A 57671-nucleotide genomic window follows, 5' to 3' on the forward strand; every position below is an offset into this window, starting at 1 on the left:
CGTCCGCCCGCTCCAGGACCGTCCGGTGCGCGTCGACCGCGAGACGTTGACCCTCGGGTACGCCGGGGTCTACTCCAGCTTCCTGCGCCACGCCGAGGCCGCCGCCGCCGAGTACGGCCTCGACACCCGCAGCATCCTCGTCGAGGTGGGTCGGCGGCAGTTGGTCGGCGGCCAGGAGGACATGATCGTCGACATCGCGCTGGACCTGCGGCGGCAGCGGTCGTAGCGGCTGGCGCAGCCCCGCTCCGGCCGGTCAGCCCGGCGCGGAGCCGTTGTCGACCAGCCGGAACCGGGTGGTCACGGTCGCGTCGCCGGCCTCCTCCAGGATCAGCCCCCACGTCGGCGAGAACTGCAGGTACGCCGACTGGCTGCTGATCGCGTACGCCGAGCCGTCGCGGACGACCGTGAACCGCTGCCTCGGTTCGTCCCGCGCGCATCCGGCCGCCTCGATGCGCAGCGGCTCGCTGCCCGACGACCGGACCTCCCAGCAGGTGTCGGCCCCGTCGGGGCCGGGCTCGGCGGCGCGGATCTGGTAGGTGTCTCCCAGCGGCGCGAAGACGAACAGCTGGCGGCCCTCGTCGCCGTCGACCTCGGCCAGCCGGCCGCCGTCGAGCAGCGACACGCCGCCCGCCGAGGCGGCCACCCGCACGACGGTGACCTGACGCTGCCCGGACAGCACCGGGTCGCCGCCCGGGGGGCCGGCGGGCGGGCCGGACGATCCGGTGGGCGGGGCGGACGTGCCGCCGGTCGGCCCGGACGAGGCGCGATCCGGCCCGGACGACGTGCGATCCGGCGCGGGCGAGGTGCGGTCCGGCCCCGGCGACGTGGGGTCCGGCCAGGGCGACGCGACCGGGCCGGAGGTGGGGCCCGCCGGCCCGATCGGGACGGGGTGCGGCCGGCCACCGGACCCGGCGAGGGCGACACCCGCGCCGAGCGCGGCGACGGCGAGGGCGGCGAGGGACACCGACGCGGTCCGGCGCCGCCGGCGGCGGGCGTCGCCGCGCCGTCGGACATCGGCGGCGGCGGGGACCGTCCCCTGCCCGCCGTGGCCCGCCAGCGCCCGCAGGGCGTCGGCGAGCTGGTTGTCAGAACTCATGACCGCGCCCTTTCGTCCACGCCGTGGTGCTCCGGTTCGGTCAGGTGTGCGGCGAGGGCCCGACGGCCCCGGGCCAGCCGCGTCTTGACGGTGTTCTCGTTGGTGCCGACCTCCGCCGCGATCTCGGCCACGCTCAGCCCGACCAGGTGGTGCAGCACCACGGCCCGGCGTTGCTCGGCGGGGATGTGCCGCAGCGCGGCCACGATCGCGACGTGGTCGACCGAGGCCGCGTCGACGCGTTGCTCGGTGGCCTCCCGGCGGTGGGCACGCATTCGGTTGACGGTCTTGCGCCAGGCGCTGACCGCCACCCGGTACGCCACCCGGCGTACCCACGCCTCCGGGCTGTCGCACCCGCGCACCGCGGCCCAGCGGTCCCAGGCCCGGGCGTACGCCTCGGCCACCGCGTCCTCGGCCTCGGCCCGGTTGCCGACCATCGCGTACAACTGTCCCAGCACCCGGTGGGCGGACGCGGAGTAGAAAGCGTCGAACTCCGCGGCGTCACGCATCGGTCAAAGTCTCCACCAGAGCTGGTCGGTTCCGGAAATGGGGTCCTCCCGGGTGACGTCGGCGGCCCGGCGGGGGAACTGCCGGCCGGGCCGCCGACTCAGGTCACCGGCGCGGGGCGGGCCCCGTGTCGTTGAACCGGAAGCTGCTGACCGGCGGGGCGTCGCCCAGCTCCTCCAGGATCAGCCCGGACCGCGCCGAGTCGCGCAGGTACGCCCACCGGTTGCTGACCAGGTACTCGCGCGCCCCGCCGCCGGGGGCGGGCGCGATGGCGAACCGCTGCGCCGGGTCGTCCGCCCGGCAGGTGGCGCCGGCGACGTACAGCGGCTGGCCGTTGTTCGGGTTGCGCGCCTGCCAGCAGACCGGCTTCCCGGTGCCGCCGCCGTAGTATGCCTTGATCAGGTACTCCCCCGCGCCCAGCGGGGTCGGCACGAAGACCTGCCGGCCACGGTCGTCGTCCACCTCGGCCAGCCGCCCGCCGTCGAGCAGGGACAGCCCCGACTCGAACGACCCCACCCGGACGATGGTGACCCGGCGCTTGCCCGACAGGACCGGGTCCGTGCTCGCCCGCGCCGCAGGTGCCGGCGGTGCCGCGGCACCGGGCGGTGCCACCCCCGCCGCCACCGGCGCCGGCGCCACCCCGGCCGGCGCGGTGTCGCCCGCGGACGCGGACAGCGCTCCGTAGAGCGTCGCGGCGGCACCGGTCAACACCGCCAGGCCCGCCCCGGCGAGCCACCTACGCACCAACACCGTTACCTCCCCACTGCCCCGGCTCCCCGAGGCCCCGGCCGAGACCGGCCAGCCCTGCCGGCTGCCGGTCCTCGCTCGACTCGATCTGATGACGCGCGAGGCGGGCCGCAGGTTTCAGCAGATCCCATCGAGGTGCGTCCACGGCCGCGCGGGTGGCCGCCGCCCGCGCGCCGCACCGGTCGGTCGGCTCCGGCCGCCGGGGTCAGGAACCGGACGGCCCGCCCAGCCGCAGGGCCAGGAAGAGGTCCACCCGGTCGGCGAACCGGTCGAGGTCGCGGCCGGTGAGCCGCTCGATCTGACCGATCCGGTACCGCAGGGTGTTGACGTGCACGTGCAGCGACTCGGCGCACCGCCGCCAGGCGCCGTTGGCGGACAGGAACGCGTTCAGGGTGTGCACCAGCTCCGTGCCGTGCTGCCGGTCGTAGCCGGTCAGCGGGTCCAGCAGCCGGGCCCGGAAGGCCCGCTGGGTGTCGGCCGGCACCCCGGCGAGCAGCATCAGGTGGGAGGCCACCTCGTCGGAGCGGACCACGGCCACCGGCCCGGGTCGGGCCGCCGCCGCGCGCAGGGCGTGGGTGGCCTCCTGCACGAGACCCGGCAGCGCCGTGGCGGCCCGGCCGGCGGTGCTGATCCCGACCGAGAGACGCCCGGTGCCCAGCCCGGCCGCCAGGACGTCGAGGGCGTCGCGGAACGCGCCGGCCACGCTCGCGGCGGTCGGCCCGGACGCGGCGTCGCCCACCACCGCCAGCAGGGTCCCGTCGGGCGCGTCACCGGGCAGCGCCGCCGTCACGGCCGCCGGCAGGCCCGTGGTGCGGATCGTCTCGCGCAGCACCGCCAGGGCCAGCGCCGGGGGCGTCCGCAGGCCGGTCAGGGTCGCGGCCAGCGCGACGAAGCCCCGGTCCGGCGCCAGCCCGCAGGCCCGCAGCCGGGCCCGCAGGTCGGCCTCGTCGCCGTCGCCGGCCAGCGCCCGCCCCACCTGGTCGGCCAGGCGCTGCTCGACCCGCTCGGCCTCGTCGGCCTGGGTCCGTTCCAGGGCGACCACGTCGACCAGCTCGGCCAGCACGTCGTCCCCGCCAGGCTCCGGCCCGGCCGGCGGGAGCGCCCCGGCCGGGCGGTGCGCCCCGTCCGGCACGTGCGCGCCGGCCGGGGCGCAGGCGAGCAGCCAGGACGCCATCCGGTGCTCCGGGGACCCGGTGATCGCGGTGACCGACACGCGGGCCCCGTCGACCCGGGTGGTCGTCGGCAGCCGGGTGGCCGTCAGGAAGGCGGTGCACAGCTCCCGGGCGGCCGGGGCCGGCAGCGGGGCGGTGCCGGCGATCAGCCGGCCGGCGGGGGAGAGCAACCAGCAGCGTACGCCCAGGTCGGCGGCGATGGCCGGGAGCAGGTCGGGCAGCCGGGCCCCCGCGGCCATCGCGGCGACCACCCCCCGCTGCCGGCCGAGCATGGTGGCCAGCCCGGTCGCCCGCTGCTTCCACACCGACGGCGCGAACGCCTCGATGACCTCGCGGAAGGACACCTCCACCGGGACCTCGAACAGGGGCACGCCGTGCCGGCGGCACGCCTCGACCAGGTCGGCCGGCACCCGGCCGAGAGCCGCGTGACCGGCGCCGATCGCGGTGACCCGGGCCGTGGCGCAGGACCGGACGAAGGTCTCGGCGTCCGTGGCCCCCCGCCGCCACATCAGGCCGGTGAGCACCACCTCCCCGCCGCGGAGGTAGCGGCGGGGGTCGGGCAGGTCGGTGACGAAGACCTGGGTGACCGGGCGGTCCAGCCCGTCGCCGCCGGTGAGCAGGGTCAGCCTGAGGGCCGGTAGGGCCAGCGCGTCGCGCAGCAGCATCGTCATCCCCGTCGTCGAGGAACCCGATCGGCACACGGTAGGACGGTGAGGTTTCGGTTACGTGTCCGATCCTCGCGGTTCACGGCGGAACGTGGCGGCCGTCCGCACCGGACAGACGGTGCCAGACCCGGTCGCGGGTGAACGGCAGGTCGGTGAAGCGGACCCCGGTCGCGTCGCGCAGCGCGTTGGCCATGGCCGCGGCGACCGGGTTGAACGGGCTCTCGCTCATCGACTTCGCCCCGGCCGGCCCCACCGGGTCGGCGGTCCGCGCGAAGTGCACCTCCGTACGCGGCACGTCGGCGAAGGTCGGCAGGTGGTAGTCGCGGAAGCCGGTGGTGGTCACCCGACCCCCGGCGTCGAGGCGGACGTGCTCGGCGAGGGTGGCGCCGAGCGCCTGCGCCACGCCCCCCTCGACCTGGGCGCGGCACTGCATCGGGTTCAGCACCGTGCCGGCGTCCGCGGCGTGCACGCTGCGCAGCACTGTGATCTCGCCGGTCTCGGGGTCGACGGCGATGCGGAACCAGTGGACGTTGAACGCCACCGACCGCTCGGCACCGTCGGCGTGCCCGGTGGCGGTCGGCGGGGTGCCCCGGGCGGCGGCCAGCCGGTGCAGGTCGGCCAGGGGCAGCGGCGCGCCGCCGCCGTGGACGGCGTCGGGGCCCAGCCGCAGGCCGGCGGGGTCGGCGCCGGGGCGGGCCCCGGCCGCGAGGTCGAGCAGCAGCGCGCGCAGCGCGGTGGCCGCCCGGAGCACGGCGGTGCCGGCCACCGTCGTGGCGGTGGAGGCGAACGCGCCGGTGTCGTGCCCGACCAGCGCCGTGTCCGACTGCCGGACCCGGATCCGGTCCACCGTGGTCTCCAGCACGTCGGCGGCGATCTGCCGGTGGACCGTGGTGGAGCCGTTGCCGAACTCGGCCGTCCCCACGTCGAGCTGGTAGCCGCCGGCCGGGGTGAGGCTCAGCCGGGCCTGACCGTGGTGTCCCCCCGGCGGCCCGGTGGCGATCATGGCCAGCGCCGATCCCTCGCCGACCAGCCATCCGGCCGGCGCGTCGGGCCCGGTGCCCGGCCGTGCCGCCGCCGCGCGGACGACGTCGAGGCACTGGTCGAGGCCGTAGCTGCGGATCGCGAGGTCGGCCGCGTGGCCGGCCGGGGTGACCAGGTCGTCGCCGTCGCGGACGACGTTGCGGGCGCGGAACTCCTCCGGCGCGACGCCCAGCCGGCGGGCCAGCTCGTCGACGGCCGACTCGACGGCGAAGGAGACCTGGCCGAGGCCGTACCCCCGGAAGGCCCCGGCCGGGACGGTGTTGGTGTAGACCGCGAAGGCGTCGATGCGCGTGGCGGGACACCGGTAGACGGCCACCGACTCCGCGCAGCCGTGGAAGAGCACCCCCGGGCCGTGGTTGCCGTACGCGCCGGTGTCCGAGACCACCCGCAGCCGCAGCGCGGTCAGCGTCCCGTCGCGCCGGCCGCCGACGCGGACCCGGACGGTGAACGGGTGCCGGGTGGTGGCGGCCGTGAACTGCTCGGCCCGGGTGAACTCCAGCTTCACCGGCCGCCCGGTGCGCAGCGCGGCGAGCAGCGCCACGTCCTCGACCAGCATCTCCTGCTTGCCGCCGAAGCCGCCACCGACCCGGCCGGCGACCACCCGGATCCGCTCGGCCGGCAGGTCGAAGATGCGGGCGAGGGCCCGCCGGGTGAGGAACGGCGTCTGGGTGCTGCTGCGCACGACGATCCGCCCGTCCGGGTCGAACGACACGATGGCGCAGTGCGTCTCCAGGTGCGCGTGCTGCACCCGCTGGGTGCGGAACGTCTCCTCGTACACCACGTCGGCGGCGGCGAACCCGGCGGCGACGTCGCCACACTCGCCGTGCAGCTCGGCGGCCACGTTGCCGGCCGGTCGGGCGATCCGCGACCGCGCGCCCTTGTCGCCGTGGATCGCCGGCGCGCCCGCCCGCATCGCCCGCTCGGGGTCGGTGACGGCGGGCAGCGGCCGGTAGTCGACGCGGACCAGGGCGCAGCCCTGCTCGGCGGCGGCCTCGGTCTCGGCGACGACGGCGGCGACCCGCTGCCCGACGTGCCGGACCACGTCGTCGAGGACCCGGGTGTCGGCCGGGTCGTCGTCGGCGTTCTCGTGCTGGGCGGTGGAGAAGAGCGCCGCCGGGGCGTCCCGGTGGGTGAGCACGGCGAGCACGCCGGGCACGGCCAGGGCCGCGCTCGCGTCGACGTCGACGATCCGGGCGTGCGGCAGCGGGGAGCGGACCAGCCGGACGTGGGCCAGGCCGGGCACCGAGACGTCGGCGGTGAACCGGGCCGCGCCGGTGACGATGTCGGGCCCGGCCGGGGCCGGCAGGTTGCGGCCGACCGCCTCGCCCGGTGCCGCGTCCTCGGTGGTGCGGACGCCGTGCAGCGCGTCGGCGATCGACCGGTACCCGGTGCACCGGCACAGGTTGCCCTTCAGGGCGGCGGGCAGGTCGGCGCGCTGCGCCTCGTCGAGGGCGACGGCGGTCATGATGAACCCGGCGGTGCAGAAGCCACACTGGAAGCCCTGGGCGTCGAGGAACCGCCGCTGCGTCTCGGCCCCGCCGGGCACCGCGGCGACGCCCTCGATGGTGGTCACCTCGCGGCCGACGGCCCGCACGGCGGGATAGAGGCAACTGTGCACCGGCACGCCGTCGACGTGCACCGTGCACGCCCCGCAGTCGCCGGTGTCGCAGCCCTTCTTCACCCCGAACCAGCCCTGTTCCCGCAGGTAGCCGCGCAGGCACTGGCCGCCGGTCGGCGCGACGGCACACGGCTGGCCGTTGACCCGTACGCTCACGGCGCCGTCACCCGTGCCAGCTCGGCGCGGACCTGCTCGGCCAGCCGCAGGGTCATCCGCCGCCGCCACGCCGGCAGGCCGTGCACGTCGTCGTACCAGTCCGCGGCGGGGATCCGGGCGTCCAGCAGCTCGGCCAGCTCACCCGGCCGGGGCGGGCCGGGCAGGGCGACGCCGACCGGACGCCGGGTGGCGGCGGTCACCCAGAGGGTGACCGCCCCGGTGTCGGGGTCCCGGTGGCCGACGACGAGCGCCGCCGAACGGCCGAGCGGGTGCAGCGACGCCCGCCGCAGCGCGAACCGGCCGCCCAGCACCCGCGCGGGCAGGCGGATCGTGTGCAGGTATTCGTCCGGGCGCAGCACCGTGACGCCCACGTCGCGGACCAGCCCGGTCGCCGGCACGCGCCGTTGCCGCCCGGCCAGGTCCCGGATCAGGCAGCTCCCCGCGGCGGCGGTGACCAGCGAGATCATCGGCCCGGCCGGCAGCGCCGCGCAGAGGTTGCCGCCGACCGTCGCGACGTTCCACACCTTGAACGAGGCGAGGAACGCGTCGCAGCAGTCCCGGATCAGCGGGCCCAGCGACGGCCAGCACGGCGGCGGCGCATACCGGGACAGCTCGGCGACGGTGCAGGTCGCGGCGACGTCGAGGCCCGGCTCGCCGGGGTCGGGGCTGACCCGCAGCGGGGGCCAGGCCAGGGTGGTGAGGTCGCGCAGCCGGCGGACCTGCGGTTGCGGCTGCGCGAAGAGGTGGGTGCCGCCGCCGAGCCAGCGGTCGCCCTCCCGCCACGCGTCGGCGTCCGCGGCGATCACGTCCTGCACGGTGAACAGGTCCACAGGCATCGCGCTTCCGTTGGGGGCGGATGCCGCCGGTCGAGGCGCCCGGGGTGCGGGCGGGCCGGCGGCGGTGGCCGTTGAGGGGAATCCAAGCAACCCGGCCGCCGGCCCGACAATGCGCGCCGGCGACAACGCCGCCGGGGGCGGGACCGTCCCGGTTGGACGAAGCTCCAAACCGGGGCGGGCGTCGCCGGGACCGGGGCGGACGCCCTTGACAGCCTCCCGGCCCGCTCCGCATGGTGGGCCGGTCGACGCCCGTTCGGCCCGTGCCGGGACCGCCGGTGGCCCGGCGCGGGCATCGACAGGCGTGGGCGCTCCATCCGGCGCGAGGGAGACGTCGTGCAGCTGTCCCGTACCCCCGGTTCACCCCCCGCCGTCGCCGGGCTGGTGCTCGCCGCCGGCGCCGGCCGCCGCTACGGCAGGCCCAAGGCGCTCGTGCACCACCGCGGCTCGCTGCTGGTGGAACGCGCGGTGCGTACCCTCGTCGGGGCCGGCTGCTCGCCGGCGCTGGTGGTGCTCGGCGCGGCGGCCGACCGGGTCCGCGCCGACGCCGACCTCTCCGCCGCCCGGGTGGTGGGCAACCCCCGGTGGGCCACCGGGCTGGGCTCCTCGCTGCGGGTGGGGCTGCGGGCACTGGCCGGCACCGACGCGGTGGCCGTGGTGGTGCTGCTGGTCGACATGCCGGGGGTCTCCGCCGAGGCGGTGCGGCGGGTCGCGGCCGGCGCCACCCCGGCGTGCCTGGCCACGGCCGGCTACGGGCCGGGCCGCCGGGGTCATCCGGTGCTGCTGGGCCGGGAGCACTGGCCCGGCGTGTGCGCCTGCGCCGTCGGTGACAGCGGCGCGGGCGGCTACCTGCGGCAACGGCTCGACCGGGTGCGGATCGTGCCGTGCGCCGACGTGGCCGACGACGTCGACCTCGACGTCCCGCCCGCCGACCCCACCGCCACCGGGTCCGCCACCGCCACGCCGCCCCCCGCCACCGGGTCCGCCGACGACGGGTGGCCCGGCCGTGGATGAGGTGCTCGCCGAGCTGGTGCGCCGCTGCGCCGACGGCGACGCCGTCGGCCTGGCCACCGTCGTCGAGACCTGGCGCAGCGCGCCCCACCCGGCCGGCACCGCGATGCTGGTCGGCCCGGACGGCGCGGTCACCGGCAGCGTCTCCGGCGGCTGCGTCGAGGCCGCGCTGCACGACGCCTGCCGCCAGGCCGTGCGCACCGGGCGGCCCGCGCTGCTGCGCTTCGGGGTGGCCGGCGCCGACGCGTTCGCGGCGGGCCTGACCTGCGGGGGAACCATCGAGGTGTACGTCGAGCGGGTCGACCGCGCCGGCTTCGCGGAGCTGCCGGTGCTGGCCGGTGCCGTCCGCGCGGGCACGGCGGTGGCGGTGCTGACCTGCGTGCAGGGGCCGCCGGGGCGGCTCGGCCGGCGGATGGTCGCCGGGCCGGACGGCCACCACGGCAGCCTCGGCGACCCCCGGTTGGACGAGGCGGCGCTGGCCGCCGGCCGCCGGCTGCTGGCCGAGGGGCGCAGCGGGTCGGTGCGGCTGCCGCCCGCCGGTCCCGGCGCGGCGGGGCGGGTGCGGGTGCTGGTGCGTTCCTATCCCCCGCCGCCCCGGTTGATCGTGTGCGGCGCGATCGACGTGGCGGCCGAGCTGGCCCGCATCGGCGTCGTCCTCGGCTACCGGGTCACCGTCTGCGACGCCCGCCCGGTCTTCGCCACCGCGCGCCGCTTCCCGCAGGCCCGGGAGGTGGTGGTCGACTGGCCGCACCGCTACCTCGCGGCCGAGGCCGAGGCGGGGCGACTGGACGGGCGCACCGCCGTGTGCGTGCTCACCCACGACGCCAGGTTCGACGTCCCGGTGCTGCGGCTGGCCCTCGACCTCCCGCTGGGCTTCGTCGGGGCGCTGGGCTCCCGGCGGACCCACCACGACCGGCTCGGCCGGCTCCGCGCGGCCGGCGTCACCGAGGCGGCGCTGGCCCGGCTCAGTTCCCCCGTGGGCCTGGACGTGGGGGGCCGCGACGCCGCCGAGGTCGCGGTCAGCATCGCCGCGGAACTCGTCGCGGTGCGGCACGGCCGCGCGGGCGGCCGGCTGCGCGACGCCACCGGCCGCATCCACGGCTGACGCGCCCCGCTCGCCGCGGCAACGGCAACGGCAACGGCTGCGGCTGCGGCTGCGGCTGAGCGTGGTCGGGCCCGGCGGACGCTGGACGAACGTACAACGGCGGTGCCGGGAAGTCCGGCGGTTTTGGTCGTCGCGGCGCTGTCGACCCCACCGGTCGGCCTGTTTGACTGCTCCTGCGACGGGCGGGCCAGGGGAGGCGACCGGTGACACGGATCGAGGAGTTCAACGCGCTCGCCGCGCAGCGGGCCGAGGACGATCTGCTGGCCTGCTGCGCCGTGCCCCGCTGGGCCCGCGAGGTCGCGGCCGGGCGGCCGTACCCGGACCTGGCCGCGCTGCTGGCCGCGGCGCACGCCGCCAGCGCGGGGCTGACCTGGCCGGAGGTCGCGCAGGCGCTCGCCGCCCACCCGCGCATCGGCCAGCGCCCGGCGGGGCAGCGCCGGGAGGACGGCTGGTCGCGCGGGGAACAGTCCGGCCTGGACGCAGCGTCCGCCCGGAGCCGGGCCGACATCGCCGAGGCCAACGAGGCGTACGAGCGCCGCTTCGGGCACCTGTTCCTGGTCTGCGCCGCCGGCCGCAGCGACGCGGAGCTGCTCGCCGCCGCCCGGGACCGGCTGGCGCACGACGAGGCCACCGAACGGGAGGTGGTACGCGGGGAACTGGCGAAGATCGCCGCGCTGCGGATCAGGAAGCTGCTCGATGGGCCGGCCTGACGCGGGGGCGACCGCGCCGCTGTCCACGCACGTGCTGGACACGGTCGTCGGCGCGCCCGCGCCGGGCATCGGCGTCCGGCTCGACCGGCTCGACGGCGCGCGGTGGCGGCAGGTCGCCGCCGGTCGCACCGACGCCGACGGCCGGCTGCGCGACTGGGTGCCGGCGGCACAGTGGAGGGTCGGCCGGTACCGGCTCGTCTTCGGCCTCGACGGGCACCTCGGGCCGGATCCCTTCTTCCCGGAGGTGGTGCTCACCTTCGCCGTCGGCGACCCCGCGGCGCACCTGCACCTGCCGCTGCTGCTCAGCCCGTTCGGCTACACCACCTACCGAGGGAGTTGACAGATGGGAATCGTGCTGGGGCCCAACCGGTACGGCAAGGCCCAGGTGCGCGTGGTCCACGTGGTCCGCGACGGCGACCGGCACACGCTGCGGGACCTCGACGTGCGGACCGCCCTCGCCGGCGACCTGGCCGCCACCCATCTCACCGGCGACAACAGCCAGGTGCTGCCGACCGACTCGCAGAAGAACACGGTGTACGCGTTCGCCCGTAAACACGGCGTCGCCTCCCCCGAGGCGTTCGCGCTCCTGCTGGCCCGGCACTTCGTGCACAGCCAGCCGGCCGTCCGGCGTGCCGAGGTGGCGGTGCGGGAGTTCGGCTGGCAGCGGCTCGGGCAGCACTCCTTCCAGCGCGGCGGCGCGGAGACCCGCACCGCGACGGCCACCTACGACGGCGAGACCGCCCGGGTCGTGTCGGGCCTGACCGACCTGGTGCTGTTGAACACCACGAACTCCGAGTTCCACGGCTTCGTGCGCGACGAGTACACGACGCTGCCGGAGACCACCGACCGGATCCTGGCCACCGCCGTGGACGCCCGCTGGCGGCACCTCGACGCCGACGCCGACTGGGACGCCGCCCACCGGCAGGTGCGCGAGGCGCTGGTCGCCGCGTTCGTCGAGACGTACAGCAGGTCGTTGCAGCAGACCCTGTACGCGATGGGCCGCCGGGTGCTGGAGGCCAGGCCGGAGGTGGCGGAGATCCGGCTGTCGCTGCCCAACCGGCACCACATCCCGGTCGACCTGTCGCCGTTCGGGCTGGACAACCCCAACGCCGTCTTCGTCGCCACCGACCAGCCGTACGGGGTGATCGAGGGCACCGTCGGCCGCGACGGCGTCGCCCCGGCCGACGGCGACTGGTGACGCCGTGATCGTCATCGACAACTGCGCCGTCGCCACGGTCGACGCCGCCGGCAGCGAGCACCGCGCCGGGCACGTGGTGATCGGCGACGACGGGCGGATCGCCGCCGTCGGGGCCGGGCCGGCCGGGCCGGTGGACCCGTCGGCCCGCCGGATCGACGGCACCGGTTGCCTGGCCACCCCGGGCCTGGTCAACACCCACCACCACCTCTACCAGTGGGTGACCCGGGGGCTGGCCCAGCAGTCGGACCTGTTCGGCTGGCTCACCACCCTCTATCCCGTCTGGGCGCACCTGGACGCCGACATCGTCCACGCGGCGTCGGCCGCCGGGCTGGGCTGGCTCGCCCTGTCCGGCTGCACCACCAGCACCGACCACCACTACGTGTTCCCCCCGGGCCGCGACGACCCGCTGGCCGCCGAGATCGAGGCCGCCCGGCGGATCGGGCTGCGCTTCCAGCCGTGCCGGGGGTCGATGGACCTCGGCCGGTCGGCGGGCGGCCTGCCCCCGGACTCGCTGGTGGAGGAGACCGAGGCGGCGCTGCTGGCCACCGAGGCCGCCATCGACCGCCACCACGACCCGTCCCCCGGCTCGATGCTGCGCGTCTCCGTGGCCCCGTGCTCGCCGTTCTCGGTCACCGGCACCCTGATGCGGGAGTCCGCCGCGCTGGCCCGGCGGCGGGGGGTCCGGCTGCACACCCACCTCGCGGAGACCGTCGAGGAGGAGGAATACTGCCGCGCCACCCACGGCTGCACCCCGGTCGAGTACGCCGAACAGCTCGGCTGGCTCGGCGACGACGTGTGGCTGGCCCACGGCGTACACCTGGACGACCCGGCGGTGGCGAAGCTGGCCGCCACCGGCACGGCGGTGGCGCACTGCCCCAGCTCGAACGCCCGCCTCGGCGCGGGCACCGCCCGCGTGCCGGACCTGCTCGCCGCCGGGGTGCCGGTGGGCCTCGGCGTCGACGGCGCGGCCTCCCAGGAGGCCGGCCAGCTCGGCGCGGAGCTGCGCCAGGCGCTGTACGCGGCCCGGCTGCGCGGCGGCCCGGCTGCGCTGACCGCCCGGCAGGCCCTCGCCCTGGGCACCATGGGCGGGGCGCGGTGCCTCGGCCGCGCCGACGAGATCGGCTCGCTGGAGGTGGGCAAGCTCGCCGACGTCGCGCTCTGGCGCGTCGACGGGCTGGGCCACGCCGGCATCGACGACCCGGTGGCGGCGCTGGTGCTCGGCCCACCGGCGCCGCTGGCGCTGCTGCTGGTCGGCGGCCGGACCGTCGTCGAGGACGCGGAGCTGCGCACGGCCGACGCCGACGCCCTCGCCCTGGCGGCCACCGGGGCGCACCGCCGGCTGCTGGAGCGGGCCCGATGAGCTACGACCTGGTGGTGCGGTCCCGCCGGGCGGTGCTGCCGCAGGGGCAGCGGCCGGCGGCGGTCGCCGTGGCCGCCGGCCGGATCGCCGCGCTCGCCGGTTACGACGCGCCGCTCGACGCCGTCGTCGACGAGGACCTGGGCGACGTCGCCCTGCTGCCCGGCCTGGTGGACACGCACGTGCACGTCAACGAGCCCGGCCGCACCGAGTGGGAGGGTTTCGCCAGCGCCACCCGGGCCGCCGCGGCCGGCGGCGTCACCACCCTGGTCGACATGCCGCTCAACAGCGTCCCGCCGACGGTCACCGTGGCCGCGCTGGAGACCAAGCGCGCCGCCGCGCGGGGCCGCTGCCACGTCGACGTCGGGTTCTGGGGCGGCGTCGTGCCGGGCAACCTCGGCGACCTCGTGGCGCTGGACCGGGCCGGGGTGTTCGGCTTCAAGGCGTTCCTCGTCGACTCCGGCGTGCCGGAGTTCCCGCCGGTCGACGCCGTCCTGCTGGAGCGGGCGCTGGCGGCGGTCGACGCGCTCTTCGTCGTGCACGCCGAGGACCCGGGGTCGGTACGCGAGTCGCCCCCGTCGCCGCGCTACGCCGACTTCGTGGCGTCCCGGCCGCCGGCGGCCGAGCGCTCCGCCGTCGCCACGGTGGTGGCCGCCGCCCGCCGCACCGGCGCGCGCGTGCACGTGCTGCACCTGTCGTCGGCCGGGGCCCTGCCCGAGCTGGTCGCGGCGCGGGCCGACGGCGTGCGGCTGACCGTGGAGACCTGCCCGCACTATCTCGCGTTGACCGCCGAGCAGGTGCCCGACGGCGCGACGGAGTTCAAGTGCTGCCCGCCGATCCGGGACCGGGGCAACCAGGACCGGCTCTGGGCGGCGCTGGCCGACGGCACGGTGGACTGCGTGGTCAGCGACCACTCGCCCTGCCTGCCCGAGCTGAAGCGGGCCGACACCGGCGACTTCGCCGCCGCCTGGGGCGGCATCGCGTCGGTGCAGCTCAGCCTGCCGGTGGTGTGGACCCAGGCCCGTCGCCGGGGGCACGGCCTGACCGACGTCGTCCGCTGGATGGCCACCGGCCCGGCCGACCTGGTCGGGCTGCGCGGCAAGGGGCGGATCGCGGTGGGCGCCGACGCCGACCTGGTGGCCTTCGACGCGGACGCGGGCTTCCGCGTCGAGCCGGGCCGGCTGCACCACCGGCACCCCGTGACGCCGTACGCCGGCCAGCGGCTGACCGGGGTGGTGCGGGCCACCTGGCTGCGCGGCGAACCGGTCACCGGCGACGCCCCGCGCGGCCGGCTGCTGCGGGCGGGTGCGGCATGAGCGGCCGACCCGACCCGACCGACCCGGCCCCGCCCCGCCCCGCCGACGGCGCCCAGCCCGACCTGACCGACCTGACCGCCCTGCCCGATCTGGCGTCGCGCGCCTTCGGCGGCGGCGTGGTCGCCGCCAACGACGAGTTCTTCGCCGCCGCGGACAACCTGGTCGATCCGCTGCCGCCGACGTTCTCGCCCCGCACGTTCGCCGCGAAGGGCCAGGTCTACGACGGCTGGGAGACCCGCCGCCGCCGCGAGCCCGGCTCCGACCACGCCATCGTCCGGCTCGGCCTGCCGGGCGTGGTGCGGCTGCTGGTCGTCGACACCAGCTTCTTCACCGGCAACTATCCGCCGTTCGCCGCCGTCGACGGGTGCGCCGTCGGCGGCTACCCGGGGCCGGACGAGCTCGCCGGGGCGCGCTGGGTGCCGCTGCTCGACCGCTCGCCGCTGGCCGGGGACAGCCGCAACGTCTTCCCGGTCGACGTGCCCCACCACGTCACCCACGTGCGGCTCACCATCTTCCCCGACGGCGGCGTCGCCCGGCTGCGGGTGCACGGCGACGTGGTGCCCGACCCCCGGCTGCTGCCCGACGTGCTCGACCTGGCCGCGACGGAACACGGCGGCCGGGTGCAGGCGTGCAGCGACCGGTTCTACGGCGCCCCGCAGAACCTGCTCGCCCCCGGCCCGGCCCGGGTGATGGGCGAGGGCTGGGAGACCGCCCGCCGCCGCGACGACGGCAACGACTGGGTGCTGGTCCGGCTGGGCGTGCCGGGGGTCGCGCAGTTCGTGGACCTCGACACCAGCCACTTCAAGGGCAACGCCCCGGGCCGGGCCACGCTGCGCGCCGCCGACGAGCGCCACGGCGACCTCGACGACCCGGCGGCGTGGTTCCCCCTGCTGCCGGAGACCCGGCTGCGGCCGGACACCCGGCACCGCTTCCCGGTCGACGCGCCCCGGGCCGCCAGCCACGTCCGGCTGGACATCTTCCCCGACGGCGGGATGGCCCGGCTGCGGGTGACCGGCCGGATCGACGCCGCCGGCCGGGACGCCCTGGTCGCCCGCTGGCGGCGCACCCGGCCGCCGACGGCCGGCCCCGGCGGCGGCTGAGCCCGGCCGGTCGCGGCGGGCCGACCGGCGCCGGCCGGACGCGGCGGGCACACAGCTTCCTGACAGTTGGCGGCGATCCTGGGCACCGGCGCGACCGCGTCGCGTCGGAGGTCCGACAGGAAGGCGTCACGATGAGGAAGTACCCGATGGCCGCGCTCCTCCTGGCCGTCATGATCGGTGGCACGGGGTGCTCGAACACCGGATCCGACCAGACCGACACCGCCGAGCCGCCGGAGGTGGCCACGCTGCGCAGCGACGCGCCCTCCGTCGCCCCGTCGGCGTCTCCGGCCGACGAGCGTCCCCGCGAGCGCCTCGACGACACCGAGGAGGACGCGAAGGCGCGCGCGAGGCCGTACGAGAAGTGCATGGCCGACCACGGTGTCGACATCCACCGGGAACGGGCCGGCGGCACCACGTCGGGCCGGATCGGGAAGGCGAACAAGGCCTGCGAGAACCTGCTGCCGCTGCCGCCGTGGGAGCTCGACCCGGCCAACCCGGAGGCGAGGGACTTCGCGCGGGACGTCGTGGCGTGCCTCAAGGAGAAGGGCGTGCGCTACGTCGAGGTCAACCCCGACGGCCCGGGCTGGTCGTTCGGCGGCGAACAGAACGACGCGGAGTCGATCTCGAAGGGCATGCGGTTCTCGCCGGAGTGCGAGCGTGAGGTCGCCGCGAAGCGCAAGTGACCGCACGGACCGGAGGCGCCACCCGCGATCGGGTGGCGCCTCCGTCGTTCTCCGCCCGCGACGGTGCGGTCGGTCGCCGCCCTCCCCCGTGTGCTCCTTCTTCCCCGCGACGGTCAGGACGAGGCGAGCGCCTCGGTCGGCGTGAGCCGGGCGGCCCTGATCGACGGGTAGACGCCGGCGACGACGCCGACCACGACGGCGCCGCCGAGCCCCGCGAGCGTCGCCGGCAGCGGGACCACGACCGGCCAGCCCTGGTGGACCGCGTACGCGGCGGTGGCGGCCAGGCCGACCAGGGTCCCGGCGACACCGCCGAGGGCGGCCAGCGCGGCCGACTCGGTGAGGAACTGGGCGCGGATCTGGCCCCGGTGCGCGCCCAGCGCCCGACGCAGGCCGATCTCGGTGCGGCGTTCCCACACGGCGATCACCATCGTGTTCGCCACCCCGATGCCGCCGACGAGCAGCGCGACCGCGGCGAGGCCGAGGAGCAGGGCGGAGAAGGCGCCCTCGGTGGCCCGCTTCGCGGCGAGGGCGTCCGACGGGCGGGTCACCACGACCTGGCCGGGCTGCACCGGCGAGACGGTGGCGGGCAGGACGGCGCGGACGGTCTCGACCGCCGACTCCCGGCACTGGACGTAGATGACGGTGGGATGGCCGTCGAAGCGGAGCTGGCTGCGGGCCGCCTCCCAGCCGACCAGGACCGAGCGGTCGATGTCGGGGGAGAGCGGCGTGGCGGCGAGGATGCCGACGACGGTGAACCACCGGTCGCCGATGATCACCATCGGCGCCGGGCCGCCGGTGGCGGGCAGGTCCGCGAACCCGAGCCGGGTGGCGGCGACCGAGCCGAGCACCACGGTCGGGAACCGCTCGGTGACGGGGTCGAGCCAGCGCCCGGAACGTACCGTGGCGTTGATGGCCCGCGGCAGGTCGAGGCGGGCGGCGAGCACGGTCAGGCCGGAGCCGTCGCGGGCGTCGGTGCGGTCGTTGCGGCGGACCAGCGCGTGGGTGTTGGCGACCGCGCTCGCGACCGTGACCGGGCCGATGCGCTGCACCATCGCCACGGACTCCTCGGGCAGCTGCGGTGGCGAGTCCGTGCCGGGTTGCGCCATGACCTGGAGGCTGTTGGTGCCCAGGGCGGACAGTTCGCGCAGCAGCGCCGCCTGGCTGGCGGCGGGGACGCCGGTGACCAGGACCGTGGTGGCGATGCCGATCGCGATGCCCAGGGCCGAGAACGCGGCCCGCATCCTGCGGGTACGGATGCCGAGCAACCCGACGTCGAGCAGGTCGAGCGGGGAGAGGCGGACGGGGCGGATCATCGGACGGCCGCCGTGTCCCGCACGAGCCGGCCGTCGCGGATCTCGACGCGGCGGGGCAGGCTGGCGGCGATCTCGTTGTCGTGGGTGATGACGGCGATGGTGGTGCCCTCCTCGTTGAGTCTGCGCAGCAGGCGCAGGACGGCGTGCCCGGTGCCGGTGTCGAGGGCGCCGGTGGGCTCGTCGGCCAGCACCAGGGCGGGTCCGTTGACGATGGCCCGGGCGATGGCGACCCGCTGGCGTTCGCCACCGGAGAGCTGGGCCGGGCGGTGGCCCACCCGGTGGGCGAGGCCGACCCGGTCGAGGGCGTCGAGCGCGAGCGCCCGGCGACGCCTGCGCGGGACACCGGCGTACAGCAGGCCGGTGGCCACGTTCTCCGCGGCGGTGAGGCCCTCGGCGAGGTGGAACTGCTGGAAGACGAAGCCGAGCCAGCGGCCCCGCAGGGCGGAGAGCTGACGGTCGGAGAGCGCGGCGACGTCCTGCCCCGCGATCCGGATGGTGCCGGAGCTGGGCCGGTCGAGGGTGCCCATGAGGTGGAGCAGGGTCGACTTGCCGGAGCCGGACGGCCCGACGATGGCGAGCAGTTCGCCCTCGGCGATGTCGAGGCAGATCCCGCGCAGCGCGTCGACCCCGCCCGGGTAGCGCCTGCTGACGTCGCGCGCGGACAGGACGGTGCTCACGAGGTGGTCACCACCCGCGTGCCCGGGGCGAGCCCGTCTCCGCTGATCTCGACGAGGCCCTTGGCGAACATGCCGGTCTCGACCGCGACCAGGCCGCCGCCCTCGACCTGGACGGCGTAGCCGCCCTCGGCGAGCGCCAGCAGCGCGCCGACCGGCGCGACGAGAACGTCCTTGTGGGTCTCGGCGACGAAGTCGACCTGCACGTCGGCAAAACTGATCTTGGCGACGGCGGCGGACTTGTCCAGGGTGACCGTCACGGTGACCCTGGCCGGGCCGCCGCCCGTCGGGTCGTCGCCCGCCGCCGCCTGCACGGCCTGGCCGACGGCGGCGACCTTGCCGCCGACCGCGCTCTCGTCGGGCAGCCGCACGTCGACCACGTCGCCCGGCTCGACCGAGGCGGCGTCACCGACGTCCATCTGCACGGTGACCACCTTCGCGGTCTGGGTGACCGACATCAGCGGGGAGTTCGCGCTGTCCCCGGGCTGGGCGGCGACCGAGTCGACCCGGACCGCGCCGACGAGCACCGCCACGTCCCCGGGCTCGACCGCGCCGGTCGCCGGGACCCCCAGGTCGTTCTGCCAGCGCTTGACGGCCGCGCGCAGCCCGGTGGTCAGGACGGCCTCGCCCCGGCCCACCGTCACCGCCGGCCGGGACGCGGCCGGCGACGGAGCCGGCGACGGGACCAGCCGGGTGCCGGGCCTCGGCTGGTCGCCGATCTCGTAGCCGAGGGCGTCGAGGTTGTCGGCGACGATCCGCACGTCCCGACCGACCGTGCCGAGGTCACGCAGCGGGCGGTACAGCGGCATCCCGCCGTAGAACAACGGCACCGGCCGGTCGTCGACGCGGTAGAGCTGCTTTCCGCGCCGGACCGCCGCCCCCGGCGCGGGCAGCCACGTCACCGTGCCGCCCCTGCCGCCCTTGAGCACCCGGGCGGCGCCGTAGCCGAGGGTGCCCGGCAGCGACTGCGCCATCGACATGTCCTGCCGCGCCAGCGCGACGCTGCGCACCCCGGCGGGTTCGTCGACGGCCGGCGGTCGTCCGCTGTCCCGGCCGAACCAGACGACACCCGCCGTGACGGCCAGCACCGCTAGGACGACGGCGGGCACCACCAGCCTCGGCAGGCGTCGGCGGCGCGGCGTCGGTTCCGCGCCGACGACCGGGATGACCTGGGTTTCGGTGTCCGACGGTGGCACCGTCCGGGGCAGTGACATGGCGCGATCGTGGCCCGGGAATATCAGGATCCTGTCAGGCCCGGGCGTGACCTTTTCCGCACCGCCGCCGCGCCGCGCGGCGCACCGCCCCTGGGCTGCCCGGGCGCGGCGCGACCCACGTCGCGGCCGAGGTCGCAGCCGGTTCGGGGCCCGACGCCTGACCTATAGTCCCCACCATGTGCGCACAGGTGATGCTCGCGGAGGACGACCGGCGGCAGGCCGAGGCGCTGCGCCGCTACCTGGCCGCGGAGGGACACGAGGCGACGGTCGTGCACGACGGCGAGGCCGCGCTGCGGCAGGCCCGGCAGCAGCCGTTCGACCTGCTCGTGCTCGACGTGATGCTGCCGGGGCTGGACGGCATGCAGGTCTGCCGCATCCTCCGGCAGGAGTCGGACGTGCTGATGCTGATGCTGACCGCCCGGTCGAGCGAGGACGACCTCCTGCGCGGCCTGGACCTGGGCGCCGATGACTACATGACCAAGCCGTTCAGCCCCCGGGAACTGGTGGCCCGGATCCGGACGCTGCTGCGGCGCGTCCGGACGACGGGGCAGGACTCCCCCGTGCACCGGGTCGGGCGGCTCACCGTCGACGAGCCACGGCACACCGTGACCGCCGGTGGCGTCCCAGTCGACTGCACCGCCGGCGAGTTCGCGATCCTGGCCGCGATGACCCGCCAGCCGGGGCGGGTGTTCACCCGCGGCCAACTGCTGGAACACACCCGAGGAGTCGAGCGGGAGTCGACCGAGCGCACCATCGACGTACACGTGATGAACCTGCGCCGCAAGATCGAGCTGAATCCCCGCCGCCCCCAGCAACTGCTGACCGTCTACGGCGTCGGCTACAAGCTCAGCCCCGGGGCGCCGTGAGGCGGCAGCGGGTGCCGCCGCACCGCAGTCTGGTGGTGCGGCTGCTGGCCACCTCCCTGCTGGTGGCGGTCTGCGCGATCCTGGCGACCACCTGGCTGGCCGTGCAGTCGACGACCCGGGCGATCCGGCAGGAGCAGGGCCGCTCGCTCGCCGACGACAAGAGCATCTACGACACGATGCTGGGCTACGCCGCCACCCACCGGGACTGGTCGCAGGTGGCCCCCGTGCTCGCCGAGCGGGCCGGCAAGCTCGAACGGCGGATCACCCTGATGACCCCCGACCGGCAGGTCATCGCCGACACCGCGCCGCAGGGCCCGTCGCTGCACGCGGCGCGGCCGTCGGCGACCGTCGACCCGCTGCAGGTGGACCTGGGCCTGACCGGCGGGACCGAGCGGATCGACCCGCGCGCGCTCGGGCCGTACGTGCTGACCGCGCAGGAGAGTGCCTTCAGCCGGGCGCTGGCCACCCGGTGGCTCGGCTGCATCCGCGGTGAGTCCACCCTGGACGGCAAGGTCGTCGTCGGCCCGGGCGGGCGGGCGTCGGTGCAGGTGAACGGGCCGGACGTGCGCGACGTCGCCGGCTTCTGCCTGCCGACCGAGCTGGCCGAGCCGCTGCCGAGCGAGGCCAAGGGGATCGCGCAGCTGAGGACCGCGACGAAGACCTGCCTGCGCGAGGCGGGGATGCCCGACCGGGTCGCGATCAGGGCGGACCGCACCGCGACCCCGAGCGGCGACGCCCGTGTCGACCGGCAGACCGACGCCTGCCTGCAGAAGGCGCGGCTCGCCCAGCTCAGGTCGTACGTGGCCCCGCCGGCCCTGCTCTTCGTGACCGACGAGGCCCAGGGCACCGCCGAACCGGTGTTCAACCTGTCCCGGGACAACGCGATCCGCATCGCCCAGGTGACGGGAACGGTGCTGGCCGCCACCGTGCTGATCACCGTCCTGGTCGGGCGGCGGCTGGTCCGGCCGCTGCGGGCGCTGACCGACGCCACCCGGCGGCCGATGGACGAACAGGCCCGGGTCCCCGTGACCACCCGCGACGAGATCGGCCTGCTCGCCACCGCCCTCAACGACCTCGCCGCCCGGCGGGAACAGACCGAGGCGCTGCGCAAGAGCATGGTCAGCGACGTGGCGCACGAGCTGCGTACGCCGCTGACCAACATCCGTAGCTGGCTGGAGGCCGCCCAGGACGGCCTCGCCCAGCCCGACGCGCAACTGCTCAGCCTGCTGCTCGACGAGGCGCTGCTGTTGCAGCACATCATCGACGACCTGCGCGACCTGGCCGCCGCCGACGCCGGTGACCTGCGCATCCACCGCGAGCCGCACTTCGTGGCGGACCTGCTGGAGCAGGTCGTCGAGGCGCACCGGGGCGCCGCCGAGGCCGCCGGGGTGCGGCTGGGCACCGAACTGCTCGCCGACCCGGAGCTGCCGGTCGACGGCGCCCGGCTGCGGCAGCTCGTCGGCAACGTGGTCGCCAACGCGGTCCGGCACACCCCCGCCGGCGGCTCGGTCACCGTGCGGTGCGCGGTGCACGACGACCAGGTCGCCATCGCTGTGTCCGACACCGGGACCGGCATCGCGCCCGCCGACCAGGCCAGGGTCTTCGACCGGTTCTGGCGGGCCGACGACTCGCGGGCCCGCAGCACCGGGGGCAGCGGGCTCGGCCTGTCGATCGCCCGCAAGCTCGCCGAGGCCCACGGCGGCACGATCGGCCTCGAGAGCGTCCTCGACCGGGGCAGCACCTTCACCATCCGGCTGCCGATCGCCGAGCCGGCGGCCGCCGGTCACCGCCGTCCCGTCGCCGGGCGGTAGCGGACGGGGCGGCGCCTGTCGGGCCGCCGGACCGGCCGCAGGGTGGGCTTAGTGCTCACCGCCCGCCGCGGCGCAGCACCAGCGTCACGAAACCCAGCACGTGGCGGTATCCGCGCAACCACTGGTCGCGGTGCTCCCGGGCGGCGGTGAGCGCCTCGGCCGCGTCCGGGTGGCCGGGATTGTCCAGCGCCCACTCCGTGAGCGAGCCGATCCACGACCATTCGTAGTCGTCCCACTCGGCGGCGTCGCTGACGTGGGCGTACGTCGGCGTCCAGCCGGCCCGCTCGGCGGCGTCGACCAGGCCGGCGAGGTCGGTGAACTCCTCGGGCTTCGCACCGAGCGCCGCCAGCGCCTGCGGGGTCGGCGGGACCTGCCAGAACCCCTCGCCGACCAGGAGGACGCCGTCGGCGTTCACGTGCCGGCCGGCCAGCTCCAGCGTCCCGCCGAACCCGCCGAACGCGTGGGTCGAGCCGACGCACAGCACCAGGTCGTAGTCGCCGTCGGGCACGTACGTCCGTGCGTCGCGCCGGTGCAGGGTGAGCCGGTCCGCGAGGCCGCGCGCGTCGGCGGCGCCGGCGGCGCGTTCGAGGGCGTACGCGCTGACGTCCACGCCGTCCGCGTGCCCGTCCGGATAGTGGGCGAGGGCCTGCAGCGCCCAGGCCGCCTCGCCACAGCCGAGGTCGAGGACGCGGGCCGTCGGTTGCCGGCCCGCCCGGCGCAGGAGCCGGTTGACGTTGACGCCGAAGATCGGGGCCGCGATCGGGTGGCGCGAGTGCGCGATGCTGCTGAGCCGTTGACGATCCACCGCCCGAGTCAACACGACTCCGGTCGCCCACCGCACCGGGGTTGTCGGGCCGGGCGCGGCGACGCCACGAGCGACCGGTCACGGCGGGCTCAGCGGCCTGGCCTTCTGCGGGTGGAGCGTCTCGTGGCGGGCCAGCATGGCGACGAACTCGGCGATCTTCCGCTCGCGGGTCTCCGCTCGCTTGACGGCGTTGAGGCGGTAGACGAGAGCGAACCGGTTGGCCTTGGTGAGCACGTCGAACATGGCCTGGGCGGCGGGGTCGGCGGCGATGGCGGCGAGGAGGTCGGCCGGCACCTCGGCCTCGGACGACGGGGCGTAGGCGGCCGCCCACCGCCCGTCGGCCTTGGCGGCCTCCACCGCCGCGCGGCCCGGGGGCAGCATCCGCCCGTCCGCCTCCAGCCGGGCCACGTGGGCGACGTTACGCTGCGACCAGACGCTGCGGGGCCGGCGCGGGGTGAACCGGATCCAGGAGCTCTCCTGGTCCCGCTTGCGGGCCTGCCCGTCGATCCAGCCGAAGCACAGGGCCTCGTCGACCGCCTGCTGCCAGGTCAGCGTCGTGACGGTGCCGCCTTTGCGGGTCAGGGCGAGCCAGACGCCGGGCGACGTGGCGTGGTGGGCCGACAGCCACGTTCGCAACTCGTCCGCGTCCGCGACGATCAACTCGTCCAGTTCGGCAGTCGCCATGACGGCAGGTTAGCCCGCTGCGGCTGGAGCGGTGGCCGCACCCTGCCGGCCATCGACCGCCACCAGCGGCTTCCGCCCGGCTCTCCCACGCTCGACCCGCAGCACGCCGCACGTCTGATGCAGCTCACGGCGAAACTGCCCGACTGACTGCGCGCGGTGTCACGCCTGGTATGCCCGCCACTGTCCGGCCGGGGTGAGCGGCACGAGCGGGGGCCGCTCCACGACCGTGGTCAGCTCGATCCGCCGGCCCTCGGCCGCCGACCGCAGCAGGGCGGTCATCGTGTCGAGCACGTGCAGCGCCACGTCGCCGCCGGCCCGCGGCGGACGCCGACCCCCGGCGGTGACGGCGTCGATCAGGCCGACGCCCCGGGAACCGTCGACGTAGCCGGCCCCCGGTGGCACGACCTGCCATTCGGTGCCGCCGAGCGCGAACAGCCGGACCTCGCCGTCGAAGTAGTTCGGGTCGGGCACGGCGAGCGTGCCGGTCTCCCCGTGCACCTCGATCGGCGCGGCCGTCGTCGCGACGCCGTCGAAGCTCGTGGTGAGGGTGGACAGGGCGCCGTCGGCGTGTTCGAGCACGCCGGTGACGTGGGTGTCCACCAGCACCGGAACCCGCTGGCCGAGGCGCGGGCCCGAGCCGATGACGCGCTCGGGACGCAGCCGGCTGGCGGCTCCGTGCACCGCGCGGACCGGCCCGAGCAGGTGGACGAGCGCCGAGATGTAGTACGGCCCCATGTCCAGCAGCGGCCCCCCGCCCGGGGCGTAGTAGAAGTCGGGGTGGGGATGCCAGCGCTCGTGCCCCGGGGTGACCATGACGGCCGACGCGGACAGGGGACGGCCGATGAGCCCGCCGTCGATGGCGGCGCGCGCCGTCTGCGTGCCCGTGCCCAGGACGGTGTCCGGCGCGCACCCGACGCGGACGCCGGCCGCCGCGGCCCGCTCCACGGTCGCCCGGCCGTCCGGCAGCGTGGCGGCGAGCGGCTTCTCGACGTACACGTGCTTGCCCGCGTCGATCGCGCCGAGGGAGATCTCGGCGTGTGCCGCGGGGATCGTGAGGTTGAGCACCGTCTGCACGTCGGGGCGGTCGAGCAGACGCTCGACGGTCACCGCCTCGGCTCCGGGAAGCCCGGCGGCGGTCGCGGCGGACCGGGAGGCGTCGAGGTCGGCCACCGCCACGATGTCCACCGCCGGGTGGTTCGCGAGCGTGTCCAGGTAGGCGCGGGAGATGACCCCGAGCCCTACGACGCCGACGCGGTGCGGGTCGCCCACACCATCCCCCTCTCGATGACGGTACGGATGCTCGGGTGCTCCAGCACGTCGAGGCTGTGCCCCGGGGTCGTCACGACGACGCGCCCGGCGCCCCACTGCCGGGTCCAGATCGCCGGCGAGGTGACCGGCCGGTGCCACGGCTGCCACGGCTGCGCCGGGTGGGTGGTGGTGGCCAGCACCTCGATGAGGTCGTCGTGCAGCACCCAGTACTGCTCGGTGACCAGCTCGATGTCCGGAATCCCCGCGGTGATCGGATGCTGCCGCCCCAGGTCGGTGACGCGTACCGTGTGCGGGAGGAAGTTGTCCTCCGCCCCACCGCGGCGCTCGCACGGCTCCTTGCCCGGATGGGTCGCGAACTGGCCGCCCACCAGGTGCAGATAGTCGGACGACATCCGGAACGAGTCCACGATGCCGCCGTGCCAGCCGGTGAACCCCGTCCCGGCGACGACCGCCGCGCACAGGCCCGCCACCTGCTCCTGGGTGATCTGCGACATCGTCACGCACTGCACCACGAGGTCGGTGCCGGCCATCTCGTCGGCGTCGGCGTAGACGTCCGTCGACTCCTCGATCCGCACCGCGTAGCCGCTGCGCTCGAGGAACGGAAGGAACAACTCCGTCGCCCGGACCGGCTCGTGCCCCTCCCAGCCGCCCCGTACCACCAGTGCTCTGCGCTGCGTCACCCTCGCTCCCTTCCCCTGGCCCGCGCGCCGGTGCCCGGCGGGCTCACGCTTCGCCGGGCTCCTGCCGCAGGGCCTCCCGGGCCACCCGGAACGCCTGGTTCGCCGCCGGTACGCCAGCGTAGACGCCCACCTGGAGCAGGACCTCCGCCACCTCCTGCGGACTCAACCCGTTGCGCAGCGCGGCGCGGACGTGCATCGCCAGTTCCTCGTCGTGGTGCAGGGCGGCGAGCACGGCGAGGGTCACGCAGCTGCGCGTGCGCCGGTCCAGGCCGGGCCGGCTCCACACCTCCCCCCACGCGTAGCGGGTGATGAAGTCCTGGAAGTCGGCGGTGAACGCGTCCGTGCCGGCGACCGCGCGGTCGACGTGCGCGTCCCCCAGCGCCTCCCGGCGCACCGTCATGCCTGCGTCGTGCCGCTCGCGGTCGTTCATCGGTCACCGGGTTCCTCGTCGACATGGTCGGGCGGGAGGAAGTGGTCCCGCAGGAGTCGGCCCACCCGCCCGGGTTGCTCCACGTTGGCCAGGTGCGCCGCCGCGTCGACCACGGCCAGCCGGGCCCCGGGGATCCGTCGGACGATCTCGCGGGCGTGCGCGACCGGGGTGGCCGGGTCGTCGGCACCCGCGACGACCAGCGTCGGCGCGCCGATCCGGCCGAGGTCGGCGCGGAGGTCCATCGCGGCGATCGCCTCGCAGCAGGCGGCGTAGCCGGCGGGGGACGTCGCGGTCAGCATGGCGCGGTGGTCGGCGACCACGTCCGGCCGGGTCGCGGCGAAGGCCGGGGTGAACCAGCGGGCCACCACCGCGTCGGCGATCGCCGGCAGGCCGTCGGCGCGCACCGTCGCCGCCCGTGCCCGCCACTGCCCGGGTGGGCCGAGCGACGCCGAGGTGCACAGCAGCGCCAGCCGCCGCACCCGCTCGGGCGCGTGCGCGGCGAGCCACATGCCGACCATGCCGCCGAGGGACAGCCCCGCGTAGTGGACCCACGGCACGTCGAGGTCGTCCAGCGTCCGCAGCAGCTCCCGGCCCAGCAGGTCCATCGTGTACGGCCCGGCCGGCACCGCCGAGCGGCCGTGGCCCAGGTGGTCGTACCGGATGACCCGGAACCGTTGCGCGAGCGCCGGGACCTGGGGTCGCCACATCGCGCCGGCGGCGACCGGTCGAGCAGGACGACCCGGGGATGCGCCCGCAACGCCTCGTTCTCGATCACCTCGTCGGCGGTCACCTCCCAGCCGTCGCCGGTCAGCCGGTCGCCGTCGAGCTGCCCGACGGCGACGACCAGCCCCCGGCCCCGCAGGTCCTCGCTCTGGGGGATGGTGACCGCCGCCCGGGCCCGGGGCGGCTTCGGGACGAAGTAGACCACCGGATGATCGACGATTCCCCGGGCGGTCTCGTCGACCAGCAGCATCGTCTGGCTCGGCGACTCGGCGGACTGGGTCCAGATCACCCCCTCCCGGGTGGACTGGCCGGCGAACATCTCCTGCACCTGCGCCAGCGCGGCGGTCGACACCGGGGCGAAGCGGTGACTGGCCCCCGGCCAGGCGCCGGGGGTCTCGTCGATGCGCCGCGCCACCCGGTCCCGATGCGCCAGGGCCAGCAGGTACGGGTCCCAGGGATAGGTCCGGTCCGGGTCGAGGACCGCCAGCCAGGACTGGATGCGCGACCAGGGCTCGGCCACCACCCGCCAGGTGTCGGGATGCTCGGCGGCGTACCTGCCGTCGAGGAGGAACTGCCCCCCGCGCGTCCCGCCACGGTCGGTCTGGAAGGACTGCACCAGCTCCGGGCGGGGATCGGTGATCTCGATCATCACGCGGTGCCTCGGCAGCGCAGCCGGGTCGATCAGCAGGACTCCGGCTTCCCACAACTCCGCGCGGATGCTCTCGACGTCGATCCTCCCCGTCCGGCCGAGCAGGAGCCGCACGGGCGCGGCCGGCACGGCCAGCAGACCACTGTCGAAGATCTCGGCGAGCCGGTCCTCGTTCTCGTAGATCCGCAGGTCGGGGTCGGCGAGCAGCGCCTCGGTCAACTGGCGGCCCTCGACCGGGTCGGCGGCGTGCAGGGTGGCCCGGGCGAGCGCCTCCTCGAGGTTGGGGACGAGCAGGCTCACCTCGGCGTCAGTGACGGCGCTGGCGCCGAGCACGATCCACTGGACGTCGACGGGCAGCAGGGTCGGCAGGACGACGACGGCGGAGGCCCGTACCGCCCGGATGAAGCCGGACTCCGCCGCCGCGGCGTGGTCGAGGTCCGGGAAGAACAGCACCCGGTTGCCCCCGGCGGCGGGCAGCCGGGCCAGGTAGTCGGCCGCGGTGTGGCGGACGCCGTCCGGGGTGACCAGCGCGTCGGACGACCCGGCGTCCAGCCGGCCGGGCTGGATGACGATCCGGTGCGCGGCCCGCCAGCCGTACCGGTCCACGTAGGACACCAGCTCCGTGGACAGCAGCCGCCAGGGGTGCCGCATGATCAGCTCGCGGACCGGTTCGTTCTGCCAGTAGTCGGCCAGGGGCGTGTCCTCGGGCATCCCGAGGAACGCGGCCAGCCCGGCGGCGTACGCCGGGGTCTCCCCGAACGTCTCCCAGAAGGTCTCCCGGATCACGCTGAGGACGCGGGCCTGCAGCATCCGGCGCTCGATTGCGTCGAGCGGGCTGTCGTCGTGCTGGTCGGGCCGCTCGGCCCGGATCGTGGCGGTCTCGGTCTGCTCCGTGTCCTCGATCAGATACCGCCAGGCCCGCCGGACCATCTCGGGCGGGTCCACGATCGGCTGGGCCACCGGGCCGTCGACGAAGTCGTTGCGCCACAACGGCACCACGGTGATCAGGCGCGGTTCGACGTCGAGCGACGCCCCCGTCGGCGGCTCCACCAGCGCGTCCACCTCCAGCGCCGGCTGGTCCTCGACCGCGGGCAACGACAACCGGACCAACCGGGCGGTGTCGGCCGGGGCCGCCACGGTCAGCTCCACCGGGGCCGCCCCAGTGGCGTCGGCCGCCGCCGGCGGCCACCCGCCGTGCAGCAGCCAGCCCCGGTGCCCGCCGAGGTCGTCGGCCAGACCGGTGTCCGCGACGGTCACCCGCCGCACCGGGCCGGGCGGGGTGAGCTCCGCGCGGCGCGGCTCCGCCTGCTGCGTCGCCGCTGTCCGGGACTCCTCCCGACCCTCGTGCCGCTGGTCCTGCGACAACCGCTCGTACGTCGGGGCCGGGTCGCCGGCCGTGTAGTCGGGTAGCGCGACGTACGCCTGCCGGACCCGCTCGGGCAGGCCGGCGAGGTGGGCCCGGGAGAGCTGCCCGGCGGGGGGCACGGGGAGCCGGAAGCGGAGCTGGGGCACCCGTACCGGCTCGGCGGGCACCCGGAGCCGCCGCATGGTCACCACGCTCAGGTGGGTCGGTGCGGCGCGGCCCGCGTCCAGGCGGCGGCGCAGTTCCCGCTCGACGGAGCGGCCGAACGCCAATGCGTGTGCGTCGTCGTCGCTGACCACGGTGAGCACCATCGGCGCCCGCGGGTCGGCGTCGACGATCGGCACCCACGGCGGGGTGTTGGGCCCGCCGGCGAACACGGCGTCCAGCATCGCCTCGGGCAGCACCCGCTCGCCGAGCAGCAGGGCACGCTCGGCGTCGGCGAGCAGGACGAGCAGATGCTGGCCGGGCAGGTCCACCGCGTCGACCTGCCGGACGAACGTGGTCACCGTGGTGGCCAGTTCCTCGCCTTCCCAGGGCCACAGCACGGTCCGCTGCTTGGGGGTGCGCACCACCCCCGGCCAGTCGGGTTTCTTGCCGCTGTCGCCGGTGTCGACGGCCCGGCCGCCGTCGCCGAGGTCGCCGGTCAAGGCGGCCGGGGCGGCCGGGGTGACCAGGGCGTCAGGAACCCAGGCGTCGTAGTGGTCGCGCCCGTTGTAGATCAACCGCACCGGCGTCCCGTCGCCGTCCGGCCAGAGCACCGTGGCCGACGACGGGTCGAGCCGCCCCTGCCACACCGGCCGGCCGAGCGCCGCGCCGATCCACCAGGGGCAGCACGTCACCGACCCGGCCGCCGTTCTCCGTGTCGTCCTGGCCGGGCAGCAGCCGCTGCCAGTCCCAGGTGTCGACCGCGTCGAGCAGGGTGGTCTGCACGTCGTATCCGACCGGGAACAGCCAGGTCGTGGCCACCTGGTCGAACAGCCCGACCATCGCCGGGGAGGGGTCGGCCACCCGCCGCAGGATCTCGTCCCGCAGCGCCGTGTCGATGTCGGTCAGGTCGGTGTCGTGGACGCCCGCGCGGCGCACCCGCAGCAGCCGGTCGACCGCGTCCGGCGGCATGCCCGCGATGTCGGCCATCGCCTCGGGCGTCGCGACGGCGACCGCACTGAGCAGGCAGAGCCCGTCGCCGATGATGCGGATCCGGTCCCACCCGGTCGGCGGCAGCGGGGCGTTGGTCAGCCGTACGCCGTCCGGGTCGGCGTCACCGGCCCGGCTGGCGTACCCGGCGAACGGCACGGCGAACGGCGCGTCCGACCGGTCGGGGTCGACGATCTCGTCGTTGACCACGTCCCACGCCACGGTGCCGTCGGGCACGAACAGTGCCCACGGCCGACCGTCGACCGACACCGGCGGGTGCCCCGTCGTCCCGGCCACCACCAGGTCGCCCTCGGGCGCGAACACGTCGGTGTCGCGCAGGTCGGCCAATCGCTGCACGGACCGCGCGCCGATCCGGCCCGCCGCGCAGGAGAGCAACGCCAGTCGCCGGCCGTCCCGCTCGGGCGACTCCAGCAGGGTGTGCAGCTCGTCGACGGTCAGCGTCACCTCGCTGGTGCGGCCGTCGGCGTGGCGCAGCGGCACCCGGAACCGGTCGCCGGCCCCGTGCACCAGCACCGTCACGTTGTCGGTCGCGGCGGGCAGCCGCGGATTCCGGGCCAGCCGGCGCCACTCCCGGTCGGACAGCAGGGCGATGCTCCCCGGTCGGCCGGGGACGTCGTGGGTCACCACCTGGCCGCTGCCGACCCGCCAGGTCCCGTCCGGATCCTGGCGCAGCCGGCCCGCGGCGGACCGGCCCGCCCGACCGGCCGCGGCGGGGTTACGCAACCGTCGCCGCTCCCGGCCGGCACGGTCCCGGCCGGCACGGTCCCGGCCGGCACGGTCGGCGGGCGCGGGCCCTCGGCGGCGTCGCCGGCCGGCGTAGGCGGGCCCCGGCTCGGTCCAGAGCACCGCCCGGCGGCGCTGCTGCGGCGTCGCCGGGCGCTGCGCGCCGGGGCTCTTCGACCGGCCGGCGCCCCGGCTGGTCTGGTCGACCCGGACCAGCCGCGGCGGAATCCCCTCGATCTTCAGTCGCGCCGCCACCATCGTGCCGACCAGCTCCGCCAGCGAGGCGGCCCGTCGCCGGCCGGTGCGGTCGGCCCGCAGCCGCAGCCGGCCCGAGCCGTTGCCGCCGCCCTCGATCCGGACCCGCACCACCCGGGGGCGCTCGGTCCCCCACGCGCGGCGGGCCTGCGCGACGACCTGGTCGACGAACAGGTCCAGCTCGGGCCACTGCCCGGCCTCGGCCGCCCGCTGGCCGGGGGCGAAGTCGACGGTGACGGTGGCCGGCGGGCCGGCGTCGTCGGGCGTGTGCCGGACGGGGGTGACGTCCCGGTCGAACCGGCCGCCGACCGCCGCCGCGACGGTGCCCAGCCAGCCCTGGATCTCGTCGGGGGTCGCCGCCGGACGCGTCGCGCCCATGTACTGCGCCGAGCGGTCGTCGACCTGCCACCGCCGGGCCGACTCGTTCCACGTCAGCTCGCCGCCGACCCGCGCGTGCCGCTCGATGGCCCGGCCCCGCGCGTCGAAGCCGACCGCGAGGCCCGCGTGGCCCTGCCCGCCGAGCTGTTCCCGCAGCCGCTCGGCGGTCAGCTCCGGATCGTACTGCCGCATCCCCGCCAGCAGGGCGCGGAAGTCCCGTTGCCGCATCGCCGTGGCGGCGTCGGCGGCGCCGAGGTAGACCTCGCCGTCCTCGGCCACCACGTAGCGCCAGGTGCGGGCCCGCGCCGGGTCGAGCAGGTGGGCCGGGAAGTCGGCCAGCCGGTACCAGAACGGATTGAGGCGTACGTCCCCGGCGTCGTCGCGTTCCCCCGGCGTGATGCGGGCCGCCCGCACCGCCGGCCCGTACGCGCCGTCGAGATCCGCGCCGGCCGGCGACTCGTCGAGTGTGTCGGCGGTATCCGGGGCGGCTGGCGGCTCGGGGGTGTCCCGGGCGACCGGGATGTCGGGGGTGGTCGGGGTGGCCGGGGCGGCCGGGGTGTCTGGGGCGGCCGGGCTGCTCGGCTCGGCGGACGAGGCGTCGAAATGGTCGCGATCGTTGTGGTACACCGTCACCGCGGCGGCGTCCGCCGGCCCGTACACCGCGCGCTCCCGGCCGTCGGCACGGCTGCGCACGCTCAACGACACGTCGAGCGCGTGCGCCAGCAGCGGCAGCAGGGCCAGGCCGACCGGTTCCGACCAGGATCGGGACCAGTCGTGCACGGCGGCCAGGAGCACGTCGAACTCCTGGTCGGTCAGCGGCCCGGCATGGAAGGCGTACCAGTCCAGGTAGGTGGTGAGCAGCTCGTCGTCGGTCAGCTCCGGCAGGCCGGTGTACCCGTGCCGCTCCAGCAGGGCGAGCCGGTCGACGCGGGAGACCAGGCCGGAGTCGGTCCGTTCCCGGTCGGCCAGCGCCTGACGAATTTCGGGGAGCACCGCCGGCAGGGCGTCCCGGTGGGTGGTCAGATATCCGGCGACGAGACCGATCAGGGCGTCGGCGGTGCGGTTCAGTGGCGCGTCGTCGGGCACGGACGTCGCGCCGATGGAGAGCTGCTCGGCGTGCCAGCTCACCGCCGCACGGACATCGTCGGCCTCCGCCAGCCAGCGATCCACCTGCGGCGTCAGCAGCCCGGCGGCCGCCAACCGGCTCGACACCACGCCCGGCGCGGACGTCAGGACCGCGTAGGGCAGGCACCGCCCGTTCGCCGGCACCCGCACCAGGTCCGGCGGCAGCCCCTCCGCGGTCCGGGTGACCTGCTCGACCGTCGGCACGGGCACCGGGTCGACGGACGGGCTGGTCGTGGCGGGCTCCGGGCGCGTCGGGTGCGGCCGGGACATGCCGTACCGGCTGGTGGTGGCGGGGTCCACCAGGGCCCGCACGGTCGCCGTGTCGCCCGGCGTCACCGGCACCGGGGAGCCCTGCCCGTCCAGCACGATGACCCGCGCGCCCACCGGCGGCTCCGGCGGATTCCCGACCGGCCGGACCCGTCGGCCCGACGCCGCCTGGGTCTCCACCCAGAACAGCTCGCCCCCGTCGTTGACCAGGGCGAAGGCGTGGCGCGGGGCGTTCGGCGGCTGCACCAGCACCGCCGCCAACGCGTTCGGGCCGGCCCCGCTGACCCGGCCGACGACCTGCGCCCAGTCGGAGACCGGCTGCCACTCGACGCCGAGCTGCGCGGCGAGTTCCGACTCCGGGCGCACCGGGTCGATCGCGGCGTCGTCCCGGGTCACCCGGGGCGGCCGGGGCGCTGCCGAGAACTCGCCGACCACGGCCGCCAGCCGGATCACGCAGTCCAGCGCCGTGCCGTCGTACGGCGGCAGCACCCCGGTCAGGCGCTGCTCCAGGGTGGCCCCACGGCCCTCGACCGGGGTCCCGAGAGCGGCGGTCACCGCACCCACCGACACCGGCTGCGGACCCACTGGCGGCGTCCCAGGTCCCGACCCGCCCGCCGGCGGTGCGCCGACCGGCTGTGGCCCACCCGTCCAGGAGCCGACGGTCGGCCGGCCCGGGGCGGCGGGGTCGGCTCCGGACGCGCGCCCGCCGCCCGCCGGCCCGCCGGCTCCGGCCTCCGGCGCGGCACCCGGGACCGGCGCGGACCCGCCGGTCCGGGCAGCCGAGGGCGCGCCGCCGGCCGGTTGGCCGGCGGCCGTACCGGACGACGCGGGCAGGCCGGAGGCCGAAGGCGCGTCCGCCGACGCAGGCACCCCGGGCGTGGCGGACAGGTCGGACGTGACGGACAGGTCGGACGTCGTGGACAGGTCGTGCGTGGTCAACAGGTCCGAGAGGTCGGTGCTGCCACCGGCGGTGAGACCGCTCGGGTCCACCCGCTCCGGCCCGGCCGGCTCGCCGGGCTCCGTCGACTCGCCGTCGGCTCGCCGGAGCCGCCCCGCCGCGTCGGCGTCGGCCTCGGCGGAGCCGCCCCCGGCACCCGTCCGGGCCGCCGGTCCGGTTCCACCGGCCCCGGTGCCCGCCGTACCACCCCGGCCCGCGCCGCCCGGCGTCGTGCCGCCGGTGCCGGTGCCACCCGCGCCGGTCGGGACGGCACCCACCCCGGGCACGGCGGCCACCGCCTCGGCGTACGACGGTGGGCCGTCGTACGCCGGCAGGCGGACCGGGTCGTACGCGGGCAGCGGCTCGTCGACAGTCGGATCGGCGGACGCGGGCGGCTCCTGCTCGGCAAGCGCCGACGACTTCGACGTCCGGTCCCGGTCACCGCCGGTGGCCTTGTTGAGCTGCTGCCCGATCGCGGTGCCGGCGACGCTCGCCAGCCCCGACATCGCGCCCGCGACGACGGCCGCCCCGTCGGCGTCCCACTCGCCGGTCGTGATGCCGTTGTAGAGGAACTCGGTCAGCCACTCGCTGACGCCCTCGTTGAGGACCTCCTGGGCCGCCTCGCCGGGCCGGAACCCGGGGGAGTCCGGGGTGTTCGACGATGCCGACAGCCCGACCCGCCGGCCCACGTTCGTCGACCGAGCCAGCCGCTCCAGACCCTGCATGAGCCCGCCCAGGCCGAGGCCGACCGCGCCGCCCAGCGAGCCGACCTCGGCGGCGGCGCGGGTCAGCTCGTCGTTCCAGCCGTCCCGGGTGTGGTTGCGGATCTGGTAGAGCTGCACCAGCCGGTCCATCACCGTCTGCAGGCCGATCCCGACGGCCTGCGCCATGGCCACCTGGAACAGGACCCGGGTGGTGACGTTCTGGAAGATCACCCGCATGATCACCCGGCCGACCGCCAGCCGGGCCAGCGCGGCGCCCGGGTTGATCCAGGCGATCGCCAGCGCCGTCAGCAGCTCCACCATCAGCGCGAGCAGCGCGGCGATGATCATCAGCTTGGCGTACTGCACCTCGGTCGCGGTGCCCCGGTAGCTGTCGCCCATCCGGTTGGTGTACTTCGACACCAGGCCGAGGTAGCCCGGGCTGTGCAGGACGTAACGCTCCATCGTGTCGACGAAGGAGTCCTCCGCCTGCCCGTTCACCCCGGCCCGGTACGCCCGCACCCCGTCGCCGAACGTCTCGCTCGACGCGGCCACCTGCTCGGCGGCCCGTCGCAGCTCCTCGGCGGTAGCGAAGAGGTTGGTCTCGTCGGCCCTGGGAAACTTCTCGCCGATCAGGAAGCGCAGGAAGTTGGCCAGCTCGGCCGAAACCTCGATCGCCACCGGAGACCACCCCTCGTCGTCGTACCGTCGTCACGCGTCACGGAACCGCTGCCCGCCTGCGGCGGGAACCACGGCCAGCCGCTAGGAGTGCCGGCCGTTGTTGACCCCGCCGGCCATGTCGGCGTTGGTCGCCTCCACGTTGGCCAGGATCTGCCCCAGCTTCCGCAGGTCGTCCTGGTAGCCCTGCGGCACCGCGCCCAGGAGCTGGATGAGATCCGCGCCGAGCGACGCCTTCGGCAGGTTCGCCACGATCTCGTCGATGTCGGCGTACGGCTCGCCGACGAGTCCGGGATGGTCCGTGTCGCTGCGCCGCAGCGCCCGCTGGACCCGGTCCAGTTCCTCGGTGAACGGGTCGAAGTTCGGGTTCGTCAGCCGGCCGGTGTCGGCGCCGATCGGCCCGGTCGCCGGGGCCATCAGCGGGCACCCGTCGCGGGCGGCGGCACCGGGGCGTCGTCCGGCTCGGCGACGCGGAACACCTCGGCGAGCAGCCGCTCCATCGGCAGCGGGCCGCGTTCGGGGTCGACCTCGCCGGTCAACAGGTCGATCATGGGCAGCCCGGCGGGGAGCAGCGACTCGAACGCGGCGACGGTGCGGGCCAGCGCCTCGTCCCGGGCCGACCCGATCGTGTCGACCAGCAGCTCGCCCAGCTCCGGGCCGGCCATCGACCGGTACGCCGAGGTCGGGAACTTGATCGCCGTGACCGTTCCCCGGCTGTCCACGGTGACCGCGACCGCCCGGTTCTTCGCGGTCACCGTGCTGTACGCGCTGTGCAGGTCGCCCTGGATCTCGTCGATCGCGGCCTTCTGCCGTTCCAGTTCGGCGAGCGCCTGCTCGACCTGGTTGGACAACGGACTCGACATGTCCTCACCTCCTGGTTCACGTGGTTCGTCTCTGTCTCGTGGGGTGACCGGGCGGCGGTCGCCCGCCGCCGGGTGTCGCCGGGTGTCAGCCCTGGCCGCGCGCGTGCTCCCGGCCGTGGACCACCGGGCCGGCGGCCGGCGGCTGCGCCACGTCGACCGGCGCCGCCGGAGAACCCCGTACCACCGGGCGAACCCGCGCCGCCGACGCCGCCGGGCGGACCGGCGAGCAGGGCGGCGAGTTCCCGGCCCACGGCGGATCCGCCGACCGCCGCGCCGGCCGGACGCGTGAGCGGCGCGTCGGCCAGGTCGCCGATGTCGACGCCGCCGTCGGCCCAGTTCCCCAGCGCGCCGCCGGAGCGGCGGTCGGCGTCCGCAACGCCGCCGCCGGCCCGTCCGCCGATCACCGGGCCGACGCCGCCGGCCAAGCCCCCCACCCCGGCCAGCGCCCCGCCACCCCACCCGCCGGTGCCGGTACGCCCGACAGCGCCGAACGCGCCGACGCCGTCGCCGGCCACGCCCGAGGTGTCGAGGCCGCCGGAGCCGCCGGCCAGGCTCGCCGCGCCGAGGGCGGACCCGATGCCCGCCCCGCCGAATCCGCCGCCGCCCAGCGGGCCGACCGCGCCGATCGCCGCCGACCCACCGGCCGGGACGTTCCCCATCCCGCCGGCCCCCGAGGAGGAGAACGTCACGTCCGGCCCGCCGCCCCCGACACCGCCCGGTCCGTCGAAGCCGGTGCCGCCGAACTGGGTGCTGGTGAACCGCACCTCGTCGCGGGGCGGGCCGTCGGTGGGGCCGTCCGAGGGACCCTCCGCGGGCGGCGGGGACTGCCCGCCGCCGGAGGGCCCGGTGAACCGGTTGACGATCCCGCTGGTCTGGCGCAACGCGGCGACGAGCTGGCCCAGCGCGGTCCGCATCTGCATGTCGAGCAGGACGAGCTGCCGCAGCCAGGCGGTGCGGAGCAGCACGTCGAGACCGGTCCAGCCGGCTGCGGTGGTCAGGTCGAACGTGCCGCTGACCGAGCCGGCGCCGTAGGTGTCCGGGACGGTGACCAGCACCGCGTTCAGGCTGCCCCGGTCGACCTGTTCGAGGATGCTGCGGACCGTGCTGAACAACGCGGTCGGGTGGTACGTGTTGTACCACTCGTGGGTGTGGTCGCTGAAGACCCGCCAGGCGTCGTTGATCCGCTCGCGGAACATCAGCAGGTCGTTCGACTGCTCGAAGACCCGGTCCGACCAGGCGTTGGTGTCGTTCGTCGCGTTCATGTCCCGGGTGAGCCGGTCGATGTCCGCGTGCAGGGTGTTCAGGGCCGCCACGAAGACCGCCGAGGCCGACCCGGCGAACCCGGAACCGGCCCCGCTGATCCCGTCACGCAGCACCCGCAGCTCGGCGGCGGTGGTGAGCAGCGTCTGCTCGACCCGCCAGAGCAGGTTGCCGGCGTCGGTGAAGCTGCGTTCGCTGAACCAGCCGTTGGTGCCGGCGTACAGCCGGGTGAGGGCGTTGACGCTGGCCCGGTAGAAGCTGTCGAACGCGCTGCTCGGCGGCGGTCCGCCGGCCCCCTCCCAGAAGGTGATGTGGCCCCGCACGATCTCCCAGAGATCCCGCTGCGGGTCGTCCAACCCGGGGCCGACCCGACGGTAGCCGATCAGCTCCCGGTCCCCCGGGTCCACGGTGGGGCGGGTGCCGCGGTCCAGCTCCTGGGTGCGCCGTTCGACGAACCGGACCCAGGTGACCCCGTGGCCGGCGACCAGGTTGCGGTCGATCAGCGTGCCGCTGAACTGGTCGGCGCCGTCGCGGCCCTCGTTGAGGACGTCCCGCAGCATCCGCTCCCAGGTCCAGCCGATGAACTCCGGGTTCGGGGCGGTCACCGCGCGGCCCGCCCGGGTCGACGGTCAGCCACGGCGACGTCCCGTCGCCCGGGTGGGGCCGAGCGGCCCACGGGGTCGGCGCGGCGCGGCCGGTGCCGTGGTGGCCGGCTCCTCGGAATGCTCGGCCCGGCCGATGACGGCCATCCCGCACTCCGGGTCGGTGCCCCAGACGTCCTCTTCCTCCCCCAGCCAGGTCTTGCGCTCACGGTCCTTCTCCCCCTGTTGGCCGCCCCCACCCATGCCACCCATGCCACCCATCGGCGGCATCATCGGGAACCCGCCGGCCGCCGAGGTCGCGGAGTCCGCGCCGCGCGCCCCGGTGCCGGCGGGCCCGAGGCCGGCCGGTTCGCCGAGCAACGCGGCCAGTTCGCTGCCGAGGGCCATTCCGCCGGTCGTGGACTCGCCCGGCGAGCCGCCGCCCAGGTTGCCGACGTCGACGCCGTCCACGTCGGTCGGGAACTGCGCCGACGGGTTGGTCGTGTCGTCGCCGAGGCCACCCGCCCCGCCGCCCTTGCCACCGCTCAGGCCACCCGATCCGCCGGAGCCGCCCAGGCCCGGGGGCAGGCCGGGGACGACACCGCCACCGATGCCCCCGCCGATCCCGCCGCCGAGGCCACCCCCGAGGCCGCCGCCGCCCGAGCCGGACCCGGTGCCGCCGCCGGGCAGGTCGTCCCAGTCGGTGCCGCCGCCGATGCCGCCCAGCCCGCCGGTGCCGAGATCGCCGCCGCCGAGGCCCAGGCCGCCCGATCCGCTTCCGCCGCCCAGCCCCAGGCCGGAGCCGCCCCCCAGGCCCAGATCGCCGCCGCCCAGGCCGAGGCCCGAGCCGCCACCGAGGCCGAGGTCCCCACCGCCGCCCAGACCGAGATCACCGCCGCCACCGAGCCCGAGATCGCCACCGCCGCCCAGGCCGAGGTCACCGCCACCGCCGCCCAGACCGAGGTCGCCACCGCCACCGAGGCCGAGGTCGCCGCCGCCGTTCAGGTCGGGGCCACCGCCGCCGTTCAGGTCCGGCCCGCCGATGTCGGGGGTGCCCCCCGGCGGCGGGGTGGTGCCGGTGTTGCCCCGGGTCGGTGGCGGCGAGATGACGCTCACCAGGTGGGTGACGGACCGCAGCCGGGTGGTCAGCCGCGCCAGCTCGGCACGCATCGTGGCGTCGAGCTCACGCAACTGGCCGAGCCAGGCTCCCTTGACCAGGTTGTCGACGCTCTGCCAGCCGGCCTCGGTCATCAGGTTGAAGGTGCCGGTGTTGACCGTGCCGTTGCCGTACGCGTCCGGCAGGGTGATCGTGACCTGACTGAAGTTGCCCGTCCTGACCTCGGTGATGATCTTCTTCAGCGAGTCGATCAGCGTGGTCGGGTTGTAGCCGTTGAACCACTGGAACGTGTGGTCGCTGAACTCCCGGAACGAGCTGGCGATCTTGTTGCGGAAGGTGGTCATGTCGTCGACCACGTCGTCGACCTGGTCGGACCAGGCCCGGTCCGCGCTGTTGGCGTTCATGTCGACGGCGAGCCGGTGCACGTCCCGACGCAGGTTCGCCACCGTCCCGATGAACACCCCGGAGGCGTTGCCCTGGAACCCGGACGCGTCGTCGCCGACCCGGTCCAGGATGGTCTTCAGCTCCCGTTCGGTGCTGACCAGGTTGCTCTCCACGTCGTGCAGCATCTTGGCGGCGTCGGTGAAGCTCTTCCAGCTGAACACGGGGTTGGTGCCGCTGGTCAGCCGCTGCAACGCCCCCTCGCTGGACTTGTAGAAGGTTTCGAAGGCGCCGCGCGGGGAGGGCGCCCCCTCGGTCTGCGACTCACCGAAGACGATCTTCACCTGGATGAACTGGGTCCGGGTGGTGTAGTGCGGCCTCCCGTCCCGCAGCGAGCCGACCGTGCTGATCCGGTAGAGGAAGAACTCGTTGCCGTCGAGCGAGTCGATCCGGTTGGTGTAGTCGGAGTCGTCGGGCGGATCCGAGGACTCGGTCACCGCGTCGAGCTGGTCGACGAGGCGCAGCCACCGGACGTCCGGACCGGCCACCAGCCTGCGGTCCAGCAGGGTGCCGCTGGTGCCGTCCGGCCCGTCCTTGCCCTCACCCAGGACGTTCTGGAGCATCGATTCCCAGGTCCACTGGGACATGTCCTGGTACGGCGCGGTCACCGGGTCACGCCGTCGGGTTGGGGGTGCCGGTGTTGGGGGTGCCGGTGCCGGTGCCACCCGTGCTGGGCAGGAACTCCAGGAACCGCTCGGCGGTGATCGAGTTGAGCGACTCGACGTAGTCCGAGTTCGCGAGCAGCTCGGTCAGCCCGACCGCGAGGCTGTTCATCGTGGTCCGGTAGCCGGTCATCCGGGTCAGCAGCGTGTCGCCGGTCTTGTTGACCTGGTCGCGGATGGTCTTGCCCGGCTCGAAGTTGTTCGTGCCGGCCGAGACGGTCAGGTCGCGCAGCGTCTGCGACACGTACTGGCCCTGCCCGGAGGTGGCGGTGTCGACCGCGTCCCGCAGGCTGTTCAGCTTCGCGATGATCTGGTTGATGTACGGCTCGTCGATGACGATCGGCATCGGGTGCTCCTTTCCGCGAGATGGGGGGGCGGGCGGCCCCGTGCCGCCCGCCGCACCGAAGGTCAGACGTTGCCGTGGAACAGCGCGGCGCCCCGCGCGTCGCCCAGCCGGTAGTTGTCGTGGATCTGGTCGAGCCGGGACGACGCGGCGGCGAGCGCCTGCCGCATCTCCTCGATCCCGGTGTTCCACTTGGCCTGCGCCGCGGTGAACGCCTCCCGCGTGTCACCGGAGTTGGCGCTGACGTACGTCTGCACGACGGTGTTGAGCTCGTCGATCGCGTTCTGGATGCTGCTGGTGACGCCCTGCAGCTCGGCCGAGCTGTCCAGCAGCCCGTTGGGGTTGAGTCCGTACGACGGCATGGTCGCCCTCCCTGATGGGTCGGTCGGTGGTCAGGTCCAGCTCGCGGAGAGGGCGTTGTCCTGCTCCACCTGCGCGCTGGTCTGGTAGTGGCTGGTCATCGCGACGTTCAGGTCGAGCAGGCCCTGCTTCACCTTGCTCAGCCCCTCCAGCCACTGCTGGATGGAGTTGGTGAAGACGGTCTTCGCCTCCCCGCGCCACTGGGTGTCCAGGAAGCTCGCGGTGTTGTCGACGGCGCGCTGCGCCGCGTCGCACTGCGCGTCGGTCTGGTTCATCGCGGAGATGGTGCTGCGGATGGTCTGCTCGTCGACTTCGTTGCCGAGTGGCATGTGCGCTCCTTTCCGGTTCGGGCGCTCGCGGCGGATCCGCGGCGCCGGCTCCCCTGCCGGGCCGGCCTCATCCGACGACCCCGCGCGGGTCGAGGGCGGGGCCGGTCGGCAGCAGGTCGATCAGGTCCGGCGAGACGACGGTCGCGTTCGCGGGCGGGTAGCCCAGCCGCTCCGCCACCGCGCCGCCGGCGAGGGGGTACTTCACCCCGGCGTCGGTCACCAGGTAGTAGCCGGTGCCGGGCTCCCCGCCGCGGCCGGCGACCAGCAGCCCGCCGAGCCCGGGGGCGACCGCCACCGCGTCGGCGGTGCGCGCGGTCCGGGTCACCCCGACCCCGCCCCGGACGATCCCGGACGCCGTCACCGCCCGGGCCGCGACGACCCGGGGGCGGCCGTCGGCGCCGAACCGCAGGCACCAGGCGAGACCGGGGCCGCGGGACGCCGCCGCCGGCGCCACCTCCGGCAGCTCGTCGGCCAGCGGCGGCCGCGCCGCGACGGGCAGCCGGGCCAGCGCGGCCGGGCTGAGCGGGGTCGGGACCACCGCCCGGCCGTCGTAACCGGCGACGGTGGCCGGGTCGGCGGCCAGCAGCGCGTACGCCAGCGGGGTGAGCCGGACCAGCCCGTCGCGGCGCAGCAGGTAGTGACGTTCCGAGCCCTCGGCGGTCCGGGCGGTGAAGAGCTGGCCGACGCGGGTCGGCTCCCCGTCCACCACCGGCCCGGCCTCGCCGCGCCCCGGCACGGCCACCGGCCCCAGGTCCGGCCCGGCCGGCAGCAGGTCCAGCCAGGCCGCCGGCACGGTGACCGCCGGCCCGTCGTGGCCGAGCACGGCCGGCAGCCACGGCGCGGTGAGGCGGAACCGGCGGCCGTTCCAGATCAGGTGGCCGGCGGCCGGGTCGCCCGCCGGCCGGGCCAGCACCGCCCGGTCGGCCGGCAGCGCCGTACCGTCCGCCGTCGCCGCGACGGCCAGGGTGAGCGCGGTCGTCTCGGTGCCGGCCAGGTCCGTGGCGGCGGGCGCGCAGGCGGTCCAGTGGGCACCGGCCAGCCCACCGGCCGGCAGCACGTCGGGGGCGCCCACGATGCCGACGGGCTGCCCGTGCGCCACCCCGCGCAACGACTTCGCCGACACGGTGACGACGGCGAGATCCTCGCCGAGCAGCAGCCGCGCCGAGGCGTAGTTGAGCACCGGGCGCAGCCGCCCGTCGAGAAAGAGGTAGCGCGACCCGGTCTCCTTCTCCACCACCAGCGCCCCGGCCCGCCGCCAGGCGGTGGCCCCGCCGGGGGCGAAGAAGCCGTACAGGGTGAAGCCCCCCGCGACCAGCGCGGCGACCAGGATCCCGGCGAGCAGGCCGACGGTGGTGCGCCGGTGCGGCGTCTCCAGACCGTCCGGCTCGCCGGCCACCAGCGCGGCGCTGAGCCGGCCGAGCAGGTGGGACTGGGCCTGCACCTGGTCGCGTCGGGACTGCACGGCGTCAGCCCCCGATCGCCCGGAAGAAGCCGTACCCGCCGAGGACGGCGAGCAGGATCGGCAGCAGGGCCACGGCCGCCGCGGTCAACGTGAGGTCGCCGACCCGCCCCCAGTACGGCGTCACCCGCCGCTCGCTCAGGCTCCGCGCGGCCGTCAGCAGGGCCGGCACGGCCACCGGCAGCGCGCCGAGCGCCGCGATCCGGCCCACCGGCCCGAGGCCGGCCAGCGTGTCGACGGCCGCCGCGGTCAGCCCCACCAGCGCCGGTACGCCCTGCGCCAGCCGGTGCCAGGCGCTGGACATCGGCCGGGCGTTCAGCGACCAGACCAGCGCGACCAGCGCCACCAGGGTCAGCTCGGCCCAGCCCGCCCGGTGCGCCACCACCAGCAGCGCCACGGCGGTCGCGGCGGCCGCACCGGCGTACAGGGCGGTCATCAGCCGGTCGACGGCCCGTGCCCGGTCCATCAGCGGGCCGGCGGGCTCGGGGGCGATGTCCTCCTGGAGGTGCTCGGGCCGGGTCGGCAGCGGGGCCAGGCGCAGCCCGGCGAGGCGGAACGCGAGCAGCGGCACGGTCAGCACCAGGGCGGTCGCCGCCACCGCCACCACCGCGCCGGCCTGCGCCCCGGTGAGCCCGCCGGCGGTGGCGGCCCCGCCGAGCACGCCCAGCAGCAGGGCGGTGGCCAGGGCGACGAAGACCGGGGTGGCCGCCCCGAGCAGCCCGGCGGCGAGGACGGCGACGGCCGCCGCGGTGGCGGTGCCGCCCAGCACCTGCGGCACGGCCAGCGGCCAGGCCGCGCCGGCGTCCCCGGGCAGCACGAGCCCGGCCGCCGCGGCGTAGCCGGTCGCGGCGACCGCGAGCAGCACCCCGAAGCCCCGCTCGCCGCCGGCCCGGACCAGGGCCGCCCCGGCGGCCAGCGCCAGCACCGCCACGGTCAGCGCCGCCGTCGCCCGCAGCGTGACCGGGCCGGGCATGAGCAGGGCCAGCAGGCCGACCGCGAGCAGCGGACCGGCCACGGCCAGCGCCACCGGCCGGTTCAGCTCGGGGCGCCACCGGCCGGGCCGGTCCCGCACCCCGGTCGCCATCCCGTCGACGAGGTCGTCGAAGTCGACCTCGGGCAGCTGGTCGGCGCGGGGACGCAGGTAGACCAGGTCGCCGTCGTGCAGGTCGAGCGCGGCGACGCTGCTCTCCTCGTCGAGCGGGGCCGCGCCGGCCCGCTGCAGGACCCAGCCGCCGTGGCCGAGGCCGGTGTCGGCCAGCCCGTCGCCGAGGTGGTGCAGCAGCGCCGGCAGCAGGTCGGCGACGACGACCCCGGCCGGGACGGCCACCTCGATCTGCCGGCTGGGTCCACGCACGACCAGCCGGCACATCTGCTCGGTCACGGTGCCAGTCATGGCCCCTTCAACGGAGCCGTCGGCGGACGGTTCAACGGCGACCCGGATTTTCTTTCCGGCCGACGGCCGGCCCGGCCCGCGCCGCCGCCGGCCGCCTCCCCGGCGGGCCGCCCGCCCCGGCGGACGAAAAAGCGATCGACCCGAAAGCGGCCCGGGTCCGTTGTGGGGGTCGGACCGATGCCGCATGTGGAGGGGGACGGGTATGGGGACGGTGCTGTTCCGGCGACCGGCGCGACGCGGCGGGCCGGAGATGCCCACCGGCGAGTTGACCCTCCAGGAGCCGCCGGAGCTGAGCGAGCCGCAGCAGAACGGTGCCCGGCAGGCCATGATGGTGCTGCCGATGGCGCTCATGACCGGCGTGATGATGCTGATGTTCATGGGCCCGTCGCGCGGCCCGCTGACCTGGGTGATGGCCGGCATGATGGCGGTGGCCATGGGCGGGGTGATGATCGGCTCGGTCATCGCCAGCACCGGGGAACGCAAACAGCGGCACGGCGGCGACCGCCGCGACTACCTGCGCTACCTCGCCCAGCACCGACGGCGGGTCCGCCGGTTCGCGGTCGAGCAGCGCGCGTCCAGCCTCTGGCGGCACCCCGACCCGGCGTCGCTGTGGTCGCTGGCGATGACCACCCGACGCTGGGAGCGCCGCCCCACCCACCCGGACTTCCTGGAGATCCGCGTCGGCACCGGCGAGCAGCGGCTGGCGGTGCGGATCGCCCCGATGCAGACCAAGCCCGTCGAGGACCTCGAACCGGTGGCCGCGAAGGCGCTGCGCCGGTTCATCAGGGCGTACAGCACCCTGCCGGACCAGCCGGTGGCGCTGTTCCTGCCGGGCTTCGCCGAGATCCGGGTCACCGGCGAGCGGGCGCTGGCCCGGGCCCTGCTGCGGTCGCTGCTCGCCCAGCTCGGCACGCTGCACGCGCCCGAGGAGGTCCGGGTGGCGTTCTGCGTCGGGCCGGACGGGCTCGCGGCGTGGGAGTGGGCCAAGTGGCTGCCGCACGCCCAGCATCCCGCCGAGCAGGACGCCGCGGGCGGTCTGCGGCTCGCCGCCGACGGGATCGAGCGGCTCGAACGGCTCCTCGGCGCGGAGTTCACCGGCCGCCCCCGGTACGAGGCGGGGGCCACCGCCGACCGGGACGAGCCGTACGTGGTGGTCGTCCGCGACGGCGGCCGGGTGCCGGCCGGGCACCGGCTCACCGCCGGCGGCTACCGCAACGCCGTCTTCGTCGACCTGGACGACCCGCCGGTCGCCACCGGGAAGGGGATCCTCAACCTGGAGGTCACCGCCGACGCGCTGACCATGCTCGGCCGGGACCGGGTCGGCCAGGAGACCCGGCAGGTGCTCGCCGCCCCCGACCTGCTCGGCCCGGCGCGGGCCCGGACGGTCGCCCGGCTCCTGTCGCCCTACCGGCTGGCGGTCAGCACCGAGCTCGCCCCCGAGCCGATGAAGGCCGACTTCGACCTCGGCACGCTGCTGGGCATCCCCGACCTGGAACGGCTGGACCTGGCCGCGCTGCGCGGGCGGCGCGCCCCCGACGCGCGGCTGCGGGTGCCGATCGGGGTCGACGCCACGGGCGCCCCGGTGGAGCTGGACATCAAGGAGTCCGCGCTGGGCGGGATGGGGCCGCACGGCATGCTGATCGGCGCGACCGGCTCGGGCAAGAGCGAGCTGCTGCGCACCCTGGTCCTGGCGCTGGCCGTCACGCACTCCTCGGAGACGCTCAACCTCGTGCTGGTCGACTTCAAGGGCGGGGCCACGTTCCTCGGCCTGGACCGGTTGCCGCACACCTCCGCGGTGATCACCAACCTGGCCGACGAGGCGTCGCTGGTCGGCCGGATGCGCGACGCCCTGCACGGCGAACTGGTGCGCCGCCAGGAACTGCTGCGGGCGGCCGGCGGCTACAGCTCGGTGCTCGACTACGAGAAGGCCCGCGCCGGCGGCGCGCCGCTCGACCCGCTGCCCACCCTCTTCGTGGTCGTCGACGAGTTCTCCGAGCTGCTCGCCGCGCACCGCGACTTCATCGACCTGTTCGTCATGATTGGACGGCTCGGCCGGTCGCTCGCGGTGCACCTGCTGCTGGCCAGCCAGCGCGTCGACGACGGCCGGATCGGGCAGCTGGAGTCGCACCTGTCGTACCGGATCGGGTTGCGGACCTTCTCGGCGATGGAGTCGCGGTCGGTGATCGGGGTGCCCGACGCGTACGAGCTGCCGGCCGCACCGGGCAACGGGTACCTGCGGATGGACGTCTCCACCCTGATCAGGTTCAAGGCCGCCTACGTCTCCGGGGAGTACCGCCCGCGCCGCAGCCGGGCCCGGCAGGAGGTGGTCCAGCGGCAGGTGGTGCCCTACGGGCTGGAGCTCGTGCCGGTCGAGACGCCGGCACCGCCCCCGGACGAGCCGGAGACGCCGCAGGACGAACCGGCCCCGCCGCAGGACGAGCCGGAGACGCCCGCCGCGCGGGCCGTCTTCTCGATCGTCACCGACCAGCTCGTCGACTCCGGGCCGCCGGCCCACCAGGTCTGGCTGCCGCCGCTGGCCGACTCCCCCACCCTCGACAGTCTCCTGCCGGCCCTCGCGCCCGACCCCGACCTCGGGCTGGTCGCCACGGACTGGCCCGGCAACGGCCGGCTGGTCGTCCCGCTCGGCTTCATCGACAAGCCCTACGAGCAGCTGCGCGACCTGCTCACCGTGGACCTGTCCGGGGTGGGCGGACACATCGGCGTCGCCGGCGGCACGCGCAGCGGCAAGAGCACCCTGATCCGTACGCTGGTCTGCGCGCTCGCGCTGACCCACCGCCCCACCGACGTGCAGTTCTACTGCCTGGACTTCGGCGGCGGCACCCTGGGCACCGTCGCCGGGCTGCCCCACGTGGGCAGCGTCGCCGGCCGGCTCGACACCGACCGGGTCGGCCGGACCGTCACCGAGGTCACCGGCCTCATCACCCGACGGGAGCGGCGCTTCGCCGAGCAGGGCATCGACAGCATCCAGACCTACCGGCGGCTGCGGGCCGAGGGCAAGATCGCCGACGACCCGTACGGCGACGTGTTCCTGGTGGTCGACGGCTGGTTCACGCTGCGGCAGGAGTTCGAGCCGCTGGAGGTCTCGCTGCGCGAGATCGCGGCCCGGGGCCTCAACTTCGGGGTGCACCTGATCGTCAGCGCGGCCCGCTGGTCGGAGGTGCACCACAGCATGCGCGACCAGCTCGGCATCAAACTGGAGCTGCGCCTCGGCGACGCCGTCGACTCCGCCATCGACCTGCGGTTGGCCGCCACCGTGCCGCGCGCCCCGGGCCACGGGCTCACGCCGGAGAAGCTGCACTTCCTCGGGGCGTTGCCGCGCATCGACGGCAACCCGGACCCGGCGAGCTCGGCCGAGGGGGCGCGGGAGCTGGCCGCCACGGTCGCCGAGTTCTGGCCCGGGCCGCAGGCGCCGCCCGTGCGGACCCTGCCGGCGGTGCTGCCCGCCGCCGACCTCCCGCCCGCCGAGGGCGACCTGTGGGTGCCGCTCGGCCTGGACGAGACCGACCTGCAGCCGTACTGGCACGACTTCGCGGAGCTGCCGCACCTGACGGGGCTCGGCGACAGCCAGAGCGGCAAGACCAACCTGCTGCGGCACCTGGCCCGGATGATCGTCGGCCGGTTCACCCCGGCCGAGGCGCGGATCCTCGTCGTCGACTACCGGCGGCAGCTGTTCGACACGATCCCGGACGACTACCGCCTCGGCTACTCGGTCTCGGCCGACGCCACCCGGGAGACCATCGCCGACGCGGTGGCCGGTCTCAAGGGACGCCTGCCGGGCAAGGAGATCAGCCCCGAGCAGCTGCGCCGCCGCGACTGGTGGACCGGACCCCGGCTGTTCGTGCTGGTCGACGACTTCGAGATGCTCGCCGGGCAGGACAACCCGCTGCAACCGCTGATCCCGTACGTGCCGCACGGCACCGACATCGGCCTGCACATGGTGGTGGTGCGGGGCACCGCGAACCTCATGCGGATGTCGATGGATCCGCTGCTGCGCCGACTCCAGGAGGCCAACAGCCCGGACCTCGCCCTGTCCTGCCCGCCGACGGAGGGGCCGCTGCTCGGCGGGGTGAAGGGTCGGCACCTGCCGCCAGGCCGGGCCATGGTGCTGACCCGGCGCGGGCACCGGATGATCCAGACCGCGTACGTCGAGCCCGCGCCCTGACCACTGGGCGCGGCACCCGCGCGGCGCGCAACGGGGCCGGGGCGGCGGCGGTCAGGAACGGCCGGGTGCGGCCGGATGCGGCGGCGGTCAGGGGCGGCGGGGTGCGGCGGCGGTCAGGGTCGGCGGCGCAGGCGCAGGCCGACGGCGAGGGCGGCGAGCGCGAGGATCGCCACCAGCGCGGCGATCGCGCCGGCCGGGCTCCGCCGCTCGACGGTGGCGGTGACGCCGGCCGGCTTGGCGTTCACCGCCGCCGCGGGGTTGATCATGCTCCAGCCGTACTCCCGGTCGCGCTGGCTGCGGGCACCCGCCGCCGCCCCGTCGGCCGTGGCCGTGACCCGGGCCGCCGCCTCGGCCGCGCCGAGCCGTGGCTCGCTGGAGCGCACCAGCGCCACCAGCCCGGCGACGAACGGGACGGCGTAGTCGGTGCCGCTGCCCTCCACCTCGCCCGATCCGATCCCGAGGCTCACCACGTCCACGCCGGGCGCCACCACGTCGACCTCGCCCGGCCGGTACACCTCGGTCAGCCGGTCGTCGGGGCCCACCGCGCCGACCCGCAGCACCCCCTCGGGCAGGGCCGCGCCCTTCGCCGCCGTCGCCGCCGGGGCGGCCACCACCACGGTGGTTCCCCGGTCGACCGCCGCGCGCAGGGCCGCCACCACCCGCTTGTCGGTCGTGTCCACCGACGCGCCGACCATGGCGACCCCGGCCCGCTGCGCCGTCACCACCCGCAGCGCGGTCACCAGGTCCGCCGAGTCCGCCACCCCGCCGCTCACCCCGATCTTCACCGGCACGATGGTGGCCTCCGGGGCGACGCCGACGAAGTCGGTGCCCCGCTGCGCGGCGGCGGCGACGATGCCGGCCATCGCGGTGCCGTGTCCCGTGCAGTCCCGGTCCCCCCGCGAGCCCTCGCCGGTGCCGGCGGCGGCGTCCGCACCGGGGCGCACCCGGCCGCCCAGCGCCGGCGGCGTGCCGTCCACACCGGAGTCGATGACCGCGACCGAGACCCCCGCCCCCTTGCCGCGCGTCCACGCGACCTCCGGGGTCAACCGCAGCTGCGCCCACGGCACCCCGGTGACCCGCCGCTTCGACGCCACCGTGCAGACCACGTCGCTGTTCGGCGCGGCGGTCGGGCGGGACCCCTTCGACGGCGTCGGGCTCGCCGGGGTGAACGCCGGCAGCGGACCGTAACCCACCTCGGCGCCGACGGCGTCCCACGGCAGCACCAGGATCCACCCCGGGCGCAGCACGCCGGGGTCGGTGACGGGGATGCCGTCCGGTTGGACCCGCCCCTTGTTCAGGGCGAAGATCTCCAGGTAACGCTGGGCGTCGCCGAGGACCCGCAGCGCGATCTCCCAGAGGTGGTCGACCCGCCCCTGCTCGGTGCGGACCACCACGTACTTCACGAACCCGCCGGGTGCGACGTCGCGGCCCGCCGGGGCCGGCGCGCTCGGCGCGGCACTGCCGGCGCTGGACGCGGGCGCGGGCGTGGCCGCCGCCGGCGCCGCCACGACCACGGTCGGTGCGACGACGCCGAGACAGCACAGCAGGAGGCCGGGCAGGAGACGGGCCAGCCGGGCCCGCCGGCGCCTCGTCACCGGAAGCGGGCGGGACAGCGCTACCTCCCAGGCGATGATCGCGATCCCGCCCAGGCTACGGCGTCCACCCGGGACGCCCGATGCCGCCCGATTGCGATTCGGCAAACCGGCAGGCGGTTCACGGCGGGCCGCGCTGAACGGATCGCCGGCCGCCGCCGTTGTAGGCCCGCAGGCCCACGACGGGCTCCGCGCGGCCCGGATGGAGGAAGGTGCGCGTGCTTTTCCCGACCGCTGCCGGCGGCAGCCGGCCACCGGAGGACCCAACCACCCGGCGCGGTGCCGACCGGCGCCCCCTGCGGCGCGGCGCCCTCGTCGCGGCGGTGGCGCTCCTGGCCGCGCTCGTGCCGCCGCCCGCCCCGGCCGGGGCCGCGCCGTCTCCCGGCGCGGCGGCGAGCGGGAGGTACTACGTGGTGGGCCCACCGGTGGCCGGTCAGCGGGAGTACCTCTACCAGATCGCGGCGCGCACCCTCGGCAGCGGCGACCGGTACCGGGAGATCTTCGACCTGAACCGGGACCGGCCCCAGCCCGACGGCGGACGCCTGACCGACCCCGCCGAGCTGCGTCCCGGCTGGGTGTTGGAGCTGCCGGCCGACGCCCGGGGGCCGGGCGTGCGCACCGGCGCGGTCCCGACCGTCGCCGCCACGGCCACCCCGGCACGACCGGACCCGGCCCCGCCGCGCCGGCCCGGCCGCCTCGCCGGGGGCGCCGGACTCGCCGCCGTCGCCCTGCTCTTCGCGGCCCTGCTCCTCGCCACCCGGGCCCGCCGGGCCACCCGGGTACGCCGACGGGCCCGCCGCCCCGACGCCCTGACCTCCCGCCCGCCCCGGCTCGCGCTCACCGCGGCCCCGGCGGCGGCCGACGCCGACACGGCCGGGCCGCCGACGGCGCAGAACGCCGACGCGACCGACCCACCGGCTACGGCCGACGGCGACCTGGTCCGGCCGTCGGCGACGCCCCCGCCCGCCACGGACGGCGACCTGCGCACCGAGGTGACCTCGGCCGCCGGCACCCTGACGGTCCGGGTCAGCGGCGCGGCACCGGGCGCCGGGCAGACCCGCTACGCCTGGTACGCCCCGGAGCGCCCCCGGCCGGCGATGCGACTCCCGGTGCGGCTGGGCGACCGGCAGGGCTGGGCGCTCTGGGTCGACCTGGCCGGCGTCCCGGACGTGTTCACCGTGACCGGCCCGCCCGGCGCCGTCAGCCGGCATGCCCGGGAGCTGGCCGAGCAGGTGCACGCCGCCGGGCACACGGTCACCGTCGTCGGCGACCTGTTCGGCGCCGACCTGCCCGACGGTTGCGTACACCGGCCGGACTTTCCCACCGACGAGGCGGGCCTGCCCGAGGGGTTCGGGGTGGTGCTCAGCGGCGGCCTGTCCGGCCCCGAGCTGGCCTTCGCCCGCCAGATCGCCGCCCTGACCGGGCACCGCCTGGTGCCGGTCGTCGTCGGCCGGGCGCTGCGGGCCCGCTGGTCGGTGACGACCCGCGACGCCGCCGCCGGCGAGGTCGACTGCTCCCCCGGCCGCCCCGGCGGCGGGCCCGTCGGCGAACTTTCCGCCGCTGGCGGTGAACCGTGACCGGCGGCGGACCGTTGTCGGCCCGAGGCGCCCCGCCGGCCGGCGCCCGTCCGCGGTGAGGAGGCGGTGGATGATCCGGGTGCTGGTGTCCTGGGCAGGGTTCTCGTGGGCGCGCGCGCTGGGCTGTCTCGTGGCGGCCGGCGCACTGGTCGTCGCCCCCGTCACCCCGGTCGCGGCGGCACCGCCCCCGGCGTACGTGAAGTACTACGCGGTGACCGCCGGGCCCCGGGGCACGGCGGAGGACCTGACCGGCCTCGCCACCCGCTTCCTGGCCGATCCCGACCGGGCCGACGAGATCTACCGGCTCAACGAGGGACGTCGGCAGCCGGACGGCCGGACCCTCACCGCCGTCGGGCAGCGGCTGGCCGCGGGCTGGGTCCTGGTGCTGCCCTGGGACGCCGTCGGCGACGGGGTCCGCTACGGCCTGCTGCCGGCGGGTGCCCCGAACGGCTCGCCGGCCCGGTCCACGGCGGGTGCCTCGACCTGCGTCGTCGCCGCCTCCGCCGGCACCGGGTCCGACTGGGCCGACGCGGCGCTCTCCCCCTCGCGGGCCTGGCCGCGCAGCAGGGGGGCCGGGACGCTGGTGGCGGTGGTGGACTCCGGTGTCGACGGCGGCCTGCCCGCCCTGGCCGGCCGGGTCGCCCCCGGTGCCGACCTCACCACCGGCAAGGCCCGCGCCGACACCGACTGCCTGGGCACCGGCACCGCGATGGCGAGCGTGATCGCGGCGGACACCGGCACCGGTCCGGGCCGGCCGGTGGTGGGCGTCGCCCCCGGGGCGCGCATCCTGCCGGTCCGGATCGTCTCCGCCACCGCCGACCCCGAACCGGAACGGACCGCCCTCGGCATCGAGGTCGCCGTCTCGGCCGGCGCGCGCGTCATCGCCCTGGGCGGGTACGCGAAGCTCACCGAGCCCGCCGTGGCGCGGGCCGTGCGCTCCGCCGTGGCGCACGACGTGGTGGTGGTCGCCCCCGCCGCCACCGCCGACGGCACCGCCGCGCAGGCGCAGGACGGGCTGCTCCGGGTCGGCGGGGTCGGCCCCGACCTGCGGCCCGTCGCGGCGTACCCGGCCGGCGGGGTCGACGTCACCGCGCCCGGCCTCGACGTGCCGACGCTCGGCGTCGGTGCCACCGGGACGCGCCCGCGCAGCGGCACCGAGTACGCCGTCGCCTACGTCGCCGGCACCGTCGCCCTGGTGCGCGCCGCGCTGCCCGGGTCGGATGCCACCCAGGTGGCCAGCCGGATCAAGGCCACCGCCGACCCGGGGGGCCGGTCGAGCCCGAGCCCCGAGAACGGCTGGGGCATGATCGACCCGATGGCGGCGGTCGGCCCGGACCCGGCCGGGTCGGCAGCACCGGCTCCCGCCGGGGCTGGCGGCCCCCACCCGCTGGCGCTCACCGGCCTCGGTCTCCTCCTGCTGGCCGCGGTGGGGGCGCTCGCCTGGCGGGCCCGTCGATTCGCCCGGCAGACGCCGGACCCCGCCGCGCCCGCCCGACCCGGGGCGACGCCGGAACCGGCGCCGCTGCCGTGAGCGCTCCGGCCCGCCGGGCCCGCGCGGGTGCCGTGGGGACGCTGATCGCCGTCGCGGTTCTCGCCGCCCCGCCGGCCCGGGCCGCCGAGGCCGACCAGCCGCCGCCGCTGCCCCACGCGACGGGCACCTGCGTCGGGCCGTCCCCGGTGACGGCGCGGGAGACCCCGTGGGCGCTGCGCCGCCTCGCCCCGCAGGCCGCCTGGCCGCTGACCCGGGGCGCGGGGGTGGTGGTCGCCGTCGTGGACACCGGCGTGAGCGCCGCCGCGCCCGCCCTGGCCGGCTCGGTGCGCGCGGGTGCCGACGTCACCGGCGGCCGGGCGGACAGCGACTGCGCCGGCCGGGGTACGGCGTTGGCCGGCATCGTCGCGGCCCGTCCGACGGGCGACGCCGGCCCCACCGGCCTCGCCCCGGACGCCGAGATCCTGCCGGTCCGGGTCACCGACGCGAACCGTCGGATCAGCCCCGCCCGCCTCGCCGCCGGCATCCGGCTCGCCACCGCCGCCGGGGCGGACGTGATCCTCGTCGCCACCGGGGTCACCACCGACAGCGGCGAGCTGGCCCGCGCCGTGCAGGCCGCCGCCGACCGGGACGCCCTGGTCGTCGCCGCCGTCAACGACCAGGGGCGGGGCGACGGCGCGGACCCCCCGGTCGGCTATCCCGCCGGGTATCCGACGGTGTTGGCGGTGAACGCGGTCGGCGTCGACGGGGTCCCCGGCCCGGTGGGGGCCGACGCCGGTGTCGACCTCGCCGCCCCGGGCGCCGGCCTCGGGATCGCCCCGCGCGGCTCTGGCCACTACACCGTCGGCGGGGCGGCCGTGGCGGCGGCCTACGTGGCCGGGGTGGCCGCCCTGGTCCGCTCCTACCATCCCGGCCTGTCCCAGGCCGAGGTCCGCGCCCGCCTCGAACGGACCGCCCTGCCCGCGCCGGGCGGTGGGCGCGAGCGCGCAGGCGGGGCCGGCGTCCTCGACGCGTACGCCGCCGTCGCCGCCCTCGCCCCCCCGCCAGGCCGGCCCGCCGGTGCCGGTCGCCGCCGGCCCGGTCGCCGTGCCCGTCCGCCCCGGCCCGTCCCGGGCGGTACGCGTGGCCGGCCTCACCCTCCTCGGCGCGCTCGTGGTGACCGTGCTCGTCGCCGCCGCCGCGCTCGGCCGGCGGGGCGCCCGTGGCCCCCGGCCCGCCCAACGTCCACCGGCCGGCCCCGGGTGAGTTCCCGTGGCCGGCCGGTGGCCGGATCATCGTGTCGCCCGTCCCGGGTGGACGCGGTGCGCCCGCCCGGGACGGGTGGTGCTCAGGAGGCGGTGCACACCGGGGTCAGGCCGGTGGCGCTCCCGGTGCCCTGGAAGCCGAACTCGGTGTACTGGCCGGCGTTCACCGCGCCGTTGTAGCTGACGTTGCTGAACTGCACGGTGCCGCTGGAGCCGCTGGCGGTGGCGCTCCAGGCGTTGGTGACCGCCGTCCCGGCCGGCAGGGTGAACGCGACGGTCCACCCCCTGATCGGCGAGGTGCCGGCGGTGACCCGCACGGTGGCGACGAAGCCCCCGGTCCAGGAGTTCAGCGAGACCGTGGCCGAGCAGCCGATGGCCGGCGGCGGGGTGGTCGGCGGGGGCGTGGTCGGCGGCGGGGTGGTCGGCGGCGGCGTCGTGGGGGGCGGCGTGGTCGTCGGCGGGGTGGTGGTGCGTCCCTTGTTCAGCTCGTCGAGGACCGCGTGGTAGGCGGCCTTCTTCTGGTAGCTGCCGTTGCCGCCGGTGAACAGCAGGCCCCGCTCGGAGGAGCGCCACGACTCGCTGTCGGAGATGCCCCAGACGGTGATGCCGGTGCACTTGGAGACGTTCAGGCAGGCCCGCACGACCTTGCGGTAGTTCTCCGCCTGGCCCGCGCCGATGTCGTTGTTGCTCAGGTCGTCGTCGATGTCCACCTCGGAGAGGTGCACCTCGACGCCGAGGTCGGCGAAGCGCTGGATGTTGGCCTGGAGGTCGTTGGTGATGATGCTGTTCGGGTTGTCGTTGAAGTGCGACTGGAACCCGACGCAGTCGATGTACTGCCGGTAGGTGCGGACGATGTCGTACAGGGCGTTGGCCTTGCGGTTCGGGCCACCACCCTGGACCGTCAGGCCCTCGACGTCGTAGTCGTTGATGCAGAGCTTGGTCGAGTACCCGCCGGCCTGCACGACCTGCTTGGCCCGGATGAACGAGTCCCGGATGACGTCGGTGTCGCCGGCGTCGAAGTAGTCACCGTCGCCGTTGGCGTCCCGGTTCATGGTGTGCGGCCACTGGTTGCGGCGCCGGCCGGTGTTGTTGTCCTCCAGGGCCTCGTTGACGACGTCCCAGTAGGCGATCTTGCTGCCCCAGCGGTTGATGGCGTTGCCGATGAAGGTGTTCAGCGTCGCCTGGCTGGCGCCCTGCAGCGCGCCGGCCTGCGAGTGCCACACCAGCGTGTGCCCCCGGACCAGCATGTTGTTGCTCTGGGCGTGGTTGACCAGGGTGTCCGCGCCGCTGGTGTTCTGCAGCCCGCCGCTCGACGTGGCGATCCGGTCCGGCTTCATGTCGTTCTCGGGGGTCAGTTGGTTGAATTCCTGACCGACGATCGGGTAGAGCCGGTTGGGTGAGGCGGCGACGCCAAAGAACAGCCCCGCCTTGGCCGCCGCGGCCCGCAGCGTGGTCTCGGCTGCGGCGGCGGGGGCGGTGGACTGGACCGCCACCGCGCCGCTCACCAGCAACAACACCGCCGCCGGCAGGGCGGCTCTCGTCATTCTCTTCCGCCGTCTCAGGCTGCCGTTCACAGGCCCTCCTTGAGGCACGCCACCAATAATCGAAGTTCATGCATCCTTATCGGAGGGTCAGTATCGATACCGGCCAGCGACAGTGTCAACAACTTCCGGAAATGTTTCGGAAACCTCGCCGGGTGCCCGACGGGCCGCCGACAGCACGTCGGCGCAGGCAGGCGAGCGGGACCATCGGCACCGCAGACTCGGGCGGGAGTGCGCCGCCCGGCCGCCGCCCCTCGGCCACGCGGCCGGTACCGAAACATTCGGAATCCCGGCCCCCTGGTGCGCCGCGGCCCGCCGCCCGGTCGCGCCGGGATAATGCGTTGCTCGCCGCCGCGGCGATCGGAAGGCTACGCCGGATGGGGACAGAGCCCGAGCACGAGCGCCCGGTCCGGCCGGCGACGGTGTCCGACGCCGACCTGGTGGCCGAGATGCTGGACGCCTTCAACCGCGAGTTCGACACCCCCACGCCGGGGCCACGGGTGCTCGCCGCCCGGCTGCGGCGGCTCCTCGCCGGTGAGCACTTCCTGGTCCTGCTCGGCGGCGACCCGGCCGTCGGGGTGGCCGTGCTCTCCTTCCGGCCCAGCCTCTGGTACGCCGGCCCGGTGGCCACCCTCGACGAGTTGTACGTGCGCCCCGAGACGCGCGGACGGCGGTACGGACACGCCCTGCTGGAGGCCGCCTGCCGGCTGGCCGGCGAACGCGGCGCCGGCTCGCTGGAGATCAACGTCGACGGCGCGGACGTCGACGCCCGCCGCTTCTACGAGGCGCACGGCTTCACCAACGTCGAGCCCGGAGCACCGGAGCCGATGTTCTACTACTATCGCGACCTGGACTGACTGTGAGGCTGGCGGGGTCGGCACGCCACCGCCCGGGCCCGGGCGGCCGGCCCCTGCCGCCGCTCGGCGTGGCCGGCGCGCGGATCGACTGAGGAGTGTCGGATGGTCGACGTCGAGCAGATCACCCCGCCCCTCGCCGGGCACGGGGAAGGGCCGGTGTGGTGCCCGGCCGACCGGCGGCTGCGGTGGGTCGACATGCTGGCCGGGGACATCCTGGCGCTGGACCCGGCCACCGGGGTCGTCGCCCGCCGGCACGTCGCCCCGGTGGTCGCGGCCCTGCGCCCGCGATCCGCCGGTGGGCTGGTCGTCGCCGTCGAGCGGGGCTTCGCGCTGTTGGGGGACGACTCGGTGGAGCTGCTGCCCGAGGTCTGGTCGGACCCGTCGATCCGGATGAACGACGGGGCCTGCGACCCCCTCGGGCGCTTCTACTGCGGCTCGATGGCGTACGACGCGGCACCGGGGCGGGCCGCGTTGCACCGGCTCGACGCCGACGGCGCGGTCGAGACGGTGCTCACCGGGCTCACCGTCTCCAACGGGCTGGCCTGGACCCGGGAGGGCGACGCCGCCTGGTACGCCGACTCGGCCACCCAACGGTTGGACGTCTTCGCCTTCGACCTGGCGACCGGGGAACTGCGCGACCGGCGGCCGGTGGTGGATGTGCCGCCGGCGGTGGGCACCCCCGACGGGCTCTGCCTCGACAGCGAGGGCGGGGCCTGGGTGGCGCTGTGGGACGGGGGCGCCGTCCACCGGTACGCGCCGGACGGCCGCCGCACCGCCGTCGTGGAGCTGCCGGTCCGGCGCCCCACGTCGTGCGCGTTCGGCGGTCCCGACCACGCGGACCTCTACGTCACGTCGTCCCGCCTGGGCCTGCCGGCCGACGACCGCTCCCCGGCGGGCGCGCTGTTCCGGTTCCGCCCCGAGGTGCCGGGCTTCCCGGCCCATCCCTTCGCCGGCTGAGCACCCGCGATGCCGCCCTCGAAGGCGTTCTCGTCGACGCCCGCCCGCCGGGGAGGAACGGTCAGCGGCGCGGCAGGGTGGCGACGATCAGGTTCGGGTCGGCGGCCGTCAGGTAGGCGGCGCTGGTGACGTACGCGGTGTTCGCGCGCACGGCGACCGCGGTCGGGTTCTGCAGGCCGTCGGCGGCGGTCAGCAGGGTCGTCGACCGGCCGGCGGCGTCGACCCGGACCACACGGTTGGCGCCGACGAGGGCGGCGATCACGTCGCTCCCGGCGAAGGCGAAGTCGTCGATGCTGCTCAGGCCGCTCGCCCGCACCTCGACCGGCCCGGGCTCGCCGTGGCGTACCGGGATCCTCAGCAAGGTGCCCCGGTCGTGGTTGCCGGCCCAGACCGCGCCGTCGCGGGCCTTGA

46 protein-coding genes (2 of these 46 running past the window's edge) are annotated in these 57671 nt (G+C 76.2%); 18 read left to right on the plus strand and 28 right to left on the minus strand.

Annotated elements, in window-relative coordinates; genetic code table 11:
* Positions 1–226, plus strand: partial view of a 4-hydroxy-2-oxovalerate aldolase gene (gene dmpG / locus GA0070558_RS18620; RefSeq protein WP_091281819.1) — the 3' end only. The gene continues 788 nt to the left of window position 1, outside the view; only the last 226 of its 1014 coding nucleotides appear in the window; the start codon falls outside the window, past its left edge; it ends in the stop codon at positions 224–226.
* A 27-nt stretch (positions 227–253) separates the two neighbouring features.
* On the opposite strand, the gene GA0070558_RS18625 is transcribed toward dmpG, so the two are convergent.
* The 6 genes from GA0070558_RS18625 to GA0070558_RS18650 all read right to left on the minus strand — a co-directional run bounded on the left by GA0070558_RS18625 (position 254) and on the right by GA0070558_RS18650 (position 7835).
* A complete protein-coding gene (locus GA0070558_RS18625) occupies positions 254–1096 on the minus strand; it encodes a hypothetical protein (RefSeq protein WP_091281822.1) in 843 nt (280 codons plus the stop codon).
* The gene (locus GA0070558_RS18630) at positions 1093–1602 is read right to left on the minus strand and encodes an RNA polymerase sigma factor (RefSeq protein WP_091281826.1); all 510 of its coding nucleotides are present in this window, start codon (positions 1600–1602) and stop codon (positions 1093–1095) included. The genes GA0070558_RS18625 and GA0070558_RS18630 overlap by 4 nt, the downstream gene beginning before the upstream one ends.
* Before the next feature lie 103 nt (positions 1603–1705).
* Entirely contained in the window at positions 1706–2350 is a 645-nt protein-coding gene (locus GA0070558_RS18635; RefSeq protein ID WP_091281833.1) for a hypothetical protein, read from the minus strand.
* A 202-nt stretch (positions 2351–2552) separates the two neighbouring features.
* Positions 2553–4220: a PucR family transcriptional regulator gene (locus tag GA0070558_RS18640; RefSeq protein WP_198956523.1), complete on the minus strand. Its 1668-nt coding sequence runs from the start codon at positions 4218–4220 to the stop codon at positions 2553–2555.
* A gap of 43 nt (positions 4221–4263) precedes the next feature.
* The gene (locus tag GA0070558_RS18645; protein ID WP_091281836.1) at positions 4264–6999 is read right to left on the minus strand and encodes a molybdopterin-dependent oxidoreductase; all 2736 of its coding nucleotides are present in this window, start codon (positions 6997–6999) and stop codon (positions 4264–4266) included.
* Complete coding sequence (locus GA0070558_RS18650; RefSeq protein WP_256092010.1) at positions 6996–7835, minus strand: FAD binding domain-containing protein; 840 nt, start codon at positions 7833–7835, stop codon at positions 6996–6998. Before GA0070558_RS18650 ends, GA0070558_RS18645 begins: the two co-directional genes overlap by 4 nt.
* A 333-nt stretch (positions 7836–8168) precedes the next feature.
* On the opposite strand from GA0070558_RS18650, the gene GA0070558_RS18655 reads away from it, so the two are divergent.
* From GA0070558_RS18655 to GA0070558_RS18695, 9 genes are all read left to right on the plus strand, one after another.
* A complete protein-coding gene (locus GA0070558_RS18655; protein ID WP_256092011.1) occupies positions 8169–8846 on the plus strand; it encodes a nucleotidyltransferase family protein in 678 nt (225 codons plus the stop codon).
* On the plus strand, positions 8839–9948 hold the full coding sequence (locus GA0070558_RS18660; RefSeq protein WP_091281840.1) for an XdhC family protein: 1110 nt from the start codon (positions 8839–8841) through the stop codon (positions 9946–9948). The genes GA0070558_RS18655 and GA0070558_RS18660 overlap by 8 nt, the downstream gene beginning before the upstream one ends.
* 203 nt (positions 9949–10151) lie before the next feature.
* A complete protein-coding gene (gene uraD, locus GA0070558_RS18665; RefSeq protein ID WP_228986948.1) occupies positions 10152–10658 on the plus strand; it encodes a 2-oxo-4-hydroxy-4-carboxy-5-ureidoimidazoline decarboxylase in 507 nt (168 codons plus the stop codon).
* The gene (uraH, locus tag GA0070558_RS18670; protein ID WP_077937336.1) at positions 10645–10998 is read left to right on the plus strand and encodes a hydroxyisourate hydrolase; all 354 of its coding nucleotides are present in this window, start codon (positions 10645–10647) and stop codon (positions 10996–10998) included. Before uraD ends, uraH begins: the two co-directional genes overlap by 14 nt.
* A gap of 3 nt (positions 10999–11001) precedes the next feature.
* Complete coding sequence (pucL, locus tag GA0070558_RS18675; protein WP_077937335.1) at positions 11002–11856, plus strand: factor-independent urate hydroxylase; 855 nt, start codon at positions 11002–11004, stop codon at positions 11854–11856.
* 4 nt (positions 11857–11860) lie between these two features.
* Positions 11861–13216: an 8-oxoguanine deaminase gene (locus GA0070558_RS18680; RefSeq protein ID WP_091281842.1), complete on the plus strand. Its 1356-nt coding sequence runs from the start codon at positions 11861–11863 to the stop codon at positions 13214–13216.
* A complete protein-coding gene (gene allB / locus GA0070558_RS18685; RefSeq protein WP_091281844.1) occupies positions 13213–14529 on the plus strand; it encodes an allantoinase AllB in 1317 nt (438 codons plus the stop codon). Before GA0070558_RS18680 ends, allB begins: the two co-directional genes overlap by 4 nt.
* Entirely contained in the window at positions 14526–15629 is a 1104-nt protein-coding gene (gene alc / locus GA0070558_RS18690; protein ID WP_091281847.1) for an allantoicase, read from the plus strand. Before allB ends, alc begins: the two co-directional genes overlap by 4 nt.
* A gap of 131 nt (positions 15630–15760) precedes the next feature.
* A complete protein-coding gene (locus tag GA0070558_RS18695; RefSeq protein ID WP_218107027.1) occupies positions 15761–16312 on the plus strand; it encodes a hypothetical protein in 552 nt (183 codons plus the stop codon).
* A 113-nt stretch (positions 16313–16425) separates the two neighbouring features.
* Here the strand turns inward: GA0070558_RS18695 and GA0070558_RS18700 are convergent, their stop codons facing one another.
* From GA0070558_RS18700 to GA0070558_RS18710, 3 genes are read right to left on the minus strand one after another with little or no spacing between them, the layout of a single operon-like run.
* Positions 16426–17625: an ABC transporter permease gene (locus GA0070558_RS18700; protein ID WP_091281852.1), complete on the minus strand. Its 1200-nt coding sequence runs from the start codon at positions 17623–17625 to the stop codon at positions 16426–16428.
* Positions 17622–18302, minus strand: coding sequence for an ABC transporter ATP-binding protein (locus GA0070558_RS18705; RefSeq protein ID WP_077937327.1), 681 nt, complete (start codon positions 18300–18302; stop codon positions 17622–17624). The genes GA0070558_RS18700 and GA0070558_RS18705 overlap by 4 nt, the downstream gene beginning before the upstream one ends.
* A complete protein-coding gene (locus GA0070558_RS18710) occupies positions 18299–19513 on the minus strand; it encodes an efflux RND transporter periplasmic adaptor subunit (RefSeq protein ID WP_218107028.1) in 1215 nt (404 codons plus the stop codon). The genes GA0070558_RS18705 and GA0070558_RS18710 overlap by 4 nt, the downstream gene beginning before the upstream one ends.
* 176 nt (positions 19514–19689) lie before the next feature.
* On the opposite strand from GA0070558_RS18710, the gene GA0070558_RS18715 reads away from it, so the two are divergent.
* Both GA0070558_RS18715 and GA0070558_RS18720 read left to right on the plus strand, forming a co-directional pair.
* Positions 19690–20379, plus strand: a complete 690-nt coding sequence (locus tag GA0070558_RS18715) for a response regulator transcription factor (RefSeq protein WP_077937326.1) — start codon at positions 19690–19692, stop codon at positions 20377–20379.
* 11 nt (positions 20380–20390) lie between these two features.
* Positions 20391–22190 carry a sensor histidine kinase gene (locus tag GA0070558_RS18720; RefSeq protein ID WP_091281855.1) on the plus strand — a complete coding sequence of 600 codons (1800 nt, stop codon included), beginning with the start codon at positions 20391–20393 and terminating at the stop codon, positions 22188–22190.
* A gap of 55 nt (positions 22191–22245) precedes the next feature.
* On the opposite strand, the gene GA0070558_RS18725 is transcribed toward GA0070558_RS18720, so the two are convergent.
* From GA0070558_RS18725 to eccD, 16 genes are all read right to left on the minus strand, one after another.
* Positions 22246–22995 carry an SAM-dependent methyltransferase gene (locus GA0070558_RS18725; protein ID WP_091281858.1) on the minus strand — a complete coding sequence of 250 codons (750 nt, stop codon included), beginning with the start codon at positions 22993–22995 and terminating at the stop codon, positions 22246–22248.
* 78 nt (positions 22996–23073) lie between these two features.
* Entirely contained in the window at positions 23074–23679 is a 606-nt protein-coding gene (locus GA0070558_RS18730) for a YdeI/OmpD-associated family protein (protein ID WP_091281861.1), read from the minus strand.
* Between the two features lie 159 nt (positions 23680–23838).
* Positions 23839–24948 carry a Gfo/Idh/MocA family protein gene (locus GA0070558_RS18735; protein WP_091281863.1) on the minus strand — a complete coding sequence of 370 codons (1110 nt, stop codon included), beginning with the start codon at positions 24946–24948 and terminating at the stop codon, positions 23839–23841.
* Positions 24918–25628: a ThuA domain-containing protein gene (locus tag GA0070558_RS18740; RefSeq protein WP_091281866.1), complete on the minus strand. Its 711-nt coding sequence runs from the start codon at positions 25626–25628 to the stop codon at positions 24918–24920. The genes GA0070558_RS18735 and GA0070558_RS18740 overlap by 31 nt, the downstream gene beginning before the upstream one ends.
* Positions 25629–25671: 43 nt before the next feature.
* On the minus strand, positions 25672–26058 hold the full coding sequence (gene pcaC, locus GA0070558_RS18745) for a 4-carboxymuconolactone decarboxylase (protein ID WP_091281869.1): 387 nt from the start codon (positions 26056–26058) through the stop codon (positions 25672–25674).
* Positions 26055–26765, minus strand: coding sequence for a 3-oxoadipate enol-lactonase (gene pcaD, locus GA0070558_RS18750; protein WP_176734264.1), 711 nt, complete (start codon positions 26763–26765; stop codon positions 26055–26057). Before pcaD ends, pcaC begins: the two co-directional genes overlap by 4 nt.
* Positions 26766–29471: 2706 nt before the next feature.
* Positions 29472–35015 (minus strand): WXG100-like domain-containing protein, encoded by a 5544-nt coding sequence (locus GA0070558_RS18755; protein WP_091281872.1) that lies wholly within the window; start codon positions 35013–35015, stop codon positions 29472–29474.
* Positions 35016–35096: 81 nt separating this feature from the next.
* Positions 35097–35429 carry a hypothetical protein gene (locus tag GA0070558_RS18760; RefSeq protein ID WP_077937314.1) on the minus strand — a complete coding sequence of 111 codons (333 nt, stop codon included), beginning with the start codon at positions 35427–35429 and terminating at the stop codon, positions 35097–35099.
* Complete coding sequence (locus GA0070558_RS32895; protein ID WP_077937313.1) at positions 35429–35875, minus strand: YbaB/EbfC family nucleoid-associated protein; 447 nt, start codon at positions 35873–35875, stop codon at positions 35429–35431. The genes GA0070558_RS18760 and GA0070558_RS32895 overlap by 1 nt, the downstream gene beginning before the upstream one ends.
* Positions 35764–37740, minus strand: a complete 1977-nt coding sequence (locus tag GA0070558_RS18765) for a hypothetical protein (RefSeq protein WP_091281874.1) — start codon at positions 37738–37740, stop codon at positions 35764–35766. Before GA0070558_RS18765 ends, GA0070558_RS32895 begins: the two co-directional genes overlap by 112 nt.
* A 24-nt stretch (positions 37741–37764) precedes the next feature.
* Complete coding sequence (locus tag GA0070558_RS32900; protein WP_141722248.1) at positions 37765–39882, minus strand: hypothetical protein; 2118 nt, start codon at positions 39880–39882, stop codon at positions 37765–37767.
* Positions 39883–39886: 4 nt separating this feature from the next.
* On the minus strand, positions 39887–40282 hold the full coding sequence (locus tag GA0070558_RS18775) for a hypothetical protein (protein WP_077937311.1): 396 nt from the start codon (positions 40280–40282) through the stop codon (positions 39887–39889).
* Between the two features lie 62 nt (positions 40283–40344).
* A complete protein-coding gene (locus tag GA0070558_RS18780) occupies positions 40345–40641 on the minus strand; it encodes a WXG100 family type VII secretion target (protein WP_091281878.1) in 297 nt (98 codons plus the stop codon).
* 30 nt (positions 40642–40671) lie between these two features.
* Positions 40672–40968 (minus strand): WXG100 family type VII secretion target, encoded by a 297-nt coding sequence (locus GA0070558_RS18785; protein ID WP_043962984.1) that lies wholly within the window; start codon positions 40966–40968, stop codon positions 40672–40674.
* A gap of 67 nt (positions 40969–41035) precedes the next feature.
* Positions 41036–42430, minus strand: a complete 1395-nt coding sequence (eccB, locus tag GA0070558_RS18790) for a type VII secretion protein EccB (RefSeq protein WP_077937309.1) — start codon at positions 42428–42430, stop codon at positions 41036–41038.
* A 4-nt stretch (positions 42431–42434) separates the two neighbouring features.
* Positions 42435–43820, minus strand: a complete 1386-nt coding sequence (eccD, locus tag GA0070558_RS18795; RefSeq protein ID WP_176734265.1) for a type VII secretion integral membrane protein EccD — start codon at positions 43818–43820, stop codon at positions 42435–42437.
* Between the two features lie 202 nt (positions 43821–44022).
* Here eccD and eccCa point away from each other — a divergent pair, with 202 nt between their 5' ends.
* Positions 44023–48003, plus strand: coding sequence for a type VII secretion protein EccCa (gene eccCa, locus GA0070558_RS18800; protein ID WP_091281885.1), 3981 nt, complete (start codon positions 44023–44025; stop codon positions 48001–48003).
* Between the two features lie 113 nt (positions 48004–48116).
* Here the strand turns inward: eccCa and GA0070558_RS18805 are convergent, their stop codons facing one another.
* Positions 48117–49598, minus strand: a complete 1482-nt coding sequence (locus GA0070558_RS18805) for a S8 family serine peptidase (RefSeq protein ID WP_141722250.1) — start codon at positions 49596–49598, stop codon at positions 48117–48119.
* A 215-nt stretch (positions 49599–49813) separates the two neighbouring features.
* On the opposite strand from GA0070558_RS18805, the gene GA0070558_RS32905 reads away from it, so the two are divergent.
* From GA0070558_RS32905 to GA0070558_RS18820, 3 genes are all read left to right on the plus strand, one after another.
* Positions 49814–51172 (plus strand): hypothetical protein, encoded by a 1359-nt coding sequence (locus tag GA0070558_RS32905; protein ID WP_141722251.1) that lies wholly within the window; start codon positions 49814–49816, stop codon positions 51170–51172.
* A gap of 70 nt (positions 51173–51242) precedes the next feature.
* Complete coding sequence (locus tag GA0070558_RS18815; RefSeq protein ID WP_091281895.1) at positions 51243–52703, plus strand: S8 family serine peptidase; 1461 nt, start codon at positions 51243–51245, stop codon at positions 52701–52703.
* Complete coding sequence (locus GA0070558_RS18820; RefSeq protein WP_176734266.1) at positions 52700–54085, plus strand: S8 family serine peptidase; 1386 nt, start codon at positions 52700–52702, stop codon at positions 54083–54085. Before GA0070558_RS18815 ends, GA0070558_RS18820 begins: the two co-directional genes overlap by 4 nt.
* Here GA0070558_RS18820 and GA0070558_RS18825 read toward each other — a convergent pair.
* Positions 53989–55449 carry an endo-1,4-beta-xylanase gene (locus tag GA0070558_RS18825; RefSeq protein ID WP_256092012.1) on the minus strand — a complete coding sequence of 487 codons (1461 nt, stop codon included), beginning with the start codon at positions 55447–55449 and terminating at the stop codon, positions 53989–53991. The two genes, GA0070558_RS18820 and GA0070558_RS18825, sit on opposite strands and share 97 nt — an antisense overlap.
* A gap of 374 nt (positions 55450–55823) precedes the next feature.
* Between GA0070558_RS18825 and GA0070558_RS18830 the strand changes: the two genes are divergently transcribed.
* Positions 55824–56303, plus strand: a complete 480-nt coding sequence (locus GA0070558_RS18830) for a GNAT family N-acetyltransferase (RefSeq protein WP_077937300.1) — start codon at positions 55824–55826, stop codon at positions 56301–56303.
* A 102-nt stretch (positions 56304–56405) separates the two neighbouring features.
* Positions 56406–57260 (plus strand): SMP-30/gluconolactonase/LRE family protein, encoded by an 855-nt coding sequence (locus GA0070558_RS18835; protein WP_091281902.1) that lies wholly within the window; start codon positions 56406–56408, stop codon positions 57258–57260.
* A 61-nt stretch (positions 57261–57321) separates the two neighbouring features.
* Here GA0070558_RS18835 and GA0070558_RS18840 read toward each other — a convergent pair whose 3' ends face one another.
* A protein-coding gene (locus GA0070558_RS18840; RefSeq protein WP_091281906.1) for an SMP-30/gluconolactonase/LRE family protein crosses the window boundary here: on the minus strand, positions 57322–57671 show its 3' portion. 598 nt of this gene lie beyond the right edge of the window; only the last 350 of its 948 coding nucleotides appear in the window; its start codon lies beyond the right edge, outside the window; it ends in the stop codon at positions 57322–57324.

Source organism: Micromonospora haikouensis (genome assembly GCF_900091595.1).
Taxonomy (GTDB): Bacteria; Actinomycetota; Actinomycetes; order Mycobacteriales; family Micromonosporaceae; genus Micromonospora; species Micromonospora haikouensis.

What these genes read in the sequence shown, in the direction of transcription:
- pcaD (WP_176734264.1), bottom strand. Translation starts at nt 26,765, where the DNA reads ATGTGGCGACCCCAGGTCCCGGCGCTCGCGCAACGGTTCCGGGTCATC.
- GA0070558_RS18780 (WP_091281878.1), bottom strand. Translation starts at nt 40,641, where the DNA reads ATGCCGTCGTACGGACTCAACCCCAACGGGCTGCTGGACAGCTCGGCC.
- GA0070558_RS18760 (WP_077937314.1), bottom strand. Translation starts at nt 35,429, where the DNA reads ATGGCCCCGGCGACCGGGCCGATCGGCGCCGACACCGGCCGGCTGACG.
- eccCa (WP_091281885.1), top strand. Translation starts at nt 44,023, where the DNA reads ATGGGGACGGTGCTGTTCCGGCGACCGGCGCGACGCGGCGGGCCGGAG.
- GA0070558_RS18700 (WP_091281852.1), bottom strand. Translation starts at nt 17,625, where the DNA reads ATGATCCGCCCCGTCCGCCTCTCCCCGCTCGACCTGCTCGACGTCGGG.
- allB (WP_091281844.1), top strand. Translation starts at nt 13,213, where the DNA reads ATGAGCTACGACCTGGTGGTGCGGTCCCGCCGGGCGGTGCTGCCGCAG.
- GA0070558_RS18710 (WP_218107028.1), bottom strand. Translation starts at nt 19,513, where the DNA reads ATGTCACTGCCCCGGACGGTGCCACCGTCGGACACCGAAACCCAGGTC.
- GA0070558_RS18785 (WP_043962984.1), bottom strand. Translation starts at nt 40,968, where the DNA reads ATGCCACTCGGCAACGAAGTCGACGAGCAGACCATCCGCAGCACCATC.
- eccD (WP_176734265.1), bottom strand. Translation starts at nt 43,820, where the DNA reads ATGACTGGCACCGTGACCGAGCAGATGTGCCGGCTGGTCGTGCGTGGA.
- GA0070558_RS18650 (WP_256092010.1), bottom strand. Translation starts at nt 7,835, where the DNA reads ATGCCTGTGGACCTGTTCACCGTGCAGGACGTGATCGCCGCGGACGCC.
- GA0070558_RS32895 (WP_077937313.1), bottom strand. Translation starts at nt 35,875, where the DNA reads ATGTCGAGTCCGTTGTCCAACCAGGTCGAGCAGGCGCTCGCCGAACTG.
- GA0070558_RS18830 (WP_077937300.1), top strand. Translation starts at nt 55,824, where the DNA reads ATGGGGACAGAGCCCGAGCACGAGCGCCCGGTCCGGCCGGCGACGGTG.
- uraH (WP_077937336.1), top strand. Translation starts at nt 10,645, where the DNA reads ATGGGCCGGCCTGACGCGGGGGCGACCGCGCCGCTGTCCACGCACGTG.
- GA0070558_RS18715 (WP_077937326.1), top strand. Translation starts at nt 19,690, where the DNA reads ATGTGCGCACAGGTGATGCTCGCGGAGGACGACCGGCGGCAGGCCGAG.
- GA0070558_RS18825 (WP_256092012.1), bottom strand. Translation starts at nt 55,449, where the DNA reads ATGACGAGAGCCGCCCTGCCGGCGGCGGTGTTGTTGCTGGTGAGCGGC.
- GA0070558_RS18695 (WP_218107027.1), top strand. Translation starts at nt 15,761, where the DNA reads ATGAGGAAGTACCCGATGGCCGCGCTCCTCCTGGCCGTCATGATCGGT.
- alc (WP_091281847.1), top strand. Translation starts at nt 14,526, where the DNA reads ATGAGCGGCCGACCCGACCCGACCGACCCGGCCCCGCCCCGCCCCGCC.
- GA0070558_RS18625 (WP_091281822.1), bottom strand. Translation starts at nt 1,096, where the DNA reads ATGAGTTCTGACAACCAGCTCGCCGACGCCCTGCGGGCGCTGGCGGGC.
- pcaC (WP_091281869.1), bottom strand. Translation starts at nt 26,058, where the DNA reads ATGAACGACCGCGAGCGGCACGACGCAGGCATGACGGTGCGCCGGGAG.
- GA0070558_RS18730 (WP_091281861.1), bottom strand. Translation starts at nt 23,679, where the DNA reads ATGGCGACTGCCGAACTGGACGAGTTGATCGTCGCGGACGCGGACGAG.
- GA0070558_RS18775 (WP_077937311.1), bottom strand. Translation starts at nt 40,282, where the DNA reads ATGCCGATCGTCATCGACGAGCCGTACATCAACCAGATCATCGCGAAG.
- pucL (WP_077937335.1), top strand. Translation starts at nt 11,002, where the DNA reads ATGGGAATCGTGCTGGGGCCCAACCGGTACGGCAAGGCCCAGGTGCGC.
- GA0070558_RS18835 (WP_091281902.1), top strand. Translation starts at nt 56,406, where the DNA reads ATGGTCGACGTCGAGCAGATCACCCCGCCCCTCGCCGGGCACGGGGAA.
- GA0070558_RS18630 (WP_091281826.1), bottom strand. Translation starts at nt 1,602, where the DNA reads ATGCGTGACGCCGCGGAGTTCGACGCTTTCTACTCCGCGTCCGCCCAC.
- GA0070558_RS18815 (WP_091281895.1), top strand. Translation starts at nt 51,243, where the DNA reads ATGATCCGGGTGCTGGTGTCCTGGGCAGGGTTCTCGTGGGCGCGCGCG.